At 63.1% G+C, this 56,329-nt stretch carries 52 protein-coding genes (2 of these 52 only partly in view); 17 read left to right on the top strand and 35 right to left on the bottom strand.

Annotated features, from left to right (window positions below; genetic code table 11):
• Both B0G82_RS16810 and B0G82_RS16805 read right to left on the bottom strand, forming a co-directional pair.
• A protein-coding gene (locus B0G82_RS16810; protein ID WP_121308735.1) for a PDR/VanB family oxidoreductase crosses the window boundary here: on the bottom strand, positions 1-12 show its 5' end (the start). 966 nt of this gene lie to the left of the window's left edge; the window shows 12 of its 978 coding nt (coding positions 1-12); its start codon is at positions 10-12; its stop codon lies off the left edge, out of view.
• A 162-nt stretch (positions 13-174) separates the two neighbouring features.
• The gene (locus tag B0G82_RS16805; protein ID WP_121308017.1) at positions 175-1,059 is read right to left on the bottom strand and encodes a LysR family transcriptional regulator; all 885 of its coding nucleotides are present in this window, start codon (positions 1,057-1,059) and stop codon (positions 175-177) included.
• 147 nt (positions 1,060-1,206) lie between these two features.
• On the opposite strand from B0G82_RS16805, the gene B0G82_RS16800 reads away from it, so the two are divergent.
• Positions 1,207-1,956, top strand: coding sequence for a sulfite exporter TauE/SafE family protein (locus tag B0G82_RS16800; protein WP_241974604.1), 750 nt, complete (start codon positions 1,207-1,209; stop codon positions 1,954-1,956).
• Positions 1,957-2,153: 197 nt separating this feature from the next.
• Here B0G82_RS16800 and cynS read toward each other — a convergent pair whose 3' ends face one another.
• Positions 2,154-2,624, bottom strand: coding sequence for a cyanase (gene cynS, locus B0G82_RS16795; RefSeq protein ID WP_106314314.1), 471 nt, complete (start codon positions 2,622-2,624; stop codon positions 2,154-2,156).
• Between the two features lie 39 nt (positions 2,625-2,663).
• A complete protein-coding gene (locus B0G82_RS16790; protein WP_116148489.1) occupies positions 2,664-3,323 on the bottom strand; it encodes a carbonic anhydrase in 660 nt (219 codons plus the stop codon).
• Between the two features lie 123 nt (positions 3,324-3,446).
• On the opposite strand from B0G82_RS16790, the gene cynR reads away from it, so the two are divergent.
• Together cynR and B0G82_RS16780 are read left to right on the top strand one after the other, a co-directional pair.
• The gene (cynR, locus tag B0G82_RS16785) at positions 3,447-4,361 is read left to right on the top strand and encodes a transcriptional regulator CynR (RefSeq protein WP_121308016.1); all 915 of its coding nucleotides are present in this window, start codon (positions 3,447-3,449) and stop codon (positions 4,359-4,361) included.
• Positions 4,362-4,670: 309 nt separating this feature from the next.
• The gene (locus B0G82_RS16780) at positions 4,671-5,417 is read left to right on the top strand and encodes a glucose 1-dehydrogenase (protein ID WP_116141532.1); all 747 of its coding nucleotides are present in this window, start codon (positions 4,671-4,673) and stop codon (positions 5,415-5,417) included.
• A gap of 107 nt (positions 5,418-5,524) precedes the next feature.
• Here the strand turns inward: B0G82_RS16780 and B0G82_RS16775 are convergent, their stop codons facing one another.
• Complete coding sequence (locus B0G82_RS16775) at positions 5,525-6,433, bottom strand: LysR substrate-binding domain-containing protein (protein ID WP_121308015.1); 909 nt, start codon at positions 6,431-6,433, stop codon at positions 5,525-5,527.
• 118 nt (positions 6,434-6,551) lie between these two features.
• Between B0G82_RS16775 and B0G82_RS16770 the strand changes: the two genes are divergently transcribed.
• A complete protein-coding gene (locus B0G82_RS16770; RefSeq protein WP_121308014.1) occupies positions 6,552-7,784 on the top strand; it encodes a 2-aminoethylphosphonate--pyruvate transaminase in 1,233 nt (410 codons plus the stop codon).
• A 56-nt stretch (positions 7,785-7,840) separates the two neighbouring features.
• Positions 7,841-8,644, top strand: a complete 804-nt coding sequence (gene phnX / locus B0G82_RS16765) for a phosphonoacetaldehyde hydrolase (RefSeq protein WP_121308013.1) — start codon at positions 7,841-7,843, stop codon at positions 8,642-8,644.
• Positions 8,645-8,683: 39 nt separating this feature from the next.
• Here the strand turns inward: phnX and B0G82_RS16760 are convergent, their stop codons facing one another.
• Positions 8,684-9,580 carry a LysR family transcriptional regulator gene (locus tag B0G82_RS16760; protein WP_116141525.1) on the bottom strand — a complete coding sequence of 299 codons (897 nt, stop codon included), beginning with the start codon at positions 9,578-9,580 and terminating at the stop codon, positions 8,684-8,686.
• 236 nt (positions 9,581-9,816) lie between these two features.
• On the opposite strand from B0G82_RS16760, the gene B0G82_RS16755 reads away from it, so the two are divergent.
• Entirely contained in the window at positions 9,817-10,848 is a 1,032-nt protein-coding gene (locus tag B0G82_RS16755) for a sensor domain-containing diguanylate cyclase (protein WP_241974602.1), read from the top strand.
• A 13-nt stretch (positions 10,849-10,861) separates the two neighbouring features.
• Here the strand turns inward: B0G82_RS16755 and B0G82_RS16750 are convergent, their stop codons facing one another.
• Positions 10,862-11,770: a LysR family transcriptional regulator gene (locus tag B0G82_RS16750; protein ID WP_121308012.1), complete on the bottom strand. Its 909-nt coding sequence runs from the start codon at positions 11,768-11,770 to the stop codon at positions 10,862-10,864.
• A gap of 131 nt (positions 11,771-11,901) precedes the next feature.
• Between B0G82_RS16750 and B0G82_RS16745 the strand changes: the two genes are divergently transcribed.
• Together B0G82_RS16745 and B0G82_RS40465 are read left to right on the top strand one after the other, a co-directional pair.
• Complete coding sequence (locus tag B0G82_RS16745; protein ID WP_121308011.1) at positions 11,902-12,684, top strand: glucose 1-dehydrogenase; 783 nt, start codon at positions 11,902-11,904, stop codon at positions 12,682-12,684.
• 231 nt (positions 12,685-12,915) lie between these two features.
• Positions 12,916-13,263 (top strand): hypothetical protein, encoded by a 348-nt coding sequence (locus tag B0G82_RS40465; RefSeq protein ID WP_241974600.1) that lies wholly within the window; start codon positions 12,916-12,918, stop codon positions 13,261-13,263.
• Here B0G82_RS40465 and B0G82_RS16735 read toward each other — a convergent pair.
• The 4 genes from B0G82_RS16735 to B0G82_RS16720 all read right to left on the bottom strand — a co-directional run bounded on the left by B0G82_RS16735 (position 13,260) and on the right by B0G82_RS16720 (position 19,806).
• Positions 13,260-16,148, bottom strand: a complete 2,889-nt coding sequence (locus B0G82_RS16735) for an Hsp70 family protein (RefSeq protein ID WP_199730097.1) — start codon at positions 16,146-16,148, stop codon at positions 13,260-13,262. The genes B0G82_RS40465 and B0G82_RS16735 overlap by 4 nt on opposite strands.
• Positions 16,145-18,004, bottom strand: coding sequence for an Hsp70 family protein (locus tag B0G82_RS16730; RefSeq protein ID WP_121308010.1), 1,860 nt, complete (start codon positions 18,002-18,004; stop codon positions 16,145-16,147). Before B0G82_RS16730 ends, B0G82_RS16735 begins: the two co-directional genes overlap by 4 nt.
• A complete protein-coding gene (locus tag B0G82_RS16725; protein ID WP_121308009.1) occupies positions 18,001-18,579 on the bottom strand; it encodes a DUF2760 domain-containing protein in 579 nt (192 codons plus the stop codon). Before B0G82_RS16725 ends, B0G82_RS16730 begins: the two co-directional genes overlap by 4 nt.
• Before the next feature lie 330 nt (positions 18,580-18,909).
• Positions 18,910-19,806, bottom strand: coding sequence for a LysR family transcriptional regulator (locus B0G82_RS16720; RefSeq protein WP_121308008.1), 897 nt, complete (start codon positions 19,804-19,806; stop codon positions 18,910-18,912).
• A 133-nt stretch (positions 19,807-19,939) separates the two neighbouring features.
• Here B0G82_RS16720 and B0G82_RS16715 point away from each other — a divergent pair, with 133 nt between their 5' ends.
• Positions 19,940-20,599, top strand: coding sequence for an NADPH-dependent F420 reductase (locus B0G82_RS16715; protein WP_121308007.1), 660 nt, complete (start codon positions 19,940-19,942; stop codon positions 20,597-20,599).
• A 266-nt stretch (positions 20,600-20,865) separates the two neighbouring features.
• On the opposite strand, the gene B0G82_RS16710 is transcribed toward B0G82_RS16715, so the two are convergent.
• The 4 genes from B0G82_RS16710 to B0G82_RS16695 form a co-directional block, all read right to left on the bottom strand.
• Complete coding sequence (locus tag B0G82_RS16710; protein ID WP_347237512.1) at positions 20,866-21,747, bottom strand: fructose bisphosphate aldolase; 882 nt, start codon at positions 21,745-21,747, stop codon at positions 20,866-20,868.
• Between the two features lie 259 nt (positions 21,748-22,006).
• A complete protein-coding gene (locus B0G82_RS16705; protein ID WP_121308006.1) occupies positions 22,007-23,545 on the bottom strand; it encodes an efflux transporter outer membrane subunit in 1,539 nt (512 codons plus the stop codon).
• Positions 23,542-24,618 (bottom strand): HlyD family secretion protein, encoded by a 1,077-nt coding sequence (locus tag B0G82_RS16700; protein WP_121308005.1) that lies wholly within the window; start codon positions 24,616-24,618, stop codon positions 23,542-23,544. Before B0G82_RS16700 ends, B0G82_RS16705 begins: the two co-directional genes overlap by 4 nt.
• 12 nt (positions 24,619-24,630) lie before the next feature.
• Positions 24,631-26,103 carry an MFS transporter gene (locus tag B0G82_RS16695; protein WP_241974693.1) on the bottom strand — a complete coding sequence of 491 codons (1,473 nt, stop codon included), beginning with the start codon at positions 26,101-26,103 and terminating at the stop codon, positions 24,631-24,633.
• Positions 26,104-27,361: 1,258 nt separating this feature from the next.
• On the opposite strand from B0G82_RS16695, the gene B0G82_RS16690 reads away from it, so the two are divergent.
• Both B0G82_RS16690 and B0G82_RS16685 read left to right on the top strand, forming a co-directional pair.
• The gene (locus tag B0G82_RS16690) at positions 27,362-28,303 is read left to right on the top strand and encodes an aldo/keto reductase (RefSeq protein WP_121308003.1); all 942 of its coding nucleotides are present in this window, start codon (positions 27,362-27,364) and stop codon (positions 28,301-28,303) included.
• A gap of 29 nt (positions 28,304-28,332) precedes the next feature.
• Complete coding sequence (locus B0G82_RS16685; protein WP_121308002.1) at positions 28,333-28,716, top strand: nuclear transport factor 2 family protein; 384 nt, start codon at positions 28,333-28,335, stop codon at positions 28,714-28,716.
• On the opposite strand, the gene B0G82_RS16680 is transcribed toward B0G82_RS16685, so the two are convergent.
• Positions 28,701-29,210 (bottom strand): hypothetical protein, encoded by a 510-nt coding sequence (locus tag B0G82_RS16680; protein WP_121308001.1) that lies wholly within the window; start codon positions 29,208-29,210, stop codon positions 28,701-28,703. The genes B0G82_RS16685 and B0G82_RS16680 overlap by 16 nt on opposite strands.
• An 83-nt stretch (positions 29,211-29,293) precedes the next feature.
• Positions 29,294-30,145: a class I SAM-dependent methyltransferase gene (locus B0G82_RS16675; RefSeq protein ID WP_121308000.1), complete on the bottom strand. Its 852-nt coding sequence runs from the start codon at positions 30,143-30,145 to the stop codon at positions 29,294-29,296.
• 131 nt (positions 30,146-30,276) lie between these two features.
• On the opposite strand from B0G82_RS16675, the gene B0G82_RS16670 reads away from it, so the two are divergent.
• Complete coding sequence (locus B0G82_RS16670; protein WP_121307999.1) at positions 30,277-31,215, top strand: LysR family transcriptional regulator; 939 nt, start codon at positions 30,277-30,279, stop codon at positions 31,213-31,215.
• Positions 31,216-31,228: 13 nt separating this feature from the next.
• Here B0G82_RS16670 and dhaK read toward each other — a convergent pair whose 3' ends face one another.
• The 11 genes from dhaK to B0G82_RS16615 form a co-directional block, all read right to left on the bottom strand.
• Positions 31,229-32,218, bottom strand: coding sequence for a dihydroxyacetone kinase subunit DhaK (gene dhaK / locus B0G82_RS16665; protein WP_106281383.1), 990 nt, complete (start codon positions 32,216-32,218; stop codon positions 31,229-31,231).
• Positions 32,219-32,232: 14 nt separating this feature from the next.
• On the bottom strand, positions 32,233-32,865 hold the full coding sequence (dhaL, locus tag B0G82_RS16660; protein ID WP_121307998.1) for a dihydroxyacetone kinase subunit DhaL: 633 nt from the start codon (positions 32,863-32,865) through the stop codon (positions 32,233-32,235).
• Complete coding sequence (locus B0G82_RS16655; protein WP_121307997.1) at positions 32,862-33,899, bottom strand: ABC transporter ATP-binding protein; 1,038 nt, start codon at positions 33,897-33,899, stop codon at positions 32,862-32,864. The genes dhaL and B0G82_RS16655 overlap by 4 nt, the downstream gene beginning before the upstream one ends.
• The gene (locus B0G82_RS16650; protein ID WP_121307996.1) at positions 33,892-34,995 is read right to left on the bottom strand and encodes an ABC transporter ATP-binding protein; all 1,104 of its coding nucleotides are present in this window, start codon (positions 34,993-34,995) and stop codon (positions 33,892-33,894) included. The genes B0G82_RS16655 and B0G82_RS16650 overlap by 8 nt, the downstream gene beginning before the upstream one ends.
• Before the next feature lie 4 nt (positions 34,996-34,999).
• A complete protein-coding gene (locus B0G82_RS16645) occupies positions 35,000-35,194 on the bottom strand; it encodes a hypothetical protein (RefSeq protein WP_106281375.1) in 195 nt (64 codons plus the stop codon).
• Complete coding sequence (locus B0G82_RS16640) at positions 35,191-36,144, bottom strand: carbohydrate ABC transporter permease (RefSeq protein WP_116141491.1); 954 nt, start codon at positions 36,142-36,144, stop codon at positions 35,191-35,193. Before B0G82_RS16640 ends, B0G82_RS16645 begins: the two co-directional genes overlap by 4 nt.
• Complete coding sequence (locus B0G82_RS16635) at positions 36,141-37,097, bottom strand: sugar ABC transporter permease (RefSeq protein WP_116141489.1); 957 nt, start codon at positions 37,095-37,097, stop codon at positions 36,141-36,143. Before B0G82_RS16635 ends, B0G82_RS16640 begins: the two co-directional genes overlap by 4 nt.
• Before the next feature lie 66 nt (positions 37,098-37,163).
• Positions 37,164-38,495: an extracellular solute-binding protein gene (locus tag B0G82_RS16630; RefSeq protein WP_116141487.1), complete on the bottom strand. Its 1,332-nt coding sequence runs from the start codon at positions 38,493-38,495 to the stop codon at positions 37,164-37,166.
• Between the two features lie 114 nt (positions 38,496-38,609).
• Positions 38,610-39,629 carry a LacI family DNA-binding transcriptional regulator gene (locus B0G82_RS16625; RefSeq protein WP_181196542.1) on the bottom strand — a complete coding sequence of 340 codons (1,020 nt, stop codon included), beginning with the start codon at positions 39,627-39,629 and terminating at the stop codon, positions 38,610-38,612.
• A gap of 299 nt (positions 39,630-39,928) precedes the next feature.
• Positions 39,929-41,098: a porin gene (locus B0G82_RS16620; RefSeq protein WP_116117041.1), complete on the bottom strand. Its 1,170-nt coding sequence runs from the start codon at positions 41,096-41,098 to the stop codon at positions 39,929-39,931.
• Between the two features lie 276 nt (positions 41,099-41,374).
• Complete coding sequence (locus tag B0G82_RS16615; RefSeq protein ID WP_121307995.1) at positions 41,375-42,709, bottom strand: PLP-dependent aminotransferase family protein; 1,335 nt, start codon at positions 42,707-42,709, stop codon at positions 41,375-41,377.
• A 163-nt stretch (positions 42,710-42,872) separates the two neighbouring features.
• On the opposite strand from B0G82_RS16615, the gene B0G82_RS16610 reads away from it, so the two are divergent.
• The 3 genes from B0G82_RS16610 (at position 42,873) to B0G82_RS16600 (ending at position 45,847) form a co-directional block, all read left to right on the top strand.
• Complete coding sequence (locus B0G82_RS16610) at positions 42,873-43,490, top strand: DJ-1/PfpI family protein (RefSeq protein ID WP_121307994.1); 618 nt, start codon at positions 42,873-42,875, stop codon at positions 43,488-43,490.
• 414 nt (positions 43,491-43,904) lie between these two features.
• On the top strand, positions 43,905-45,020 hold the full coding sequence (locus tag B0G82_RS16605; RefSeq protein ID WP_116141479.1) for a glycosyltransferase family 4 protein: 1,116 nt from the start codon (positions 43,905-43,907) through the stop codon (positions 45,018-45,020).
• A complete protein-coding gene (locus B0G82_RS16600; protein ID WP_121307993.1) occupies positions 45,017-45,847 on the top strand; it encodes a polysaccharide deacetylase family protein in 831 nt (276 codons plus the stop codon). Before B0G82_RS16605 ends, B0G82_RS16600 begins: the two co-directional genes overlap by 4 nt.
• A gap of 81 nt (positions 45,848-45,928) precedes the next feature.
• Here the strand turns inward: B0G82_RS16600 and B0G82_RS16595 are convergent, their stop codons facing one another.
• The 7 genes from B0G82_RS16595 to B0G82_RS16565 form a co-directional block, all read right to left on the bottom strand.
• The gene (locus tag B0G82_RS16595; RefSeq protein ID WP_121307992.1) at positions 45,929-47,482 is read right to left on the bottom strand and encodes a phospholipase D family protein; all 1,554 of its coding nucleotides are present in this window, start codon (positions 47,480-47,482) and stop codon (positions 45,929-45,931) included.
• A gap of 102 nt (positions 47,483-47,584) precedes the next feature.
• Complete coding sequence (locus B0G82_RS16590; RefSeq protein WP_121307991.1) at positions 47,585-48,532, bottom strand: TauD/TfdA family dioxygenase; 948 nt, start codon at positions 48,530-48,532, stop codon at positions 47,585-47,587.
• A 63-nt stretch (positions 48,533-48,595) separates the two neighbouring features.
• Positions 48,596-49,969: an LLM class flavin-dependent oxidoreductase gene (locus B0G82_RS16585; RefSeq protein ID WP_121308730.1), complete on the bottom strand. Its 1,374-nt coding sequence runs from the start codon at positions 49,967-49,969 to the stop codon at positions 48,596-48,598.
• 46 nt (positions 49,970-50,015) lie between these two features.
• Complete coding sequence (locus B0G82_RS16580) at positions 50,016-50,900, bottom strand: ABC transporter ATP-binding protein (protein ID WP_121307990.1); 885 nt, start codon at positions 50,898-50,900, stop codon at positions 50,016-50,018.
• 34 nt (positions 50,901-50,934) lie between these two features.
• Complete coding sequence (locus tag B0G82_RS16575) at positions 50,935-51,807, bottom strand: ABC transporter permease (protein WP_121307989.1); 873 nt, start codon at positions 51,805-51,807, stop codon at positions 50,935-50,937.
• Positions 51,808-51,852: 45 nt separating this feature from the next.
• The gene (locus B0G82_RS16570; protein WP_121307988.1) at positions 51,853-52,713 is read right to left on the bottom strand and encodes an ABC transporter permease; all 861 of its coding nucleotides are present in this window, start codon (positions 52,711-52,713) and stop codon (positions 51,853-51,855) included.
• Between the two features lie 17 nt (positions 52,714-52,730).
• Positions 52,731-53,798: an ABC transporter substrate-binding protein gene (locus B0G82_RS16565; RefSeq protein ID WP_121307987.1), complete on the bottom strand. Its 1,068-nt coding sequence runs from the start codon at positions 53,796-53,798 to the stop codon at positions 52,731-52,733.
• A 308-nt stretch (positions 53,799-54,106) separates the two neighbouring features.
• Between B0G82_RS16565 and B0G82_RS16560 the strand changes: the two genes are divergently transcribed.
• Together B0G82_RS16560 and soxC are read left to right on the top strand one after the other, a co-directional pair.
• Complete coding sequence (locus B0G82_RS16560) at positions 54,107-55,600, top strand: MFS transporter (RefSeq protein ID WP_121308729.1); 1,494 nt, start codon at positions 54,107-54,109, stop codon at positions 55,598-55,600.
• Positions 55,600-56,329, top strand: the 5' portion of a protein-coding gene (soxC, locus tag B0G82_RS16555; RefSeq protein ID WP_121307986.1) for a sulfite dehydrogenase. Its footprint extends 551 nt past the window's final position; 730 of the gene's 1,281 nt are visible here — the first part of the coding sequence; it begins with the start codon at positions 55,600-55,602; its stop codon lies off the right edge, out of view. Before B0G82_RS16560 ends, soxC begins: the two co-directional genes overlap by 1 nt.

Genomic DNA, 56,329 nt, shown 5'->3' with positions numbered 1-56,329 from the left:
GGTTCTTTCCATGATCTTGCCGGCAAAAAAGTGGCGGACGGCGCATGCATCGAAGTGCACGCGGTTGTGCGTCAAGGATAAGAAACCACGCTAAATCAGGCAAATCGATTAAAAATAGTTAGTTGGATAAGCCGGACTGATAATAGCGCGGCGCGCGCATTCCAGACGGAACATTCAGATTCCGGCCAGATGCCGCACCAGCGCCTTTTCCGGCCGCGCCATTGCGTTCAGATCGCGCATGCAGATCAGCAACTGGCGCGCGGCCCAGCTATCGGTCAGCTCGATCGTGCGGATGCCGGGCGTGCCGCGATAGCGCTTCGCCGCGGTAGCCGGCACGATACCGAGGCCGGCGCCTTGTTCGACCATGCAGCAGATGGCGTCGAAGGTCCGCACGTGGGTGCGGAAGCTGAGCGGCTGACCGGCCAGCAGCGCGCGCTCGCCGAGGTAGGCCTGCAATGCGCTGTCCGCGCTCAGTCCGATGAATTCCCGCTCCGCCACTTCCGCCAGCGTCGTGCGGCGCAGTGGGGCAAGCGGATCGTCGCGGCTCGCGATCAGCACGAGTTTGTCGATGGCGAAGGGGAAGGTCTGCAGCGCGCCGTGATCGACCGCATCGGAAATGATGCCGATTTCAGCCGCGCCGGTCAGCACCGCCTTGACCGTTTCGCTGCTTTGACGCTCCTTCAGATCGATCTGCACGTTGGGATGATCGCGCAGAAACAGACCGATCGCAGAGGGCAGGAACTCGGTGATGGCCGCCGTGTTGGTCCACAGCCTGATGCACGCTTTGCGGCCTTCCTGATGCTCGCCCAGTTCACCCTGCATGCGTTCGATCTGCCCGAGCACGAGCCGCGCGTGATGCGCGAGCGTGTCCCCGGTCGGTGTGGATTCGACACCGCGGCGGCCGCGTTCGAGCAGCGGCATGCCGAGCGCGTCTTCCATGCCGCGCAGCCGCGCGCTCGCCGATGGCAGCGACATGTTCGCGCGCGCGGCGCCGTGGGTGATGCTGCCGGTTTCGAGGATGAGCAGAAACAGGCGGAGGTCGATGAGGTCGAAGCGCATGGAAGACGGATCGTTATGGGGAAGCGGTGGGATTCAGCCCGGGTCACAGCCTTAGCCCCAGCCTAAGTCACGCTAAGTATCTTACGCATTGTGGCCGGCCTTGCGGCGATTGAAAATTGCCGGCATCACTTCAATAACAAGCTTCCAATGATCTCTTCGTTTGCGATGCGTGCGGGCGTGGTCGCCGCGACTTTCGTGGTCGCCGGCTTCGTCAAGGGAGTGACCGGCATGGGACTGCCGACCGTCGCCATGGGCGTGCTCGGCACGCTGATGCTGCCGGCCCAGGCCGCCGCGATGCTGCTGTTGCCGTCGTTCGTGACGAACGTCTGGCAACTGTTCGCGGGGCCGAGCGTGCGGGCGCTGCTCAAACGCTTGTGGCCGATGCTGCTCGGCATCGTCGCCGGCACGATCGCGGCCGCGTCGTTCATCGCGGGCGGGGGCGGCGAATGGACCGTGGTCGGACTCGGTGCCGCGTTGACGTTGTACGCCGCGGCCGGTTTGCTGGCGTGGCGCTTTTCCGTGCCGGCGCGGTACGAGCGCTGGTTGTCGCCGGCGATCGGCGCGGTGACAGGCCTCGTCACCGGCGGCACTGGTGTGTTCGTCGTGCCGGCAGTACCGTATCTGCAAGGGCTGGCGTTGAAGAAAGAGGATCTGGTGCAGGCGCTCGGCTTGTCGTTCACGGTGTCGACCATCGCGCTGGCGATCGGCCTCACCAGGGAGCACGCGTTTGCCGCCGGCGATCTGGGCGAGTCGCTATTTGCCGTGGTGCCGGCGCTGTTCGGCATGTGGATCGGACAGCGCGTGCGCGGACGCATCGGCGCGGGCACGTTCAGACGCTGGTTCTTTATCTGTCTGCTCGGACTGGGTATTCAATTAATGGCACGAGCATTCGTTTAATCAGGCAATGGTGAAACGAGTAAGGAAGGAGCGATATCGTGTGGCACGTTATTCTGGATACACTCGGCGCGCTGGCGGTGCTGGCCAGCGTGGCCGCGCAAATCATGTTGCTGCGTAAGTGCTGAATTCATTGCGTGGCACGCTGCGTCACAGTTTTTTGACGGAGCCGTTGCTGATAGAACGACTCCGCTGTCGGCTCAGAAAGGTTTGGTCGGCAGATACTTTCCGTCGAGTGTGATCACGGCACGCTGACCGCCTTCCGGATCGTCGACCTTCTTGATGTCGAGCTTGAAGTTGATCGCGCTGATAATGCCGTCGCCGAACTGCTCGTGCACCAGTGCCTTTAGCGTCGAACCGTAGATCTGCACCATTTCGTAGAAGCGGTAGATGGTCGGATCGGTCGGCACGCCGCCCGGAATGCTGCCGCGTAACGGGATGGTTTGCAGCAGGCGCACCGCATCTTCGCCGAGTTCGAGTTTGTCGGCCACGACCTTCGCGGCGTCTGCGGGCAGCGGATGCTGGCCGAGCAAGGCGGCGGTGACGAATGCAAGACTCAGGCCGGTGCCTTCGTTGATCTGCTCGAACGTGAGATTCTTGCGAACCTTCGCGTCGATGATTGCGTCGGTCAGTGCTTCACGCGGGGCCTGGCTGTATTGGGACTGCGTCATGATGAATTTCCTCAGAGTAAGTAAATAAAATAAGTGCGGTCAGGCCGCGACGTCGAGTCGAGCCGGGGTGGCACACGTATGCGGATGTTCCGCAAGAGAAACGAAGCGATTCGTCGAGCCGTCGAGCGCATCGATCGAGCCGGTTTCGATGTCGTACACCCAGCCGTGCAGCGCGAGATGTCCCTGTTCGAGGGCGAGCCGCACGGAAGGATGAGTCTTGATATTAGCGAGTTGCGCGATCACGTTTTCGCGGACCATCGAGTCGACCCGGTCGCGTTCGCTCTTGTGCTCGCGCGCCTCGTTGACGACTTTCGCGGAGTCCGCGTAGTGCAGCCAGTTGCGCACGGCGGGCATATGGTCCATGCATTTGCAGGTCGCGATGGCCGTCATCGCGCCGCAGTCGGAATGACCGCAGATCACCACATCGGTGACGCCGAGCGCGGCGACTGCGTACTCGACCGTGGCGGTCACGCCGCCCGGCTCCGGACCGTACGAAGGCACGATGTTGCCCGCGTTGCGGATCACGAACAGATCGCCCGGTTCGCGCTGCGTGACGAGTTCCGGCACGAGCCGGCTGTCTGAGCACGAAATGAACAACGTGCGCGGGTTCTGGGTCGTGGCCAGTTTCCTGAAAAGCTCGGAGCGCTGCGGGAAGGCGTCGCGCTGAAACTTCAGGAAGCCGTCGATGATGTCTTGCATGTTTCGCTCCATCAGGTTGTTCGTGGGGAATCGATGGATGAACAATGCGCCGATCGAGCTATAGCGTCCAAGACCGGTTTATTATTCTCTCGATAGGAAACACCAATAGTTCGAGAGGACGCCATGCTACTCAGGCACATCCGTTACTTTCTTGCAGTCGCCGAGCACCGCAATTTCACGCGCGCGGCCGAGGCGCTGCACGTATCGCAGCCGACGCTGTCGCAACAGATCAAGCAGCTGGAAGACACCTTGCGAGTGCAGTTGCTCGACCGGTCCGGCCGCACGATCCAGCTGACCGATGCCGGCACCGCCTATGTGCATTACGCTCAGCGCGCGCTGCAAGACCTCGAGGCGGGCAAGCGGGCGATACACGACGTGGAGGAGTTGAGCCGCGGCTCGCTGCGTCTTGCGATGACACCGACCTTCACGGCCTACCTGATCGGCCCGCTTCTGGAGAAGTACAACCGCCGCTATCCGAACATCACGCTGAACATCCTCGAAATGCCGCAGGACCGGATGGAAGCGTTGCTGAGCGAAGACGCGCTCGACGTCGGCATCGCATTCGACGACACGAACACGCCGGACATCGAGACGCAAACCCTATTCGTCGAGGCGCTGGCGATGGTGGTCGGCAAGGCGCATCCGTACGCGAAGCGTCGTTCCGCGTTAAAGCTGAGCCAGTTCCAGAACGAAGCGCTCGTTCTGCTTAACGAAGAGTTCGCAACGCGTCAGTACATCGATCGTTATTGCAAGCTGCATGGCGTGTCGCCGCGCATCGCGATGGAGGTGAATTCGATTGGCGCGATCGTCCAGATCGTGCGCCGCAGTGCGCTCGCCACGCTGCTGCCGGCCGCGATCGCGCGCGAGCAGAGCGAACTGTTTCTCGTGCAGTTGGAGCCGGCCCTGCCGCAGCGCACGGCTGCGCTGCTATTGCGCAAAGGCGCGTACCGGAACGCGGCAACGCGCGCGTTCATCGCGCTCGCGGTGGAGGAGCGTGCGGCTGATACAGGCGGCCGGCGGGGCAAGGCTGTTTTATAGAAACGCCGAGGCTTCGAACCGCCTACACTGACAGGGGGAAGTGCTGTTCGCTCTTATGTGCGTGCTTACTCGTGCTTTCCCATTCGCACTGGCGGGTTGCACCGCCGGTCACATCGAGCCTTCGGGCCATCCGCGTCACCTGTCTTCCGATTGTTCGTCTCAACCGACGTATCTATTCGCCTTCAGCCGCTTTATCCGCGCGGCCGACGTGCCTACATTGTTACCAGTGTCAGCGCCAGTGCATTTTCCACCGCAACCCGCGAATCTTCGCGATAGCGTCGGCGCCAATCCCATCTACAGGAATCGATCATGAGCAAACTCACAGGTAAGGTTGCAGTCGTAACCGGTGCATCGAAAGGTATCGGCGCGGCAATTGCCAAGGCTTTGGCCGCGCAAGGCGCTTCAGTGGTGGTGAACTACGCGTCGAGCAAGGCCGGCGCGGAAAGCGTGGTCGAGGCGATCACCGCTGCCGGCGGCAAGGCCGTGGCCGTCGCGGGCGATGTGTCGAAAGCGGCGGACGCGCAAGGCATCATCGATACGGCGGTGGAAACGTATGGCCGTCTCGACATTCTCGTCAACAACTCGGGCGTGTATGAATTCGCGCCGATCGAAGAGATCACCGAAGAGCATTTCCATAAGCACTTCAACGTGAACGTGCTGGGTCTGCTGTTGACCACGCAGGCAGCGGTCAAGCACCTCGGCGAAGGCGCGAGCATCGTCAATATCAGTTCGGTGGTGAGCCGCATCACGCCGCCGGGCAGCGCGGTCTATACCGCTACCAAGGGTGCAGTCGACGGTATCACCGGCGTGCTTGCACGTGAGCTCGGCCCGCGCAAGATTCGCGTCAATTCGGTGAACCCGGGCATGGTCGCCACCGAAGGCACGCACACCGGCGGCATCCTTGGCTCCGACTTCGAAACGTGGGCCGTCAGCACGACGCCGCTCGGCCGTATCGGCCAGCCTGACGATATCGCCGATGTGGTCGCCTTCCTCGCTTCCGACGACGCCCGCTGGCTGACTGGTGAAAGCCTGATTGCCAGCGGTGGCTCGCGTTAAGCAGTTCGACGTGAACGGATAAAGCGTGGCCGCATAGCGCCACGCCATATCGCAGCACGAGGAAGAAAAGCCGCCCGCAGGCAGCGCCTGCCGGGCGGCTTGTCGTTTCATTCAGCCGGAGCGGCGTGAACTGGCTCGTCGTGTAATGCCGCAGCGGGCTTTCCCAACTCCACCGCGAATAACGCGTCCAGCAGATTCGACCCCGGCCGCTCGGCGAGCCGCGTCAGCGATTCGGTCATCTGCACCCGGCAGTCCTGCAGCGGAATCATCCTGATCCGCCGCGATTCGTTGAATTCGGCGCGCGCGATGACCCCAACCCCCATGCCTTGCGCGACTGCTTCTTCGAGCGCCTCGCGGCCGTCCACGTACATCACCGGTTCCACTTGCAGCGATTCGCGCACCAGTTCGATCTCCAGCAACTGCTGTGTGACGGATTGCGACTCGCGGAAAATCATCGGCTGCCGCACCAGTTCGGCGTAGCTCAGCTTGCGTTTCTTCGCCACCGGATAGCTCGCCGGCACCATCGCGACCAGCGGATCGCGCCGCAATACGCGCGCCTCCAGCCGGCTGTGCACTTGCGGCGCGGCGGTAATGGCCGCGTCGACGGCGCTGGAGAGCACGCGCTGCATGCAATCCGCGGCGTTCGCGATAGACAGCGTCACGACGATGCCCGGATGCAGCTTGTGAAACGCGCTGATCAGCGCGACCGCGAGGTCGGGCGCGTCCGCGGCCAGCGACAGCGAACCGGATTCCAGCCCGCCCGCCGATTCGAGCAATTGCCGCGCGTCACGCTCGCAACTGAGCATCTGCCGCGTCACGCTGAAGAGGCGCAGGCCGAGTTCGGTGGTCTCGACGCCGCGCGGCCCGCGTTCAAACAGTTTGACGCCGTACTCCTGCTCAAGCCGCCGCACGTGATCCGACACGGCCGGCTGCGTGAGCGAGAGCGCCTGCGCCGCTTTGGAGAACCCGCCATGTTCCGCGACCGCATGAAATGCCCGCAATTGCGCGTATTGCACGTGTGCCTCGCTAAGCTATAAGTTATTGCGATACAAGCATCGATTATATCGATTTTACCGATGCAGCGCGTTTCTGTACTGTGTGCATACCGAACCAGCGATATCGGAGATTCCGAACATGAACAGCGTGATCGACCGTTCCCCAGCCGTGAACGCCGCAGAACCTTCCGCCGTAACGTGCGCGGCGCCGGGCAAAGGCGAGCCGTATCTGTTGACGCCCGGTCCGCTCACCACGGCGTTCTCGACCAAGGAAGCGATGCTACGCGACTGGGGTTCGTGGGACGGCGATTTCCGGGCCATGACGGCGCTGCTGCGCAGCAGCCTGCTGGAGATTGCCGGCGACACGGCAGGAGAATACGACTGCGTCCCGCTGCAAGGCAGCGGCAGCTATTGCGTCGAAGCGATGCTCGGCAGTCTGATTCCGCGCGACGGCCACGCGCTCGTGCTGGCCAACGGCGCGTACGGCAAGCGCATCGCGACCACGCTCGGTTATCTCGGCCGCGCCTTTACGCTGCTCGACAAAGGCGACTACCTGCCGCCGCGCGGCGCGGAAGTGGAGCGCATGCTGGACGCCGAGCCACGCATCACGCACGTGGTCGCCGTGCATTGCGAAACCAGTTCGGGGATTCTGAACCCGCTCGCGGAAATCGCCGCCGCCACCGCGAAGAAGGGCCGCAAGCTGCTGATCGATTCGATGAGCGCCTTCGGCGCGGTGCCGCTCGACGTGCGCGAGATTGCCTGCGAGGCCTTCGTGTCGTCGGCGAATAAATGTATCGAGGGGGTGCCGGGTTTCGGATTCGTGATCGCCCGCAAGGGTGCGTTGCAGGAAGCGAAGGGACGCAGTCACTCGCTCGCGCTCGACGTCCATGATCAATGGGACGTGATGAACCGCACCGGCCAGTGGCGTTTCACGCCGCCCACGCACACCGTGGCCGCGTTTATCGAGGCACTGCGGTTGCATAAGATGGAAGGCGGCCAGCCCGGACGTCTCACGCGCTACGCGAACAACCGCGACGTGCTGGTGGCCGGCATGCACGACCTTGGCTTCGAGCCGCTGCTGAATGCGCGCTGGCGCTCGCCGATCATCGTGACGTTTTTCTCGCCGGCGCATGCGTCATTCAAATTCGAGCGCTTCTACGAATTGATGAAGCAGCAGGGTTTCATCATCTATCCGGGCAAATTGACGGTGGCGGACAGCTTCCGGATCGGCTGCATCGGTCAGGTGGACGAGCACGTGATGCGCCGCGTCGTGGCGGCGTGCGGCAACGCGCTCGAATCGATGGGCGTCGAACAGGCCGCTCCGCCGGCGGCTGCGCTCGAAGAGCGCAAGAGATTGGCCGACGCGGCCTGAAGCACACAGTTCGGGCATACCGCGCGAGCTTTCGGAATTCCATGGGGTCGAAGTAAATGAAACACGTAAAAGCAGTGATTTTCGATTGGGCCGGCACAGTGGTCGATTACGGTTCACTGGCGCCGATGGACGCCTTCGTCGAGACCTTCGAACAGTTCGGCGTGCCGATCACGATCGATGAAGCGCGCGGTCCAATGGGCATGGCCAAGCGTCCGCATATCGCGGCGCTGATGGCGTTGCCGCGTGTCGCGCAGGCTTGGGCCGACAAGTACGGCCACGCGCCGGGCGAAGCGGATATCGACGCCGTGTACGACGTGTTCGTGCCGAAGAACATCGCCGTGGCGGCGAGCTACAGCTCGGTGATACCGGGCGTGGCCGAGGTGGCGAGCGCGCTGCGCAGCGACGACATCCGGATCGGCACGACTACCGGTTATACGCGCGAGATCATGGCCGAAATCGTGCCGGGCGCGGCCGCGCAGGGGTTCTCGCCGGACAGCATCGTGTGCACCGGCGATACGCCGGAAGGCCGCCCGTCGCCGTACATGATCTACAAGACGTTGCCGGAACTGGGCGTGTGGCGCGCGAAGGATGCGATCAAGGTGGACGACACCGAAGTCGGCATCGAAGAGGGCATCAACGGTGGCACGTGGGCGGTCGGCGTCGCGGTGAGCGGCAACGCGTTCGGCATGGCCGAAGACGACGTCAAGGCGCTGGCGCCCGATGAGTTCGCATGGCGTCGCAAGGCGGCAATCGAGAAGCTGCAGGCGGCGGGCGCGCACTATGTGATCGACAGCGTCGCGGATCTGATGCCGGTGGTGTATGACATCGAAGCGCGTTTGGCGCGAGGCGAGCGGCCTTGATGAGGTGAAGGCGCGAAAAGCCTCTCTACTCCGGCACAATCACTCGAAGAACCCCACCGCCAGATCGATAAACTCGCGGATCTTGCGCGGTACGAACTCCCGGCTCGGATACACGAGCGACACCGCCACGTCGCCGTTGAGCACGGCGTGATCTTCAAGTATCCGCACCAGCGTGCCCGCGCGCAATTCGTCATCGACCATTTCGAGCGGCAGTAGCGCGATGCCCATCGCGCCGAGCGCCGCCTGTTTCTGCATGATCATGCTGTTGACGGTGAACGACGCATCGAGCGCGATGCTGTCTTCGCCGCCTTCGCCGTTGTCGAACACCCAGGTCTGCGGGCTGGTGTCGAGCGGTGCGGTGATTACGCGGTGCCGCGTAAGATCGGCGGGCGTTTTCGGATGACCGGCCTGCGCGAGGTAAGCCGCCGACGCCACCGGCACCGCGTGCGAGTTGATCAGCCGGCGCACCACCAGCGACTCCGAGCGGATCATATGCTCGGTCACGATCCCCACATCGAAGCCGCCTTCGAGCAGATCGACCCGTTTCTCCGTCAACGTGACGCGCAGATTCACACGCGGAAACTTTGCCTGATACTCGGCGAACAGCGGCGTAAGGCGAAATAACGAAAAGCTGCCCAGCGCGACGATGCGCAGATCGCCGGCGACTTCCTTCGACGCGGTGGTTGCGCGCGATTCGACTTCTTCGAGTTCGGTTATCAGGAGGCGGCAGCCGTCGGCGTACTCGGCGCCGGTTTCGGTCAGCACGACCTTACGCGTGGTGCGCTGGAACAGGCGAATGCCGAGGTGCTTTTCAAGGCTCGACACGTGGCGCGTGACCACCGAGGTCGAGACGCCGAGTTGCTCGGCGGCCTGCGCGAAGCTGCCCGCGTCGGCGACCTTGACGAACGCCTGCATGGCCTGAAAGAGATTGATCATGTGAATGCGAAATACGCGCGGCGAGAGCGGGTGCAAATGTCTGTTGAAAAGGACGCACTGCCCGTTTCTTGAGCAGACGCAGGCGGTGTGAGACCGGCGGGTGAATTGTACGTCCTGTCGCCATGCGTCGATCCGCGCCGCCGTGCCTGGCTTTGCGCGCCGACAAGCTTCCCGGCTGCTCAAGTTTCGCGCGATTGTGCCGTTGACACGAGCTAATCAGATTCTGGAACCCAGCCGTGCAACTCGCCTTCAGTAACGACCGTCTGTCCAGCCGCATGCAGTTCGATTCGTCCTGCGCCGGTGAACCCGAGGTGGAGTCGTCGGTCATTGAATGGCTGTTGCACGACGATCAGGTGATGCGCGAATGCTTCACCCACGCGGCGGAAATTCTCAAGAGCGTGACCGGCGCGGCGATCACCGCGATTACACTGCTCGACGAGGAATACCAGCATTACCGCGCCGAGGTCGGCATGGCGATGCCGCTCGTCACGCGAGCCCGCTCGCTCGCCGACTATGCGGTGCGCGACGAAGAGTTGTTCGTCATCGAGGATGCGCACGACGACGCCCGTTTCGGCGAATGCATGCTGGTGCAGCGGCATCCGTTCGTGCGCTTCTACGCGGCGATCGCGCTGCGCGCGCCCAATGGCGAGATCGTCGGCGCCTTGTGCGCGATGGACCCTGCGCCCGGCCGCCTCGACGCCGGGCAGCGCGGCGTGTTCTACCACCTGCGCGCGATGATCGAGAACGATCTGAAGATGCGCACGGCCACCGCGATCGATCCGCTCACGCAGTTGTACAACCGTCGTTTCCTGCTGGAGAGCATCACGCGCCGCTGGAAGGAGGCACGGGACGGCGACGTGATGGGTTCGGTCGTGGTCGACGTGGACTGGTTCAAGCAATACAACGACACCTACGGCCACCAGGCGGGCGATCAATGCCTGCGCAAAGTGGCCTCGGTGATGCAGGCCGCGGCCGATGGCGAACGCATCATTGTGGGGCGCATGGGCGGCGAGGAGTTCGGCCTGCTGGTGCTGCACGCCGAGCGCGCGGCGCTCGAAGACACGCTCGCCACGCTGCGCCAGGGCGTGGAGGATCTGGCGATCGAGCATCGCGCGTCGCCGCTCGGCAGGGTGACGGTGAGCGTGGGCGCGTCGTTGACGCGCATCAGCGAGGCTTCACGGCCGGCGCATCGCGACGGTTTCGCGAGCGCGGATCGCGCGCTGTATCGATCGAAACATGGCGGTCGAAACCGGGTGACGATGGCGTAACACGCCTATGCGTTCAGGCAGTCTCACGCTCCGCGTAGAGCCGGCTCACCCAGTCGGCGAACACGCGGAGTTTGGCGCTGTAACGGCGGCTCGGCGGATAGACGAGATAAACCTGCAGCGGCTCCGGCCGCCAGTCCGTCAGAATCGGCACGAGCTCGCCGCGCTGCACGGCCGGCCCCACCATGAAATCCAGCGTATGAACGATGCCGAGTCCCGCCAGCGCCGTGGCCAGATGAGCATTGCTTTCGCTCACCATCACCGTATTGCGAACCTTGTCGAGCACGATGCGCTCGCCGTCCTTGAGGAAATGCAAGGGCTGCGCGAGTCCGCTGCTCGCTGAAAAATAGCCGACCACCGCGTGCCGATCATCAACGATCTGGCGCGGATGCACAGGCGTGCCATGTTCGGCCAGATACGCCGGGCTCGCACACGTGGTCCAGCGCAGCGTGCCGATGGCGTGCGTGACCAGATTGGGATCGTCCCCCGTGCTGCGAATCGCGCAGTCGATGTTCTCCGCGATCAGATCGGCGGTCCGGTCCGTCACGCTCAGGCGCACCTGAATGTCCGGGTAGCGCGCGCAAAATTCGGGCAGCGCGGGAATCAGAATGCCGCTCGCGGTCGAGCCGCCGCTGTCGACCCGCAGCACGCCGCGCGGATTCGCGTGGTCGCGGCCCAAGGTCGCCTCGATATCGTCGAGTTCACTGAGCAAATGCCGCGTACGCTCGTAATACGCCGCGCCGTCCGTCGTGACGCTGACGCTGCGCGTGCTGCGTTCGAGCAGTTTCACGCCCAGATGATCTTCCAGCGACTTCACCCACTTGCTGACCGTTGCGTTCGGCATCTGCAGCGACTGCGCCGCCCGGCCGAAGCCGCCGGTCTCCACCACCCGCGCAAAGATGCGGATGGCCTGCAAATGATCCATATCGACTCCATTTCCCGATGATTATCCATGCACGTGGATAAAGAAGTCACAGAATACCTATTTATCTCTATTCGTGCATGGCATAAGCTCGTCGTCATGGTCAACCGACCTCACAAACCCAGGAGCAGATGATGAACACGTCCACACTCAATAACGTCAATCCCCGCAAACACGCCGGCAAGATCGTGCTGGTGACCGGCGGCAGCAGCGGCATCGGCTTCGCCGCCGCCACGCGTTTCGCTCAGGAAGGCGCGACGGTTTATATCACCGGCCGGCGTCAGGCCGAACTCGACGACGCCGTGGCGCGCATCGGCCACGGCGCCGTTGCGATTCGCGCGGACGTTTCTTCAGCCGACGACCTCGACCGGATGTTCAGCACGGTGCAGGCCGCCCATGACCGGCTCGACATTCTGTTCGCGAATGCGGGCGGCGGCGAGTTCTCGCCGCTCGGCGCGATCACCGAGGCCCAGTTCGACAAGTACTTCGGCATCAACGTCAAAGGCACGCTGTTCACGGTGCAGAAAGCCTTGCCGTTGATGCGTCCCGGCAGCGCGATCGTCATTACCGGTTCGATCGCCGGGAACAAGGGCATGCCGGCCTTCGGCGTGTATGCGGCGACCAAGGCCGCGCTGCGCTCGTTCGCGCGTACATGGGCGACCGATCTCAAAGGCCGCGGGATTCGCGTCAACGTGGTATCGCCCGGCGTGGTGGTGACGCCGGCGTACAAGTCCGAACTGGGCATGACCGACGAGCAGATCGCCGCTTTCACCCAGCAGGCCAGCGAAACGACGCCGCTTGGCCGCGTGGGCGAACCGGACGAGATCGCCAAGGCCGTCTCCTTCCTGGCTTCCGACGACGCGAGCTACATCACGGGGATCGAAATGGCTGTCGACGGCGGCATGGCGCAGGTGTAGCACTACCAGGCAATCGTCGGATCCTGATGTGAAAAGGCCGGTTTTTCCGGCCTTTTTTGCATGTGAAGCGCCAAAGGCCACGACGCATGCAGCAAAACATTCCGATTGTCATCGAGCGAATGGATTGCGTTTCTCAGGCGTGCGTCCGCGTGAGCTTTTATCCGCTACGCATAAGGTTCTCTTAAGCTTGAACTGTTCAGATAGAAGGAGATGGTTGCGTCAGAGCGGAGCATGAGAGCGCTTCGCCTCGCCAGCGGAAGGAGCCGCTGGTTGCACGCGCAACGAAAAAAACAACTGAGAAAGACAACGATGCGTAACGGACGAAAATCCGCTCGAGAGGCAGACAAGGCGCTGTGCAGATCCACCTACATGATGGAGTTGGCGCGCGGCAGTTCGTATATTGCCAGCACGTTGACGCCCATTACGCAACGAACCGCCATTGCTGAAGTGCTGAACGGATTTCGCGAGCAGCACGGCGCCGACACCGCGCTCATCTTCCGTGATCTGCTGGCCGAGAGCCTCAAGAATCGCAAGGACGCGCTCGCGGCTGAGGCGGTGCTTAATTTCGAGCTGCACTAGTCGCGCGAGCCTCCGCCCGCGATCAGCTTCAGTCCCGCCGGCAGCGACTCGCCGAACACGCGGCCTTCGTCGGCGTCATCGAGTTCGACGCTCTCGCTCACCATGGTGATCCACGCGCGCGGCGCGTTGGCCGCTTCGAGGCGGCGCACTACCGCAAGACGCAGGTCTTCGGGCAGGTCGCGCGAGCGGTCGCCGGTCAGGCGGGCGATCTGCACGGCGGCGAACGCGGCGGGATCGACCTTCTTCCAGTCGAGCGCGAGGATCGCGTTGAGCCATGCGCCGGCAGTCTGCGGCGGCACGACGCTGTGCGCACTGCCGTAGAACGGCCGCCGCGCACCGATACGGCCGACCGCCCACCAGCTTTGATGATTTTCAGCAGGCTTCTTCAGACGCGTCAGCACCGATTCGCCGAGCTCGATCTTGCGCTCCACCGGAATGCGTTCGAGCGATGCGCTCAGCCGAACCATGTCGGTAAAGCCGGTTTTCGCCACGTCGAACGGCAGCTTGTGGCGCGCAAGCGCTGCGCCTTGCAGATAGGCCATGGCGTCGAGCACGCGCAGTTGCGCGCTTTCGTCGAGGCCGCCGGCGGCGCGCCGCCAGAGCGTCCACCATTCCGACCAGACCTGGCTTTCGTTGACGTACTGGATGCCGTCGTCGAACAGCGACCAGAGTTGTTCGACGCGCCATTCGTCGAGTGGATAGCCGAAGCCGGGCCGCACGCAATAGCCGGCCAGATTCAGCCAGAGGCGCTCGTGATCCGCCGAGCGGCGCCGGCGGCGCGCGCGTTCCCACAGCGCGCCGAACAGTTCGCGTAGCAATGCGCTGTTCCAGCTTTCGCGCGGGCCCAGCAGTTGTTCGAGTTGCGAGCGCAGGCGTTTGACTTCTTTGGGATCGACTTTCTGCGCGCGCGAGCCGAAGCAGCGGTCGATGTGGTCGATCGCCTGGTCGAGCGCCGGATGGCGAGCCGGCGCGGTATCGTCCGCCAGGTTTGCTTGCGCGTCTTCACGGCGCAACTGGAATTCGAGCAGCCATCGTTGCGCGGGATTGTCGAGTTCAATGCAATGGACGTCGAGCGTGCCCACTTCGGTGAGCGACGTCGCGATCCGCACCGCGGTCTCGCGCGCGCTCTTCGCGCCGCGCGGCTGCACGATGGTCGCGAGCGGCGGCAGGCGGACAAAATCGCCGCCGGCCAGATCGATCAATTCGCCGGGCCGATACACCGTATCCGCGCTCGACGAAACAAGGTGAAACCGCACCGGATGCCCGAGACGTAGCGCGAAGGTGCGATCCGCGATCAGAATCTCGTGGCCTTCTTCCGTGCCGCGCGGCAGCAGGCAAATGCCGCGTTGCACAGGCTCGGCATTGGTTTTGCCGTCGCCGGTTTCGTCGAGCACGAGGAAGTAGCTGCGCGGCGAGCCGCCGCCGATTTTCGGCGCGTTGCCCGAGCGCGCGAGCGAATAGGCGACCGCGCCGCGCGCCACGGCCACGTCCGGATTGTCGTTGTGCAGGACATTGAGCGCTGCGCCGCGCCACGTGCCCAAGGTGTCGGCCAGACGCTGCGTAAGCGCCTCGGCGCGGAACACGCCGCCGTTCAGCAGCAACGTGTCGGGCACTGGCAACAATGCTTCGTCCGGTGAGCCGGCGGACTCGACGATGCCCAGCGCCTTGCGCGACTGCGCCGCGAAGCGGCTCAGAAACGCCGCGATATGACGCGTGACGGCGGGATCGGTCGCATAGGGCAGGCCGAATTCGACGATCGCGCCACGCGGCCGCCCAGGCCGTTCATGCGACGCCACCGCCGGAAAGAACCCGTCGACGATGATCCGTTCGACCTCGTCGCGCGTGACTTGCGCCGTGCGCGCGCCGCCGATCAGCTTCGAGCCCGCGCCCAGCAATGTGATCGACGTGGAGTCGGGCGCCTGCGCGCCGAGCAGCTGTTCCTTGGCGTTGCGGCAACGCTCGACCAGTTGCGACAGGCTAGCCGCCGACAAACGCGCGCGCTCGCCCGGCTGGTTCGAGCCGCCCGGCAGCCGCGCTTCCACCAGATGCGCGAGCGCCAGGTCCATGTTGTCGCCGCCGAGCATCAGATGATTGCCCACGCCGATGCGCGTGAGTTGCGGCTCGCCGTCGCGCAGGCCGACTTCGATCAGCGTGAGGTCGGTGGTGCCGCCGCCCACGTCGCAGATGAGCACGAGACGGGTGTCCGCGAGTTCGCTTGCCAGTTGCTCGCGGTGATGAAACAGCCAGTCGTAAAAGGCTGCTTGCGGCTCCTCCAGCAGCCTCAAAGCAGGCAAGCCGGCCATGCGGGCGGCTTCCACGGTCAGCGCTCGCGCGCCTTCGTCGAACGACGCCGGCACGGTCAGCACTACATCCTGGCGTTCGAGCGGCGCGTCTGGAAAACGCTGGTTCCAGGCCGCGCGCACGTGCGCCAGATAGCTCGCGCTGGCTTCGACCGGCGAGACTTTGCGGACGTCGTCGGCGGCGCCCCACGGCAGGATCGGCGCGGTGCGATCCACCGACGCATGCGAGAGCCAGCTCTTCGCGCTCGACACCAGCCGGCCGGGCACCTGAGCGCCCAGCACGCGCGCGAGCCGGCCGATCACGACCGGCTGCGTGTCCTGCTGTGGATCTTTGTGCGCGCCGCTCTGATCCGCACCGGACCACGGCAATTGCAGATCGCCGGGGTTCAGTTCGCCTTGCGCCGCCTGATAGCGCACCGAGGGCAGAAGCGGCCGCGCCGCCACTTCGCCGGGGCTCACCAGCTGCTCGATCTCGAAGACGCGGATAAGCGGCGACCCACCCGGCGATCCCGCCTCCGCATAGGCGAGCACCGTGTTGCTGGTGCCGAGATCGATACCGACGCTATACCGCTTCATTTCATTCACGCATTCGCGTTGCCGCGCACATCGAACTCGACTTTCCAGCGCTCGTCGGTGCCACGCGGCACGGCTTCGAGTTCGAGCGTGCCCGCTTCGGTGACGCGCGCGCGCAGCTTCACCGGCACGACTTCACCGGCGTTGCGGCCGGAGGCGGGCAGTGTCGCCTGAATCTCTTCGAGTTCCTGCAATTCCTCCGGACCCCAGAAGTCGAGCAGCGTGCCGACCTGATCCTGGCGACGCACCGACGACCCGAAGAAGCGGAAGTGCACCGGCTCGCCGACCACGAGGCCGAATTCCTGCGCGGGCAGTTCGGCCTCGGTGCCTTCCTCCATGCCGAAGGGCGCCACGCACAACGCCTGGATTGGCGGTTCGAGGCCGGGCACGGCGGGCATCGCCGATTCGATCGCGATGTAGTACGCGCGCGCCGTGCCGCCGCGAATCCGCACGCCGCGGCCGCGTCGCACGTAGCCGTAATAGGCCGCGCCGCGCGCGACGGCGAGATCGAGATCGGCGCCTTCGAGCAGCCGTGCCGGCGCCGCGCCTTCGGCGGCGAGCCAGTTGTTCAGCGTGCCCATGATGCGTTCGACCAGCAGTGGCGACTTGAACACGCCGCCGTTGAACAGCACCGCCGTGGGATGCAGGAAGCTCGCGTTCTCCGCAGCCGCGATGCCGCTCGTTCCCGCCAGTTCAGCGAGCGCGCCCACCTGGCGGCCGAGGAACGCCGCGAGATGGCGCGTGATGCCGGCGTCTTGCGCATACGGCAGACCGAGCTGCGTCAGACCGGCACGCGCGCGGCTCACCGGACGCGCGGCGCTGTCCACCTGCGGGAAGAAGCCTTCGAGAATCGTCTGGGTCAATTCGGCGTGCGTGAGTTCGGTGCGGATCGAGCCGCCGATCAGCTTCGAGCCGCGGCTCGGCACGACGAGCGGCACGGTATCGGTGGCCGGATCGCTGAGCAGCGTTTCCTTGGCCGAGCGGCACGCGTAGGTGAGGGCACGCAGTTGCCACGCGTCGGCCTGGGTGCCTGCCGCGGCCAGCTTGCGCGCGACCACGTGCGCGAGCGCGAGGTCCATGTTGTCGCCGCCGAGCAGAATGTGTTCGCCGACCGCCACGCGATGCAGTTCGAGATTGCCTTCGCGCTCGATCACGGCGATCAGCGAGAGGTCGGTCGTGCCGCCGCCCACATCGACCACGAGGATGATGTCGCCGATCTTCACCTGCTTGCGCCAGTCGCCGCCGCTCTTCTGGATCCAGCTATACAGCGCGGCCTGCGGTTCTTCGAGCAGCGTCATGCGGCCGAAGCCCGCGGCCTCGGCGGCTTCGGCGGTCAGTTCGCGCGCGGCCGGATCGAACGATGCGGGGATCGTCACTGTGATGTCCTGCTCGCTGAACGGCGCGTCGGGATGCGCGTGGTCCCAGGCTTCGCGCAAGTGCGTCAGATAACGCACCGAGCTTTCGAGCGGCGAGACGCGCGCGACTTCGGGTGGCGCGTCGTTGGGCAAAATCGCCGCGCGCCGGTCCACGCCCGGATGACACAACCAGCTCTTCGCGCTCGACACGAGCCGGATCGGCGTGGCCGCGCCGCGGCTGCGGGCGAATTCGCCGACCGCGAATTCGCGCTGGCCGGTCCACGGCAGATAGAGGTCGCCCGAGGCGAGTTCGTCCGGGTGCGGCAGATAGAGGAACGAGGGCAGCAGATCGAGGTTGTCGATTGCGCCGGGGCCCGTGAGCTGCGCGATCGGCAGCACGCCTTGCGAGGTCTTTTCGCCGTCGCTGGCGCTGGTGTCCACATAGGACAGCGCGCAGTGCGTGGTGCCCAGATCGATGCCGATGGCGTAGCGTGACTGGCGTGCGTCGCTCATAGCTCCACCTCGGCCGGTGCGATCACTTTCGCGTTGTGGCTGTCCGTGAGCTTCGGCAGACGCACTTCGTCGACGCGCCAGCCGCGATGGCTGATGCTGCCGTTGAACGGCGCCTTGCCGACGACATTGCCGGTCAGGCGAATCGAAGCCGCGTCGAAACCTTCGGCCAGCGTGACGCGGCTGCCTTCGGCTTCGTCGCGCACCGGGCGGATCGTGAAGTGCTCGCGCAGCGTCGCGCGGCAACCGTCGTGCACGAGGCGCGCGGCCGCGCCGATATCGGCGTCGCTATAGTTCTTGATGTCTTCCTCGACGAAATCGATGAAGCGCGCGTCGCGTTGCAGCAGGCCGAGCAGTTGCAAGGCGGCGTCGGGGCTTGCTTCCTTCAGCATGGGCGCGGGTTGCGGCGCGGGTGCTGGCGCCGGCGTGGGAGCCGGGGCAGGCGCGGCGCTGGCGGCAACGCCACCGTCACGCAGACGCAGCACTCCGGCGGCGAATTCGCCATCGCCGAGGATGCGGAAGAACGTGCCCACGGCCAGGGAAATCCTGCCGAGGAAGGATGGGTTCGAATCGGTCATAAATGCTCCTGAGGTGCTCTGTTAAAGGACGAGCTGTCCTGACTGCGCCGCACGCGGCCGGCCGCTGAAGTCCGGTTGGGCTTGAGCGGGCGATCGTCGTGCGAGATTGCGAAGGCCGTCGGCAGTCGTGCCGCCGGCGTCTGATTTACCGGGCCGCGCGGCGCGGTCGGCGCGCGCAAAACCCGTATTTTGCCTTGCGGCGAGCCCGAAGCGGGCAAAGGCGGCCATTCTAGCGGGCAATGCGGCGAGATTGGCGGCTTGTCACGGGCGTGTGATGAGCCTTTCCGTGCGGCTCGTTCGCGCGAAGTCCACGTAGGGTTCACGCATGGTTCACGCCTTGTGCGGGCCGAATTCGGCCACGACCTGGTCGATGAACGCGCGCAGTTTCGGCGTGACGCGGCTGGCGGGGAATACCAGATGCATCGGTCGCGCGGTCGCTTCGTAGCCGGTCAGCAGGCGCACGAGGCGGCCCGCCGCGAGTTCGTCTTTCACGGCCACTTCGGGAGCGAGCATCACGCCGCCGCCGTTGAGCGCGGCGGCCAGCAGCGCCTTCACGTCGTTGGCCTCGAAGCGGCCGGCAATCGGCACCGCCTGTTCGCCTTGTGCATCGGCGAAACGCCATTCGGTATCGGCCGGCATGCTCGTGTAGGCGAAGCTCAGACACTCGTGGGCCGTCAGTTCCTGCGGCGTGCGCGGTTCGCCGCGTTCCGCCAGATAGCCGGGCGATGCGCACGCGACCAGCCGGTACGGCATCAACGGCCGCGCGATCAGCGACGAATCCGACAGCGCGCCAAGGCGGATCGCGGCCTCGTAACCCTCGTCGATCAGATCGACGAAGCGGTCCGTCAATGTCAACTCGACGCGCACCTCGGGATGCGCTTTCAGATAGCGCGTGATAAGTGGCGCTAGGCAGCAGGCGCCGAACGTGACGGGCGCGGTAATGCGCAGGCGTCCGCGCGGCGAGGCCGACAGTTCCTGAGCGACCGACTCCGCCGCCGCCGCGTCGGCGAGCAGCGCCTTGCAGCGCTCGTAGAAGATCTGGCCGATTTCGGTGAGGCTCTGGCGGCGCGTGGTGCGGTTCAGCAAGCGGGCGCCGACGCGCTCTTCGAGCGTGCTCACGTGCTTGCCGGCCATCTGCGACGAAATGCCGAAGGCGAGCGCCGCCGCGGCGAACGAGCCGCTGTCGGCCGTCTTGACGAAGATCGCCATGCTGGTCAGTCGATCCATGGTTTCCCCATTCCTGCTTTCGACAGTCGTCGAATTTCGCGTGTTTATCCCATTCAAGTTTTGAATCATAGTGGTTCTCACCGGCGAGCGTGGCTCGTCGGAGCGATCCTCGGACATGCATGGAGTGTGAAACATGAAGATAGGCATTCTCGGCGCCGGATTTATCGGCCGCGCGATGGCGACGTTGGCGAAGCAAAATGGTCACGAAGTCATGATCAGCAATTCCCGCGATCCGCGGACCTTGATCAGCACCGCTGCGGCGCTCGGTTGCGCGGTGGGCACCGCGCACGAGGCAGCGAGGTTCGGCGAAGTGGTCGTGGTCGCCGTGCCGTTCAGCAGCATCGACGCGTTGCCGGCGGCGGCGTTCGACGGCAAGATCGTGATCGACACTTGCAATCACTATCCCGAGCGCGACGGCGAGATCGAGGCGCTCGCCAGCCACGCCACGACCACCAGCCAGTTGCTCGCGGTCGCGTTGCCGGGCGCTCGCGTGGTGAAAGCCTTCAACGCGATTCTGGCGAGGGATCTCGAAACCGACGGCTCGGCGCCGCATACGGCGAAGCGTCGCGCGCTGCCGTTCGCCGGTGACGACGAATCGGCCAAACGCGTCGTAAGCGAACTGCTGGATCAGTTCGGTTTCGATCCCGTCGATGCCGGCGCGCTGGCGGACAGTTGGCGCTTCGAGCGCGCGAAGCCGGTGTATTGCATTGCGCTCGATCGAGCCGGCATGCTGGAAGGATTAGCCGCGGCACAGCGGGATGTGGAGATGGCGCATGGGTCGTGGCGGCATTGAGTGACGGGCGAATACCGCCACATTCGAGCCGACGGCACATGAGTGGGCCGCCATCGTCAGCTGTGTAAGTGCAGCGCGCTTCGAAAACGGTCCCGCGAGACGATGAGATGCGCCGGGCCATGCCGCTCTCTGCGCGAACGAGCGAGGAAGAATTCGCGGCGGACCAAGCCGCGAGTTTTGTCCGGCCATGAGGCCGGACAAAACTCGCTGTTCACCTTCAACGGACTCGGGCCTCGATCCGCCGGGCACCGTCTCCCGAAAGTCGCTTAAACCTTGACGACCGAGGCCTGATAGATTTCGTCGACGGCCTTTTCGAGCGCCGCGTCGAACTCGCTGTCGCTCATCGATTCCTTGAGCTCATTGATCAATGCCCTCGAAAAGCTGGCGATCATGCCGTGATTCGAAGCGAGCCGTTTGCACGCGTCGGCGCGCGTGTAGCCGCCGGACAGCGCCACCACTCGTGCGACTCGCGGGTGCTCGATCAGCGGACGATAGAAGTCGGCCGCATCGGGTATGGTCAGCTTGAGCATCACGCGGCGGTTATCCGGCAACGCGTCGAGACCCTTGGTCAGTTCCGCGCGGAGGGTGGCTTCCGCGCCGGGCTTGTCCGGACTCTTGATCGAAATCTCGGGTTCGAGGATCGGCAGGAGGCCGTGCGCATCGATCTGCGCCGCCAGTTCGAACTGTTGCTTGACGATCGCGGCGATCCCGCTTTGCGAGTTCAGATTGATGACCGATCGCATCTTGGTGCCGCAGATGCCGAGCTTCACGGCCCGGGCGAGCAGATCGTCGAGGCCAGGAATCGGCTTCATCAACTGGACACCGTCCGCTTCGGCTTGCAGGCCCTTGTCGATCTTCAGGAAGGGCACGACGCCGCGCTCTTCCCACAGAAAGCGTGGAACGGGTTTGCCCTGAGCCTGTCCGTCCATGGTCGCCTCGAACAGGATGGCGCCGATGATTTTGTCCCCCGTAAAGGCGGGCGCCGTGATGATACGCACGCGCATCTCGTGTATCAGTTTGAACATTTCGGCGTCACCGTTGTAGGCGCTCTCCGGAATGCCATAGAGCCGCAGTGCGCCAGGGGTCGAACCGCCGCTCTGGTCCAGGGCGGCAAAAAATCCCTGCTTCTCACAAACTTGCGCCAGCATCTTCTCATCAGCCACGATCGTCTCCCTCTCTTTCACAGTGGAATATCGAACCAGCACGTCCGGTCGCGACGCGTCGAGTTGCATACGTTCAGTGTCACGATGTTAATGCAAATGTCGGATTTGGCGAAAAAACGGTGGCCGGCGCGGCTAGTCGCCTGGTGCGGGCATTCTTTGGGTATGGCGTTCAGGCGCCGCGCGAGGGTATCGGTGGATCGGCGCGAACGGGACTACGCGCTCATTGCGATCGCGACAGGTGCAGTCAACGAGCACTGTCCTGCCCGGCATACGTCGATTCCCATCCACCACCCAGCACCTTGCACAGCGTGATGAGGTTCGCGTCGGCTTCAGCCCTGCTTTGCTCAAGATTGCTCTGCGCTTCAAGCAGTTGTCTCTGCACATTCAGCACGTCGAGGAAATCGACCGCACCTGCCTTGTACCGTTGCTGCGCAATCGACAGCGCACGCTGGTTCAGACCCACAACCGTTTTCAACCGGTCGCGCCGCCGCTGTTCGGCGTCATAGACGACCAGCGCGTCGTCCACCTCACGCCATGCCTGAAGCACGGTGTGCTGGTAGACGATCGCCGCCTCCTGCTGCTGTGCCTCGCGCAGATGAAGCGTGCCCTTGAGACGTCCGCCTTCGAAGATCGGCAGCGTGATCGACGGCCCCACGACAAACTGGCCGGACGCCCAGTCGGCGAGATTCGACAGTTGCAGACTCTGGAATCCGGCGCTGCCGTTCAGCGAGATGCGCGGATAGAAGTCGGCCTTCGCCATGCCGATCGTCGCGGTGGCCGCATGCAGCTGGGCCTCGGCTTTACGGATGTCGGGCCGGCGCTGCACCAGTTCCGACGGAACGCCGATCGGCACCTGATCGGGCAGTGCCGGCACATCGCGCGGCTCGGCGAGCACCGGTTGCAACGCGCCCGGTTCCTTCGCCAGCAGCACGCCTATCGCGTTGATGGTGGTCGTGCTGCGCGCTTCGAGCGTCGGGATCAGGCTTTCGATCGACTCCGCCTGGGCCATCGCGTTGGCCACGTCCAGGTCCGTCGTGACGCCTTCATGCACGCGGTTCTGCGTGAGCTTCGTGGCGTCGTGGGCGATGTCGAGGTTCTGTTTCGCGATCTGCAGCAGCGCCTGCGTGTCGCGCAACTGGATGTAGTCGCGCGCGAGTTCGGCGCGGGCGGACAGCAGGATCGCGTTACGGTCTTCGTACGAGGCATCGGAGAGCGCCGAGGCGGCCTCGACACCGCGTCGCACGCGGCCCCAGAAGTCGAGCTCCCATGACGCGTCGAAGCCGAACTGGTACAGATCGTAAGCGGGCGAGCCCTTGGCGCCCGGCAGCGGCGCGACACCGAGCGGCGCGCTGCCCGAGGCCGACTGCGTCTGACTTGCCGTCGGCGTGACGCCAAGCAGCGACAGGATGCCGTTCGGACTGCCGCGCTCGCGGTTGTAGGAGGCGGCGCCGGTCAGCGTCGGATATTCGTCGGCGCCGGCAATGCGCTGTTGCGCCCGGCTTTGCCGCAGACGCGCCGAGGCCGCCGCGACATCCAGGTTTGCGTCGGTCAGCTGCTGTTCGAGCGAGTCCAGTATCGGATCGTTGAACAGCGTCCACCATTGCGGCGTGAATCCGGATTCGACGGCCTTGCTCGCGGCCTGCGCGCTCCGGGTGCGGTTGAACACATCGGGCGTGGCCGTCTGCGGAGCTTCGAAGTTCGGACCGACCAGGCAGCCCGTGAGCAGGGAGCACAGCAGCAACGCGAGCGCCGGCGTGCGCAGGGAGAAGTCGCTCGTGTTCATTTCGCGTCCGCTCCCGCGATGCGTGTATCGGCATGCCTGCCGACGGCGACCTCCGTTTCTACCGACAACCCGACGCTCAATGCGGACGCGGCCTGCTGTCCGTGATCGATGGTGATCCTGACTGGCACGCGCTGCACGATCTTGGTGAAGTTGCCCGTTGCGTTGTCGGGTGCGATAGGCGCGAAGCTCACACCTGTAGCAGGCGCAAGACTATCGACGTGTCCGCGGATCGTCACATCAGGCATGCTGTCGACCTTGATACGCACGCTGTCGCCGGGGCGCATCCGGGCGAGCTGGTTCTCCTGGTAGTTGGCGACGATATAGGCGTCCGACAGCGGGACGATCGCAAGCAGCGGCGCACCGGTCGTCACGAATGCGCCGACGCGTGCCGAACGCCGACCGACCTTGCCGTCGATGGGCGCATGAATCTCCGTGTACGACAGGTTGAGTTTCGCCTGTTCAAGCATGGCTTCGGCATGCGCCAACGCACCCGCCGCCTTGTCGCGCTGTGTCTTCAGAACGTCGAGGTTCTGCCCGGTCGCCACGAGTGCGGCGCGGTTGCGCGCCTGCTGTGCGAGTTCCTCGGCCAGCGCGCTCGCGGCATGCTGCTGCTCCTGTGTCGTTCCCGCACCGGTCTCCGAAAGATTGCGATAACGCGCGGCGTTGGCGCGCGCGAATTCGAGCGTCGCGTCATCCGCGCGCAGCGTGGCACGCGCCTGATCGACGAGCGCGGGCTGCCGTGCGATTTCGGCTTCATAGTTCGCCACCGATGCTTTGGCGGCCACCACGTCCGCCTCGGCACTCATCAATGCGGCGCGAAAGTCGCGATCGTCGATGCGAACCAGCAATTGCCCGGCCTTGACCTGCTGGTTGTCTTCGACGAGCACCTCCAAAACCTGACCCGCGACACGCGGTGCAACCAGCGTGAAATCGGCCGTCACGTAGGCATCGTTCGTGGTCTCGGTAGATGAACTGGAAAACAGCGCTATACAGGCCAGCACGGCAGCGCCGAGTATGACCGCGAACGCGGCAAGACGAATCGTTCCGGGAGAAAATCGGGTAGCGGATGACATGGATAGCGTCGCTTAACGGGAGGAGGGCTGCGTTGTGCTCCAGGGCGGATAGACCCGCACGGGCAACACCGGGATAACGAAAAGAAAGGCGACGGCGATGCCCGCCATCACGCGATAGAGATCCGCCGATGTGAGCACGACGGCCTGCTCGTGGATCCGGTGTGCGAGTTCGCCGAGACCGTGAGTGGCATCGAGGCTCTGGCTCGTGACCAGCGCGTTATTGCCCAGGTGGTCGACCAGCATGCCCGAATGAAAATGCTCGCGCGCCGTGCCGAGACCTTCAATGAGGCCGGTTGCCGCGGCGCCGGTAAACGTCTTGAGCGTGTTGAACATGGCCGAGGCAAACGGGCCCTCCGTTGGCGGCAAGCCGGTCGTGACGCCCATCAGGATTCCCATGATGACCATCGGTTGCGCGAGGATCTGTAACGACTGAAGCCAGTAGAAATTATTGCGAATCCAGTCGGAGGTGACGAAGCTCCCCAGAAAGCACGAGATGGCCATCAGGCAAAGTCCAGTGGCCATGACCCAGCGGTGGTCGACCTGCTGGAGATTGAGCAGCGCGGCGGTCGCGGGCAGCGCAATCAGAAGGGGAAGGGCCACCAGCAAAAACAGCGGCGTGGTTTGCAGCGGCCTGTAACCGTGAATCTGCGCGAGATACTGACTGGGTATGGCGGCAACGCTCACCAGCAGGATCACCGCACCCACCAGGGTCAGCAGCCCATGCGCGAAGTTCCTGCGGGCAAGCAGCTGAAGCTTGAAAAACGGCACAGGATGAAACCACTCGTTGACCAGAAACGCCGCGAACAACAGCGTCCCGCCGCAAAACATGGTGGAGATGAAGGTGGAGTGCAGCCAGTCGAGGCGATCACCCTGCAGCAGGCCGATCACGAGCATGGCGATGGCGGGATATCCGAGCAGGAAGCCGGTCCAGTTGAATGAACGCAGCCGTTCGAATCTGGCGGGATCCGTCGGCAGTCCCTGATGGATTGCCACGCAGCTGACGAGTCCCAGCGGCACGATCTGCCAGAAGACCATTTGCCAGCCGACATATTCCGTCCACAACGCGGCGAGAGGCGTGCCGAGCGCCGGTCCGAAGGTCGCGGTCAGCGCATAGCCCGCGAGGCCGTATAACTTGACCTTCGGCGGCAGATAACGCAGCGCGACGATGATCAGCATCGGCGGCAGACAGCCACCGGCGACGCCCTGCAGCGCGCGCAATACATAGAGCGTCAGCAGGTTCGGTGCAAACGGGCAGAGCAATCCAAGGATCATCACGGCGAGCACGGCGCCGATCGTGAAGCGCTTGAGCGTGAACGTCACGCCGAACCATGGCGCGAATACCATGGTGGCGACGTTGGTCGCTTCGAACAGGGTGGTCAGCCAGGTTCCGTCGTCCCGTCCGATCGAGAACGCGCCGCGAATATCCGCGAGCGCAACTGCGGTGACCTGTTCGTTCAATATCGCCAGCAGAGAGGCCAGCAACATGCCGAGCAGGCCGATGGCGAGGCGTAGGGGCAACTGCGCTTCTGTGGGCGTTTGCTGTGCCGGCGTCCATGTGGCGGGTACGGAGGCAGGCGCCGATGGAGAAATTTTCGGCTCTCCCGTTCCAGTCAGCGGTGAGTTGGCGCTATTCATAAGAGTCCGGCCACCCGTATTTAATGGGGTATTACGTCGGATATCTCTCTGCCACGCCCGACGCCTGAAAAGATCCCGGATGCTCCGCAAAGAGGTTCGATTCGCTAACCTTATCGTTTTTTCTGCGCTAGTTCCAGCCGGTCCGCTCACGTCTTATTGCCACGCTACGAGTTCATTTCATTCCAGGAGACAGGTCTGCTCTCCGGAGGTCAAAAAAGTCCGCACATCGGTCCATTCCACTCTCAAATCCAGCCAATGTCACCACAGTGACAAGGACAACACACTCGCCTGGAAATGATCTTTTTCCATTCGGCTACAGAACAGAACTCAGTAAAAGGTGCAGCGACTTATGATGGCGGCGCCCAGCGCTCCATGGGTTTTCCGGAGACTACATCGGCATCCTAATGATCGCAGAGCGACGGCATTCAAGCGAATACCTTTTCTCGCCTACCCGATTGCCGGTGACTTCGTGGCGGCGTTCAAACCACCGCCCTTCGTCAGAGCTTTTCCGCAGTCCCATCATTCGCACGGTGGAGTGGCCTCGCGGCACGCGCGTGCCTTGCAGACTTTGATCACGCAACAGTTGACCAGCAGTGAACAGTACCTACGTGTTGTTGCATGGCGGGTAATGACGCAGGGTGCAAGCCGTACTCTGCTGGAATCCAACGCTGTCGCCCGGTGATTCCTTTGCTACACTTGATCACGACGCGGCCCTGTATGACATTTGGTTGACGCTGACTACCGCGACTGAGTTGCGGATCCTCGCCACTCGATTCGATCGCTTCACCTTCAGCACATTCAACACCATTACGGCCTGAAAGAGAGAAGGGTGTTAGCGCCACCGTTGTGCTCCCTTGTGTTGCCGAGCGACGCCAACTTCTCTGCCAAAGCCACAACGTCGCGCCCTGTCGCTGAAGCGGCACTTCACAACCGGCTGAGTCAAGAACCCGGTGTAAGCAGTTCACGAATTCGCCGGCCGGGAATCAGGATCAAGCGGTGATCCGACACGGGTACGTTGACGTTGTTGCGTTCATGGACCCGGCGCCGCGATTGCGGGCCCTGACGTCGGTCCTTATCACAGAGCATGCAATAGTGCAGAGGTGTCGCCATGAGTGAGTCTTCCGATTTCCGGAGCAGAACGCTAGCGCTTAATCACGGAGGCGGCCGCATGCCCGCGCTCGGATTCGGCACCCTGATTCCCGATGCAGCTACGACGATCAGTGCTACCGCAGCCGCGCTGGAAGCCGGCTATCGGCACTTCGATTGTGCCGAGCGATATCGAAACGAGCGCGAAGTGGGCGAAGCTCTGCGGACAGGGCTTGCTGCGGGAGGGATCGCGCGCGAAGACATCTTTGTGACGACGAAACTATGGAATTCGAATCATCGGCCCGAACGCGTCGAACCGGCGTTCGATGCAAGCCTTGAAAGACTCGGACTCGACTATCTCGATCTCTATCTGATCCATACACCGTTCGCGTTTCAGGCGGGCGACGAGCAGGATCCGCGCGACGAAAACGGCGACGTCATCTACGATAAGGGGGTGACTTTGCAAGACACGTGGAAGGCGATGGAGGATCTCGTCGACGGTGGAAGATGCCGGGCTATCGGATTGTCCGATATTGGCCTGGACGAATTGCGGCCTCTCTATGAATCGGCGCGAATCAAGCCGGCGGTGGTGCAGGTCGAAGCACATCCGTATCTTCCGGAAACGGAGCTCCTGGAGTTCTGCAAGGAGAAAGGAATCGTGTTTCTGGCCTTTGCGCCACTGGGTCACGGAATCAGGCCGGGGCCGCTCGAAGATCCGGTCATCGTGCGGATTGCCGAACGAACTGGAAAGACATCGGCCCAGGTACTGCTTGCGTGGGCGATACAGCGTGGCGGAGCGTTGCTTACCACACCCAGGACGGCGCTCCGCGCGCGCGAGAATTTCGATGTCTCCGCGCTTCCTGCAGAGGCATTCGACGAGATCAACCGGATCGAGACGAGGCAGAGGTACAACGAAGTCGTCAAGACAGGCAGCCCCGGGTTTATTCCGCGGCGTCCGCAATAGATAGACCTGAACGGTATTGGAGGCACGCCATGCAGGAAGACAGGATACGTGAAGCACTGAACGCGCACTGGCAAGCGTCGGCGGTCGGCGATCTCGACGCGGAACACGCCATTTACGATGATGATGCCATCTGCGACTATCCCCAATCAGGGGAACGGATCATGGGGCGAAGCAATTTGCAGGCGCTGCGGAGTCATCATCCGGAGAAGCCATCCGGCTTCAATGTCAGGCGAATCCAGGGTGAAGGCAATCTCTGGGTCACGGAGTACACCATCAATTACCAGGGGCGGGCGGCTTACACGGTAAGCATCATGGAGTTCTGTGACGACAAGGTCATTCACGAGACCCAGTATTTTTCGTATCCGTTCGAGGCGCCGGCCTGGCGGAGTCGCTGGGTTCAGCAGATCGCGTGACGCCGCCTGGTGGACTCACGGCGCAGCAGCAAAAAGAAGGCAGCAACATGCGTAATCATCAGTGCCGGCACGTAGATGATCGGAATCGCGTACGTAGCGCCCAACTCCCCCGCGCGCGCGGGAAGATCGGACTGGATAGCGTGATAGTAGTCGACGATGAGGTCGGTCGCCCCCACAAGATTGAAGGCTACGACGAACAACCAGAACAGTGGGCGTACCCGTGCTGTGAGTAGTGCCAGCATCGCCAGAACGCCGGTTGCGAAGTCACCGTATGCGGCGAACGCTGCGAAGCCGGCAGGCAGATCGGGACTAACCACACCCGGCAGAATAAAGACCAGCCCGAAGAAACGGAAGCTGTGCAACATGGCGATGGCGCGTTGCGCTTCAAATGGGTCCATCGGCCTTAGCCTCGGCCAGACGTATGCACGGAAGACAAGCAGCCACGCGACATATCCCAGCGCGAGCTGCAATTGAAAGACAAGTTCCGGTGACATGTTGCCTCCTGACAGATGTTGTCTGGCGCATTAAAGGCCATGATGAAGATCGCCAACTTCAACCGCGATGGGGACGGCGGTCATCAGCGGTTCTCCCGGTGATTCCCAGCCTTCGGGGACGCGTTCTCGAACACCGCTGTCAAGATGCCGAGTCTGTCTTCCAGGAGATTTCGGCCCAGGTTGGTCGTGAGCTGGGCGAAGTCCGGGCCCATCACCACGCCGAGATTAGGCGAGGGCGGCGGTCCTGACACACGCATCTGCGCAAACCAGGCCTTTGCGCTCTCGGTGTCGTCTTGCGATACCAGCGTGCGGAAACCTGCCTGTTCGATCGCCGCGTGCGTCGCATCGGCCGTGAGCAGAAAGCTGGCTGTCGGCGTCCGCGCCCAGGGAACGGGATAGTGCGGTTCGCCGCCGTTTGCGACGACGTCGAACGTCGCAAACCTGCCGCCCGGCTTCAGCACGCGTTGGATCTCCCGGTAAAGCCGAGTGCGCTCGGCGATGTTCATTGCCACGTGCTGCAGAAATACGGCGTCGAAATGGTCGTCGGCGAACGGAATTTCCAGCGCGCTGGCGGCACGGAACGACACCTGTTCGCTCTGCCCCGTGCGCTGGGTGAGATAGCGCGCGGCATCCACGAACGGCTCGCTGAGGTCGATACCCGTCACCCGGCAGCCATAGGTTGCTGCCAGAAAACGGGCCGGGCCGCCAACACCGGAACCGACGTCCAGCACCTGCATGTCAGCGGTGATTCCGGCCAATCCGGCAAGCTCGGCCGTGGCAGCAAGCCCACGGGTGTGAAACTGGTCGAGGGCGCCCAGTTGCTGGGGTGTGAGCGGCTCGTTCTCCGGTCCGAAAACCGTGAGCGCGCTCTTCAGCCGCTCGGTCAGTCCGGTCGCACGATAGTGATCGCGCACGTCGTCAAGCGCATCGTTCATTGCAAGGTTCCTCCACGGTTCTGGCGGATGGTTCAGGGCTTGCGCGCCGACATCGGCGCGACTCCTCGTCCACAGGCATAGGTGTACCATCGTCTCTCGCGAGCGACTATTCATCACAATGTTGACGGGTTATGAAGCAGATCTTCACAGTGAGGCAGGGCGCGCTCGATGGCGTGGAGGCGTTCCTGTGCGTTGCCCGGCATCGCAGTTTTCGCAGGGCAGCTGCGGAACTCGGCGTGACGCCGTCGGCGATCAGCCAGGCGGTGCGTGTGCTGGAAGAGCGCATTGGCGCAACGCTCTTCATACGCACCACGCGTAGCGTGGGTCTGACCGAAGCCGGCGAACAGTTTCTTTCGCGCGCGAAGCCTGCCTTCGAGGAACTCGTCGCTGCCAGCGACGTTGCGCGCGGTCTCGGCCAGAGGCCCAGCGGATTGTTGCGTCTTTCAGTGCCGCGCGCGGTGGTGCCACTCCTGCTGGATCCCCTGATTGCATCGTTCCACCAGGCTTATCCCGAGGTCGAAGTGGAGATCGCCGCCAGCAACCAGCTGATCGACCTTGCGACTGAAGGGTTCGACGCCGGTATCCGGCTGGGTCAGTTCGTCGACGCCGACATGGTCGCGGTGCCGTTGACGCCACCGCTTCGTTTCGTCGTCGTCGGCACGCCGGCCTACTTCGCAGGGCGCAGCCAGCCGGAGCGTACAGACGATCTGCGGCAACACGCGTGCTTGCGATGGCGCAAATCCAGCGGCGCGCTCGCGCTATGGTCATTCGACAACGGCGGCAATACGATCGAGATCGCCGTAAGCGGTCCTTTCATCGCCCATGATTTTCCCACCATGCTGGGTGCGGCAATGGAAGGTATGGGCCTTGCCCAGTTACCTGAGCCGATGGTCGCCGAAGGACTGCGGACCGGAAAACTCATAGAAGTCCTGAAGCCGTTAGCGCCGGTGATACCGGGTGTATTTCTGTACTACCCAAGCCGCCGGCAAGTCATGCCGAAGCTGCGCGCCTTCATCGATCATGTGAAAGCCCGCCAGGCAAGCCAGGGCAAAGTGCCGCGCACAGAATGACGTTGCCCTGGTGCTATACACCCCACCTTAGCGCCGGCGTGTGCACCGCGCTGTCCCAATGCTTCGTCATCTCTTCGTCGAGCATGCAAAGTGTGATCGAAGCGCCTGCCATCTCGAGTGAAGTGGTCAGCGCGCCCACTTGCACGCGCGCAATTTTCAGATCGCGCTTTTCAAGCCAGACGCGCGTCGAGTTGAAGAGCAGATAAAGCTCGCCAAGCGGCGTACCGCCAAGGCCGTTCACGAGCACCAGCAAGCCGGCCCCCGCAGGTGGCTTGAGGTCGTCGACGATAGCCGTTAGCAACTCCCCCGCAATCGTATCGGCCGACGCGAATTTCGCGCGCCGCCTGCCCGGCTCGCCATGAATGCCGACGCCGACTTCGATCTCATCGTCGCCGATCTTGAAGGTTCGCGTGCCGGCTGCCGGCACCGTGCAACTGGAGAAAGCAACACCCATTGAAGCCGTGTGCTTGTTGACCCGGTCGCCAAACATCTTGCATTCATCGAGATTCGCCCCGCTTTCAGCCAGGCTGCCCACCAGCTTCTCGACGATCACCGCGCCCGCAACGCCGCGCCGTCCGGTCGTATAGCTGGAGTTTTCCACCGCGACGTCATCGTTGATGAGGACCATCGCATTGGGCGCCTCGGACATCTCCGACGCCATTTCGAAGTTCATCAGATCGCCCGAGTAGTTCTTCACGATGAAGAGCACGCCCGCACCGGTATCGACGGCCTTCGCGGCGGCCATCATCTGGTCCGGCGTCGGCGACGTGAAGATCTGGCCCGGGCACGCGGCGTCCAGCATGCCATAGCCGACAAACCCTGAATGGAGCGGTTCGTGCCCCGAGCCGCCGCCCGATATCAGCGCAACCTTGCCAGGCTTCAGGTGCTTGCGCCGCACGAACACCGGTTCCCGATTGAGCACGATCAGGTCGGCATGGGCCGCGGCGAATCCCGCCAGACTCTCGGCGAGAAAGTCGTCCACGTGATTGATGAATTTCTTCATGATCTCCCGCTCCTTTATCCGTTGTCTTGCGCAAGCCGCGCGCATACCGAAGCAATCATGATCTGGCTGGAGCGCGCGCCGGGATCGATATGACCGCGCGAACGCTCGCCGAGAAACGACGCCCGTCCCTTGGTCGCCAGCATGTCGCGGGTCGCCAGCATGTTTTCCTCGGCGATTTGCGGCAGCGTGTCGAGCACCACGCGCGCCGCGGCGCTTTCGGCGGCCAGTTCCTCGAAGCGCTTCGCAACCGGAATCAACACGTCCATCATGGTCTTGCTGCCGAGGCCGGTCTTGCCGCGTTGCCCGACGGCCTCGACACCCGCCGCGAAGATGTGGGCGAAGCCGGCCACATCCATTGCATTGATCGCGGACGCTTTCGCCATGCCGTTCAGCAACGAGAAGAATAAAGGCCCGGACGATCCGCCCACCGTCGACAGCACCTTGGACGCCGCGATATCCAGCGCGGGGCCGAAAGCTTCGGCCGCGATCTCCGCGCGCACCGCAAGCAGGGCGTCCATGCCGCGCAGCAGATTGAAGATGTGATCGCCATCGCCGATCTGCTGGTCGAGTGACGCGATCTCGTCGGTATGCTCCTTCAACGCCGCATAGGCAGAGTCGATGCACGCCATGACCGTTTTGCCGTTCATGTCGGAATCCTCCTGCCATCGGCACGGAAATATAAAAGGCTGCGCGCCGGCAGCGACACACCGACCGATTGCCCCGGCGAAAAATTGCGCTCCGCAATGGTCGTTGCCACGACGGCGGTTCCCGCTCGATCGAGAATCAGCAGATGGCGCAGCGGCGAATATTCGAGCACCGTCAGATTCAGTGCGTCCTGTGCGCCACGCGCATCGCCCACGTCAGCGTCATGCAGCACGATATCCTCGGGACGGATGGCGACAGTCGCCGTTCCCGCCGGCATGTGAGCCGAATCGAACAGCGTGGGCGGCAGCAGGTTGATGGGCGGAGAGCCGAGCCGCTGCGCGGCGCTCAGCGACACCGGATTTCCATACACCTCGCGCGGCGTGCCGATCTGCACGAGACGCCCATGGTCGAGAATGCCGATTCGATCCGCGAGCGTGGTCGCTTCGACCTGATCGTGCGTGACGTAGATGATCGTCGCGCCGATCGTACGATGCAGGCGCTTGAGTTCGATGCGCAACTCTTCACGCAGCTTCGCATCGAGCGACGACAGCGGCTCGTCCATCAGAAACACCTTGGGTTGCCGCACGAGCGCGCGCCCGATCGCCACCCTCTGCATTTCGCCGCCGGACAGATGCGTCGCCATGTTGTCGAGCTTTGATTCCATGTGCAGCATCTCCGCGACCGCGTGAACGCGCGCACGCACGTCCGCCTCGCTACTGCGCCTTCTTGGCGAGCGCAATGGAAACGCCAGGTTGCCGAACACGGTCAGATGCGGGTACAGCGAATATTGCTGGAAGATAAACGCCACGTCGCGCTCGGACGGATGCACGCCGGTCGCGATCGCTCCGTCGATCAGCACGTCGCCCGCATCCGGCTGCTCCAGCCCGGCGATCAGACGCAGCGTCGTGGTCTTGCCTGCGCCGCTCGGCCCGAGCAGCACCACGAACTCGCAGTCCATCACATCGATCGACAGATCGTCGACCGCGACGATATCGCCAAATCGTTTCGACACATTGCGCAACTGGATTTCAGCCATGAGCTTCTCCGTGTGCAGGAATCGTGTGAGCGGCACCTGGCAACAGCCGGCCGCTCTGCGCGTCGTACAGCAGCGTGCGCTCCTTGCGAAACGACAAACCGACCGGTGATCCGGCAGGCAGGCCGTCGTCTTTTCCCACCCGTACCCTCACCACGCCCAACGCGGTCTCGACCACCAGCACCTGATGCGAACCGAGGTATTCATCGGCAATCACCTTGCCGCGCAGCGGGCCGTGTTGATCGATCGCCACATGCTCGGGACGGATGCCTAGCAGCACGCGTTCAGCGGCGGCTTCGCAGTGGGGTACCGGGACCCGCGCGCCGTGCAAGCGGACTTCTTCGTGGCCCGCGTCCACGCCGCCATCGACTGGCAGGAAATTCATCGGCGGACTGCCGATGAAGTTGCCGACGAACACCGTCGCCGGAAAGTGATAGATCTCGTGTGGCGGACCGGCCTGCAGCAACTCACCCTTGTTCATCACGACGATGTCGTCAGCCATTGCCATCGCTTCGCTCTGATCGTGCGTAACGTAGACCGTCGTGGCGGCCAGCGCGTTGTGCAGCTTGCGCAACTCGAGACACATCAGTTCGCGGAAATCCGCATCGAGCGTGCCGAGCGGTTCGTCCATGAGAAACGCCTTCGGCTGACGCACGATCGCGCGCCCCAGCGCCACGCGTTGCCGATCGCCGCCTGACAGCCCGCCGGTTTTGCGATCGAGAATGTTCTCGATACGCAGCATGTGCGCGGCCGCATCCACTCGTGCCGCGATTTCCTTGCGCGACGCATGCTCGTTTTTCAGCGGGAAGGCGATGTTATTGCGCACCGTCATATGTGGATATAGCGCGAACATCTGGAAGACGAACGCGATATCCCGCTGACGCGCGCGCAACGCCGTCACGTCCTCGCCGTCTATTAAAATCCGGCCGGAGGTCGGCAACTCCAGACCGGCAATCATCCGCAGCGTGGTGGTCTTGCCGCAACCCGATGGACCGAGCAACACGACAAAGCGCCCGGCGCCGATCGTCAGACTGGTGTCGCGTACCGCGACGAAGTCGTCGAAGCGCTTGTGAAGGTTGGCAAGAACGATCGTGGACATGGCGTCAGTCCGGGAAATGGCTGGTCACGACAAATGCGAGCGCACCTACCAGGATGACCGGAAACGACCATGTGAACGCCGTCAGTGAAAACGGCTGCACTAGCATCACCATGCCGAAACCAATCAGCGCAGTCGACGCTGCTTCGCCGTAGCCGCGACGCAGCGAGTGTCTTTGCGGAAAAACGGAGTCACGTTTCATTTACGCACCGCGCCGAAGGTGATGCCGCGCAATAAATGCTTGCGCAGTACCACAGTGAAGATAAGGATAGGCAGCACGAAAAGCGTCGTCGCCGCCGCGACGGCCGGCCAGTCCTGGCCGCCTTCGCCGATGATGAACGGAATGAACGGCGGCATGGTTTGCGCGTCGCCGCTTGTAAGCAGTGACGCGAATGCATACTCGTTCCACGCGAAGATCAGGCAGAAAATCGCGGTCGCGGCGATACCGGTAATCGCCTGCGGCAGCACCACTTTGACGAAAGCCTGCAGGCGCGTGTACCCGTCGACGAGCGCCGCCTCTTCGTATTCGCGTGGAATCTCGTCCATGAACCCCTTCAGCAGCCATACCGCCAGCGACACATTCACCGCCGTATACAGCACGATCATGCCGACATAGCTGTCGCTCAAGCCCAGTGCCCGGTACATCAGGTAGATCGGAATGGCGACCGCGATCGGCGGCATCATGCGGGTCGACAGGATGAAGAACAGCAGGTCGTCGGCGAGCGGCACCTTGAAGCGCGAGAACGCATACGCCGCCAGCGTGCCGAGAAACACGGCGAGAAAGGTCGAACCGAAACCAATCACGAGCGAATTCACGAAGCGCGGCAGGACTTTCGACGGTCCCGCGATGACCATGCCGCGCTTGCGCACATCACGCTCATACCAGGTGCGCGCGGGCGGCAGACTGGCGATGAACTCGGGTGTCTGCCGCGAACGGATCGTGAACAGGTTCACATAGCCTTCCATCGACGGCTGAAACAGCACGACAGGCGGATAGGCAATCGCGTCTTCCTGCGTCTTGAAGCTCGTCAGGAAGATCCACACCATCGGCAAGGTTGCAAGCAGCGCGTAAGTGATGACAATCGCCGCCGCGAAGCGCTTGCCGCGCGGCGACGAAGCCACCACCGAGTGTTGGGTAGCAGTCGGTCTCATCGCTGTTTCACCCGGTTCAACGCCTTGACGTAGATGTTCGCCGCACCGAACACCGTCACGAACAGAATGATCGCCAGGGCCGAGGAATAGCCCGTCTGCCATTTCTCGAACGCGGCACGCTTTAAAGTGATCGACACGGTTTCGGTAACCGAACCCGGGCCGCCCGAAGTCAGCAGATTCACCATGTCGAACATCTTGAAGTTCTCGATGCCGCGAAACAGCACGGCGAGCATCAGGAACGGCAAGGTCATCGGCAAGGTGATCGACCAGAACTGCCGCCACGGTGTGGCGCGATCCACTTCGGCCGCTTCGTAGATGTAGTCGGGAATCGACCGCAGGCCGGCGAGGCAGATGAGCATCACATAAGGGGTCCACATCCAGGTATCGACCATCACGATGGTCCAGGGCGCGAGTGACACATCGCCGATCATCTGGAACGAACCGGGCGCAATGCCGGTGAAGAAGCCGACGATATCGTTGAAGAGGCCCGTTTGCGGTTGCAGCAGAAAGGTCCAGAAGTTGCCCACGACGGCCGGCGACAGCATCATCGGCAGCAGGATCAGCGTGGTCCAGAAGCTATGACCGCGAAACTGCCGGTTGATCAGCAACGCGAGGCCGAAACCCAGTAGAACCTCGAGCCCGACCGACCAGAATACGAAACGCGCCGTCACCTGCATCGCGTACCAGATGTCTTCGTCGGTGAGAATGTCGACGTAGTTGTCGATACCGACAAAGCGCGCCGGCACGCTCGGCATATTCGACTTGAAGTTCGTGAACGACAGACGTAACGCCCAGATCAACGGAAAGATGTTGATCGCGAGCAGCAGCAGGATTGTCGGGAGAATGAACAGCCACGCAATGGTCCTGTCCGATAACCCGGCCAGACGTGTGCGCGCCCGCGCCGACGCCCGCGACTCCAGTCCCGCTGACGAAAAAGGCTTGTTGGCCAACATGCCTCGCTCCTTTAAGTGAACCGGCGGCAGCCGTGCAGGGGGCGCCGGTCCAGTCCCGGACACACGCTAATTCTTGCCTTCGGCCTTGAAGACCTTGTTCCAGTCTTTGACCAGCAGATCGAGCGCCTCTTTGGCCGTGCCCTTGTCGGCCACCACATAGTCATGCACGCGCTTCTGCATGTCGAGCAGCAGTTCCGCATACGCGGGTTCAGCCCAGAAGTCTTTCACGATCGACATGGACTTGAGGAATGCCGGCGCAAAAGGTGCACTCTTCGGAAAGTCGGGCGCATCCACCACCGACTTCGCCGCCGAATAGCCGCCTAACTGCCACCACTTCTTCTGTACATCGGGTTGCGCGAACCACTTGATGTATTCAAGTGCGTCTTCCTTGTGGTCCGAGTACGACACGACCGAGATGCCCTGTCCGCCGAGCTGCGTGAACTGCTTGATCTCACGCGGATTCACGAAGAAGCCGATCTTGTCGCCGCCCACGTTCGGGTCTTTGTAGAGTCCTGGAAAGAATGCAAACCAGTTCATCTGCATCGCCACCTGACCAGACTTGAAGGCGTCGAGTCCTTCCTGCATATACGCGTTGGTCATGCCGGGCGCCGTGCAGCACTTGTAGAGCGCCTTGTAATACTCCAGCCCTTTGACCGCGCCCGGCGAGTTGACGAAGCCATCCAGGTGATAGGGTTTCTTGGGGTCTTCATATTCGAAGCCGAAGTTATAAAGCGCGTTGGTCACCCCCATCGTGATGCCTTCGGAACCGCGCTCCGTAAAGATGTAGGCACCATATACAGTCTTGCCGTCGATCTTGCGGCCCTGGAAGAACTCCGCGGTTTGCTTGAGTTCGTCCAGCGTGGTTGGCGGTTCGAGTTCGCGTTTATATTTCTGCTTGAACTCGGCGCGCAACTCAGGGCGCGCAAACCAGTCCTTCCGATAGGTCCAGCCGACCGCATCGGCCATGGCCGGCAACGCCCAGTAGTTCGGCGTATTCTTTGGCCACTCCGCATAACCGACAACCGTCGCCGGTACGAAGTCGTTCATTGATATCTTGTTCTTCGCGAAAAAATCGTTGAGCTTGACGTAGTGCCCGTTGACCGCCGCGCCGCCAATCCACTGGCTGTCCCCAATGATCAGATCACATAGTTTGCCATGCGAATTAAGTTCGTTGATAAAGCGATCGGCGTAACTTGTCCATGGCACGAACTCGAACTTCATCTTGATGCCGGTCTTGCTGGTGAAATCCTTCGACAGTTCGACGAGTGCGTTGGCTGGGTCCCATGCCGCCCAACATAAGGTCAACTGCTTGTCCTGTGCTTGCGCGCCCGTTGCCATGCCGAGTCCCAACGATACTGTGGCCGCCGCCATTACCCTTGCTGACGTAAGACGTAACATTTGTCTTCTCCTTGTCTTTCTCGGGTCTCCAACCTGCTGTGGAACAGCGCCCATGCGCCGGGTGCTGTGTTTCGGCTCCAGCGGATTCAGACGCGAATCCGTGTGTCGCGAGCTTCAGGCATGCGCATTCTCACGAAGATAAATCCGGGTTTCCGGCGTTGGGATGGCGAGCGCGCCACGCACGTCGTTAAAAAAATTGATGGCGGCGAGGCCTGCCCAATGAACGATGCCGCGCACATCCTGATCGAGGATCACGTCGATCGCGCGCTCGGAGAGTTGCGCGCGAGTCTCCGCGGTGCATTCATGCCCGATCAGTACCAGACGTGCCTTGTCGCCGGATTCCTGCAACGCCGTTGCGATGCCTGAGATGCCGCCGCCCGTCACATAAACCCCGACCAGATCCGGGTAACGCGCGAGGAGCCCCTGCACGGCAAGACCTGCGCCGTCGTCATCTTCGGCGAAGTCCGGTTCGGCAATCCAGCGCAGATTGCGAAAGTCCTCTTCCAGCACCTGCGATAAGCCGGTGCGCCGTTCCAGTTGATCGTGCAGGCGCGACGAGGCCGATAGAATCGCCACCGTGCCGAGCCGCGCGCCGAGAAAGCGGCCCATCAGAAGTCCCGCGGTGCGTCCGGCAATCCGGTTATCAACGCCGACATACGCAACGCGGCGACTGGCGGGCAGATCGGAGAACACCGTGACAACGGGCACGCCCGCATCGCTCATATCCTCAACGAGGCGTTCGACCGCTGGGTAGTCGAGCGGCACAAGCACGAGTGCGTCGTAGTCGATCACCTGCTCGGCGAAAGCAATGGTGTCGCGATGCGTCGTGAAATCGCAGCGGTAGAACGACGGAATGATGCGGTGCTCGCGAAAGAAGCTGGCGGACAGCGCGATATTGCGCTCGACGTGGTCGAGAAAACGCGAGTTGACCTGAGGGAGTACGAAGGCCACGCGATACGTATTGATCTTCGCAGGGCGGCCGCGGCTTGCGCGTTCGTCGCGCAGGGCTGCCAGCGCGAGATGGACGCGCTCCGCCGTTTCCGGACGCACAGCCTGGTCGTCGCGCAACACACGATCGACGGTGGCGACGCTAACGCCCGCACGACGCGCAATCATCATACGTGTTGCCGGCATGTGGCTCTCCGGTGCCAGCCCAGAAGCTTTTCGTTAAGGTAGTTTTTCCGGAGAGAAATGCAAGTTTTTTTGCGGCAATAAACGCATCATTCTTGATGGTATTGGTAAGCCGCGTTTCGGCTCACATGAGTGAACGCATGAATTGCCTAAATCAGTGGACGGTGCGTTGCACAAGAAACTTCTGGTCAAAGGCCTCCCATGGAGCAACGGCACGACTCCGGCGACCGGCGCGAGATTACCGCCAATTCAATCCTCGAAAAGCTTCATGGACTTTGTTAGCGAATCAGCGGATCGGAACACTAGAAGCGCGTGCGCATGCCCACCGTACCGACCACCTGGTTCGCCGTCGACGACGCACCACCGGCCGTATTGATGAAGGCCACAACGTTCTGGCCGATCGCATGCTGATACATGCCTTCGGCGTAGACATCTGTGCGTTTGGAAAGCGCGTAGACAGCCTGCAGATTGACCTGGTTCCACTTCGGATCTGAACCGTACTTCGTTCCCGTGGCATTGAACGCGCCCGACAGATGAGCATCGGTATACGTGTCAGTGATGCCTAGCGTGACCGCTGGTGTAAGCGTGTACTTGGCGTTCAACTCGTAGTTGTCGAAGTGCTGCGAACCGTTGTTGAGGTTGAAGGACTGGGTGCCCTGATAATGGCTGTTTGTATACACGAATCCGACGACTGCCGGTCCGAAGGTGTAGCTCAGACCCGCGCCGAACGTGCGCTGGACGTCTGCCCCGAACCTGAAACCACCCGTTGTCGACGCCGCTTCGCCGAGGTCAACCGCACCGCTGGCGTTCGCCTGGGGTACGGCGCCATTGCCGTTGATTTGCAGGTAGCCGGCAGCCATTTTGAACGGGCCGTAATCGAAGCTCGCCCCCGCACTGTATGCACGGTTCAGCGTGAAGTCGGTACTGTTCGAGAAGGCATAAAGGCCGCCGAACTTCAGGCCTGCATAGTTGCTGCTCGTGTACTTGACCGCGTTGCTCATCCGTAGCGTGTGGTTCAGGTTGTCGTTGTCGAACGGGTGCGCGAAGCCTGTGTCGCCGAACGTGCCGGCCGTGCCCGACAGCGGTGCAACGAAGTCCACCAGCGAGTCATATTGACGGCCCAGCGTCACCGTACCGAACTCGCTGCTCAGGCCCACAAACGCCTGTCGGCCAAACATCCGGCCATTCTGGCCAAGCTTGCCGTTTTGAACGTTGAAGCCGTTTTCCAGCACGAAAATGGCCTTCAGGCCGCCGCCGAGGTCCTCGGCGCCCCGCATGCCGAAGCGACTGCCATTAATGTTGCCGCTGGTTGCCTGAACAAGGCTGCCGTGCGCAGTGGCGGAGGTCTTGACGTTGTTCGTATACATCAGACCAGCGTCGATGAGGCCGTACAGGGTGACCGAACTCTGTGCATGGGCAGCCGAAGCAGCGAATGCAGCGGATACGGCGAGGGCGACAGGGATTCGTTTCATGACTTCACTCCAATGGGCGGGGGGCGAGACAGAAAGCAGGGCACGAGGATGAAAGGCAGGAAACTGCATGATGTCATTTCAAAGCTCGATTGACCGGTGCGTTTCGTCGAGCCAATTCGTCATAAATCCGAAATAATTTTGACGAACCCTTACTGCAAAAGGTGCGTTGCTATTGTTCCTGCCCAATCCGCCACGCATCGCCGTTGTATTGAAGCGACGGCGTGGGCTCGCGGGTATGCCACCGGGTCGAAAGCACGACGGTGGCCAGTCGCCGCGTCAATACGTGTAAGAGGCAATCACGCTTTTAATCTTTTCCAGCGACTCGCGGAGTACGGGCAAATCAACCGAGCCCAGCGCCACGCGAATCGCGTGGGGTACATGCTCCGAAGTCGAGAAAGGCTCCGCCGTCGAGACAGAGATTCCGTCGCGCACAAGCGCCATCGCCACCACGTCGGCGCGGACCTCTTCCGCGAGAGGAAGCCAGACGAAGTAGGACGCGGGATGGCAAACACGCCGCAGTCCGGCGAGAACTTCGGCGGCCATCGTTTGGCGGACCGCCGCATCGCGACGCTTCTCTGACTCCAGACGTGTGACCGTGCCGTCGTCCAGCCAGCCGCAGGCAATGGCGGTCATCACGGCGGCCGTGTTCCAGGTGGTGGCCCGAATAGCACGTTCGATAGGTGCGACCCAGCGATCGGGCGCGGCGACAAATCCGACGCGCAGGCCGGTCGCGATGCTTTTCGACAGACCCGAGACGTACACCGTCGTTTCAGGGGCGAGCGCCGCCAACGGGGGCGGCGGGTTGTCCGCGAGGAAGGCATACGCGGCGTCCTCGATAATGAGCAGCCCGTGCTGGCGGGCAATCGACACCAGTTCGTGCCGACGCTGCGCATTCATGACCCAGCCTAGCGGGTTATGGAGTGTCGGCATCGTGTAGATGGCGCGCACTTTTCTGCTTCGACACAAGCGTTCGAGCGCGTTCAGGTCGGGGCCCAACTCCGAAACCGGAATCGGCGCCAGTTCGAGCCGCATCGTTTCGGCGAGGACCTTGAACCCCGGGTAGGTCAATGCGTCGACCGCGACCACGTCGCCGGGCTTCAGGAGCGCCAGAGCGGCTGCGGTCAAACCATGCTGCGCGCCGTTTACGATCACGACCTGAGCGCCTTCGACGGCGAGTCCCCGGCACAACAGGTGACGCGCGACAATCTCGCGTTCATGCGTCCGGCCTCCATGTGGCTGATAACGGAGTAGCGCATCCAGGTCGCCGGAGGACGCGAGCTGGCGCAACGCGCTTCTGAGCAGTTCGGCCTGGCCGGGAAGCGACGGATTGTTGAAATTGAGGTCCGCCAGCCCCGCGTCGCCGGCATGCTGGTCGATGCCCAGGCGCGCAGGCAAGGCTATTTCGCGTACGAAAGTGCCACGGCCGGTTTCGCCGCTGACCAATCCCATCGCGTCCAGCTCGGCGTAAACCCGCGACGCGGTGACGAGCGCGAGTCCCTCTCGCGAGGCGAGCTGGCGGTGAGTCGGCAGGCGCGTGCCGGGCGCGAGGCGTCCGCTGCGAATGTCGCTCGCCATTCTGTCGACCAGCAATTTGTAGCGGGGCGTCGGCATGCGCTAATGTATCCATGACAATTATTTGATTGTATTGATTCTCGGCCATAGGATGGCACATCGCAACTCTGTTTGCGCCGTCGTGGGACTGGCCGGCTTTCATTGGCGTAGCCTCATGAAACGGCGACGAACAGTACGCGCCCCTCGGCTCACGGACGACATCATGCACATTGCCATTCTTACCTTTGAAGGCTTCAACGAACTCGACTCGCTTATCGCACTCAACGTGCTCAATCGCGTCAAGAAACCGGGCTGGCGGGTGTCGATCGCCTGTCCCACCGCGCGAGTCAAGTCGATGAATGGCCTGGTCATCGAAGCGCAGGCTACGCTGCAAGAGGCTTGCAATGCCGATGCGGTGATCGTGGGCAGCGGCGTGCGCACGCGCGAAGTCGTTGCCGATACTGCGCTAATGGCGCAGTTGCAACTCGATCCATCCAGACAGCTGCTGGGCGCGCAATGTTCCGGTACGCTGGTTCTTGCGAAGCTGGGGCTGCTCGACGGCGTGTCGGCATGCACCGATCTCACGACCAAGCCGTGGGTTCAGGAAGCCGGAATCGCCGTGTTGAATCAGCCCCTTTTCGTCAGCGGAAACATCGCGACGGCCGGAGGGTGTCTGGCCGCGGTTTATCTCGCTGCCTGGGTCATTGCCCGGCTGGAGGGTATCGATGCAGTGGCGAGCGCGTTGCATTACGTCGCGCCCGTCGGAGAGAAAGAGGACTACGTGTCCCGCGCGATGGGGCATATCACGCCGTTCCTCGAAGCGAACCTGAAGACGGCATGAGCGAGCGAGGGAAACCGCCTGCGCGGTCCCCTTGAACATTCCTGTGATGAAACCCGCCATTTAAATCGCGTTGCAGACCGCGGCGTTCCGCCCGCGGACTGCACAAAAAACCAACACTCGTTCCGCGACAACGTTTGCGCCGATTCAAACCGTCCCCATCGGTATGTTTGGCTATTTACAAAAGCGGACGCTACCGAAATACTCCAGCCACAACTTGAAAGTTACGTGTCAACGAGAAGTCATGCCAGTCCGTTTACCACGGACGTCACCCGTACCGGGTCGGCGCAACTTCTAATTCGCTTCCTCCCATAAACACAGCGTTTCCCCCAGGTTCGCAGCAGTCCGGGGTAAATATTACCAACGATTACAAACCGGCTCGTCGTTCGCAGGAAGGGTCCGGAAGGCCAGCAGCGCATGAAAGCATTAAGTGTTCTCCACAGCGAGTCGTCGCGGGGGTGGGGAGGGCAGGAAGTTCGCACGCTCAAGGAGATGATCGCGTTGCGGGCGTTGGGTCATCACGTCGAGTTGGTGTGTCCGGAAGACGCGCGTCTTGGCATGCGCGCGCGTGCCGATGGCTTTGCCGTGCATCACGCGCGTATGCGGGCCGGCGCCGATTTGCGTTCCATGCTCACGATCCGCGCGCTGCTCGCGCGTCGCCGCTTTGATGTGCTGAATACGCACAGCGGCCATGACAGCCTCGTCGCCGGCATGGCCGGGCGGCTCGCGGGGACGCCGTTCATCGTGCGCACGCGGCATCTGGCGCTGCCAATCACGTCGCTTGCCACGTACAACTGGATTCCCCATCGCGTAGTGGCGGTCAGTCATCACGTGCGTAACTATCTGATCTCCGCGGGCGTGCAGGAAGACCGCGTGGAGACGATCTACGACGGCATCCTGAAGCCGGAAACGGCAGGCTCCTCCACCTTGCGCGATGAACTCGGACTGGACGCCGACGCGGTAGTCGCCGGCATGGTGGCGATCGTGCGCGAGAAGAAAGGCCACGAGGATCTGATCGCAGCCGTCGCGCCGATGCTGGCCGAGCGCCCCAATCTGCATGTCGTGATGGCGGGGGACGGCGTGTGGTTCGAGAAAATCAAGGCGATTGTCGACGGCATGGGCCTCGCGCATCGCATTCACTTGCTCGGCTTTCGCACCGACGTGACCAACGTGCTGCGCGGCTGCGATCTATTCGTTTTGCCGACGCATCAGGAAGCGCTCGGCCAATCGTTTATCGAAGCGATGGCGGTGGGTTTGCCGGTGATCGGCACGCGCGTGGACGGCGTGCCCGAGTTGATCGACGACGGCGTGAATGGCCTGCTCGTGCCGGCGCATGACGTCGATTCGCTGCGCGGCGCGCTCGCGCGTCTGATCGACGATGCGCCGCTGCGCGCGCGCCTGGGACTCGCCGCGCGTCTGAAGACCGACAGCCGCTTCACAGTGGACGCCATGGCGAACGAGACCATCGATTGCTACATGCGCGGCATCTATGCCGGGCGCGCTTACTACGGTGAAGGGCGGGCGGCGGCATGACGAAGTTCGCGCGCGCGGTGCCCGTGCTGATGTATCACCACATCAGCACGTCGCCAGGCATGATCACCGTCTCGCCGGAACACTTTGCCGCGCAAATGGCGTATCTGGCCGGCGCGGGCTATACGACCATCGGCAGCGCGCAACTGTCGGCTTATCTGGCGGGCGAGCCCTTGCCGAGGAAGGCCGTCGTGCTGACCTTCGACGACGGCTATCTCGACAACTGGGTGCACGCGCATCCAGTTCTCCAGGCTCACGGACTGACCGCGTTGTGCTTTCTGGTGACGAGCTGGATCGGCGAAGGCCCGGTGCGTGCGCACGCGCGATCGGGCGGCGCGCTGCCGGCCTTGCTCAATCATCGCGAGGGCGAGGTGGCGATCGAGAACGGTGAACCCGATCACGCGATTCTTCGCTGGTCGGAGATCGATGCGATGCGTGAAGCCGGCACGTTCGAATTTCACAGTCATACACATAGCCACGTGCGGTGGGATCGGGTGTCCGCCAATGCGGAGGAAAAGTGCGCCGGGCTGACGCGCGATCTCGCCAGCGCGCGCGCTACGCTCGAGCAAAAACTGGGCGCCGTGTCGGATCATCTGTGCTGGCCGCAGGGATACCACGACGAGGACTATCGGCGCATCGCGGCTGCGGCCGGCTTCCGGCACTTTTACACATGCGAGGCGGGTTCGAACTATTCGGGACGCGACGATGGCGCGGCGCGCTCCATCACGCGCCTCGAAGTGCGCGACAGGCCGGCTTCGTGGCTGGCCTCGCGGTTGTGGGTGCATACGCGGCCCGCGATCAGCCGCGCGTATCTGAAGATCAAACGGTAACGCGCTGGAGTCTTGCTCTGCGCCGCAGGATTCTTTCCCTGGGCCCGCTGCTGCTATGACGCCCCATGCCGGGCCGCTTCTTCACAGTTGCGACTCGATCGGCAACAAACCCAGAAACCAGATGCCGACGCGCTTCATGCGCGACACACCGGGCTCGTCGAGTTCGCTGACCTTGCCGTCCGGCGCGGTGTCGATCCAGACGATCCGGCTCGTGCCGTTCGCATTCGTGCGCGTTTCGAGCCGCCATGCGAGCTGATCCAGCTTCGGCTCGACGCCGTCCGCGACTTGCGCGGCGAGTGGGGCGCTTTCGCAGTACACGCCGATTTCCGTATTGAGCGTGATTGACCGAGGGTCGAGATTCATCGAGCCGATGAAGATGCTGGTCCTGTCGAACACATAGGTCTTCGCATGCAGCGAGGCTTTCGACGAACCCAGAATCGATTTCTTCTTCTCGCCGGCGTCCTCGTCCGGCGCAGGCTTCAATTCATAGAGATGCACCCCGGCGTCGAGCAGATCCTTTCGATAGCGCTGATATCCGGCGTGAACCGCGGCGACGTCGGTGGCGGCGAGCGAATTCGTCAGCACCGTGACGCGCACGCCGCGCCGCGTCTGCGCGCGCATCCATGCCACGCCCTTTTTTCCGGGGACGAAGTACGGCGAGATGATCAGCACTTCCTTCGCGGGCTCGATACTCAATGCATTGAGTTGCGATAGCAGATGTCCCTGCGGGTCGTCCGGCGAACGGGTGATCTTGGCGGGATCGTCGTAGAGAAGCGTCGCCTTGCCCCAGGAGAAGTCGGTGTCGCGCGCCTGCAGCGTGTCGCGCAGGCGTGCTCTCACCTGCGTGACGTAGGCCGAATCGTGCTCGGCGGCGACGAACGCAGTGAGCTTCGCGCGATAGGTCGGCAGCGCGTCCGGCTCGGCGGCATGTCCGGTCAGGCTGGCGATCGGGTACGCGGCATCCGAGTTCCAGAATTCGTCGAAGGCATTCGAGACCTTATGGACCACGGGCCCGAAGGTCAGCACGTCGAGGTCGCCGAAGTCGACCTCGCTGGACGCGCCGAAGTATTCATCGCCGATATTGCGGCCGCCGAGAATCGCGGCCTGGTTGTCCGCGATCAGCGCTTTGTTGTGCATGCGCCGATTGACCCGGCTGAATTCGAGCACGGTACCCAGCTTCTTGAAGCTGCGGCTGGCGATCGGATTGAAGAGCCGTACTTCGATGTTCGGGTGAGAACTGATGGCGAGCAGCACTTTGTCGTCGGCGCCCGTGCCCAGATCGTCCAGCAGAACGCGAACCCTGACCCCGCGATCGGCGGCCTTGAGCACCGCGTTGGCGAGGTGGCGGCCGGTCAGATCGTCGTGCCAGATGTAGTACTGCAGGTCGAGCGTGCGCTCGGCTGTCTCAGCCAGCACGACGCGGGCGAGCAGGGCGTCGACGCCATTGGGCAGCAGATGGAACGCGCTGTCGTCGGGATGCTCGCGCTCCTGCGGGATGAAGGCGGTGGCGAGACGCGTGCTGTCCGTGTCGGTCAGTGCGTGCGTCGTGGTACGGCCTGTTTGCGGCGGCAAGCTCGCGCAGGCGGACACCAGCGTGATCAGCAAGACTGCAACGAGACCGCGGAACGTCGCCATGGTTGTGCCCTTCGATCGTGCGTATCCGTAAGATAGCCGCAAGCGTGGGGCACGTCGAGCGCGGCGCACGGACCGTGCGGCCGCCTCGACACAAGCACGGTCTCAGTTGAGCGCGACCGCTGCGGCGGCACTGACCGGTGAGCCTTCGATCGCCACCGATTGCGCGCCGTCCGGGCCAACCGGCACGTCGCCGACGAGCGTCGTGCGATACAGTTGCCGGTCGAACTCGAGGTCGAAAATATCCGTGGGCGCGAGATGTGCCGTCGCCCGGTTGTCCCAGAACGCGACGCTGCCGGCCTCCCATTTGAAGCGCACGGTGAACTCCGGCCGCGTCACATGTTCCCACAGCAGTTCGAGCAACACCTGGCTTTCGCGCGGGCTCACGCCGACGATCGACTTCAGAAAACTCGGGCTCACATAGAGCGCCCGCTCGCCCGTTTCCGGGTGAACCCTGACCAGCGGATGTTCGGTGACGAGCGTGCGCTGCTCGACCGCCTGGTTGAACGCCTCCGTGCCACTCTGGCCGGCCGGCGGCGTGAAACGGTGCAGCCCACGCAGACCGTCGACGAACGCACGCAGCGGTGCGGAAAGCTTTTGATAGGCCGCCACCAGGTTGGTCCACTGCGTGTCGCCGCCGTAAGGCGGAATCGTCACGCCGCGCAGGATCGACGCCCACGGCGGATTGAGCGCGGCCGTCACGTCCGTGTGCCAGCCGGTCCAGGGTCGTTGCAGCGTTTGCCCCTCGAAACGCGTCGCTTTGCGGTACTTCGAAATCGAGTAGACCTCCGGATGACCGTCCACGTGACCGAACACCGGATGCCCCAAGGTCGGTTCGCCGAACTGCGCCGAGAACGCGACGTGCTGCTCATGCGTGAGGAACTGCTCACGAAAGAAAACGACGCGCCACTTCAACAGCGCCGCGCGAATCTCCGCGATCTGGCGCGCGTCCAGTTTCTGCGTGAGATCGACACCATGAATTTCCGCGCCGATATGCGCGGCAAGCGGCGTGACCTGAATCGACTCGATGTCCTGCACTGCGGCTGCATTCATGAAAGGCTCCTGACGTCCTGATGTCCTGCTGTCTTTGTGAAGAAAACATATGCCGTCGCTCGATCAGCTCGCTATGGCGGCTACTTGCTGCTTCGTTGACACATGACGATTCACAGGGCGCGGCAACCCCAGGTTTTCGCGCAGCGTGCTGCCCTCGTATTCCGTGCGGAACAGTCCGCGCCGCTGCAACTCAGGCACGACCAGTTCGGCGAATTCCGTCAAGCCGCCTGGCAACCATGGCGACATGATGTTGAAACCATCGGCACCTTCTTCTTCGAACCATTGCTGCAACTGATCCGCAATGCTCTTTGGCGTGCCGACCACTTGCTGATGCCCACGCGCGCCGGCGATGCGCAGATACAGATCGCGAATGGTCAGGTTCTCGCGCCGCGCAAGGTCGAATAGCAGCCGCTGACGGCTCTTGCCGCCGTTCGTTTCCGGCAATTCGGGCAACGGGCCGTCGACGGGATACTGCGAGAGATCGACACCGCCCGACATATTCGACAGCAGCGAGAGACCGACGGTCGGATGAATCAGGTCCTGCAGCGCGGCGAATTTCTCCTCTGCCTCCTCCTGCGTGCGGCCGACAATCGGGAAAATGCCCGGCATGATCTTCAGATGATCCGGCGCACGCCCATATTTCGCGAGACGCCCTTTGACGTCGCGATAGAACGACTGCGCTTCCTCGAGCGTTTGATGCGCGACGAAGATCACCTCGGCAGTTTGCGCGGCGAGCTCGCGCCCCGCCTCGGACGCGCCGGCCTGCACGACGACTGGCCAGCCCTGCGGCGAACGCGCGACGTTCAGCGGCCCCCGCACCTTGAAGTGCTTGCCCGCATGGCCGAGCACGTGCAGTTTGTCCGGGTCGAAGTAGACGCCGCTCTCCTTGTCGCGCAGAAACGCATCGTCTTCCCAGCTGTCCCACAGGCCCGCCACCACGTCGTAGAACTCGCGCGCGCGTTCGTAACGAACCGCGTGATCCGGATGGCGCTCGAAACTGAAATTGAGCGCCTCGGATTCCGTGCTCGACGTGACGAGATTCCAGCCCGAACGGCCGCCGCTCAGATGATCGAGCGAGGCGAATTTGCGCGCGAGGTTATAGGGTTCGTTGAACGTGGTGGAGACCGTCGCGATCAGGCCGACGTGTTTCGTCACGACCGAGAGCGCCGACAGCAAGGTCAACGGCTCGAAATGATCGGCGCGCGCGGTGCGGGACAACGAAGGCAGATTGGTGTCGCGCACGCTCACGCTGTCGGCGAAAAAAATCGCGTCGAATTTGGCGCGCTCGGCGATCTGCGCGAGTTCCGCGTAGTGCGCGAAGTCGAGCCCACCACTCGCATGAGCATCGGGATGCCGCCATGCGGCGATGTGATGGCCCGTCTCCATCAGGAAGGCGCCCAGTCTGATCTGCCGCTTCGGCTGTGTTTCACCGCTCATCGTCTGCTCCATGAAGATTCGTTGTGTGTGGGGGAGAGCGCGTGCCTCACCATGCGAGCCGCCATTCCGTGATCGGCGGACTCGCTGCCGGAATGCGCGTGCCGTCGTGCGGCTCGTCGTCATCGTGGCCAGCGCGCTCATTGCGTGGTTCGCGTCGCGTGCCGTCGTGCTCGGCGAAATCGGCCAGCACCTCGTCGCGCAAACGGATGAAGCGGGGATCGTTGCGCTCGCGGGGGCGCGGCAATGCCACATCGACGATCCGCTTGATGCGGCCCGGCCGCGGCGCCATCGTGACGACGCGGTCGCCGAGGTAAAGCGCTTCGTCCACATCGTGCGTGACGAGGATCATCGTGATGCGTTCGTGTTCCCAGATGCGCTGCAACTCGTTCTGCAAACGGCCGCGCGTGAGCGCGTCGAGCGCGCCGAACGGTTCGTCGAGCAGCAGCACGCGCGGACGATTCACGAGACCGCGCGCAATCGCCACGCGCTGCGCCATGCCGCCGGACAATTGATGCGGGTATGAATTTTCAAAGCCCTTGAGCCCGACCATGTCGATATGTTCGGCCACGGCTTCGCGTTTGTCGCGCGCGGAAAGCGGCGCGTTACGCAGCGCGGCGAGAATGTTTTGCGACGCCGTGAGCCACGGAAACAGCCGGTGATCCTGGAACACGATGCCGCGTTCGAGCGACGTATCGCGCACTTTGTCGCCAGCAACGACGATGTCGCCGCTATAGTCGGTGTCGAGTCCCGCGATCAATCGCAGCAGCGTGGATTTTCCGCAACCGCTCGAACCGAGCACGCTGACGAACTCGCCGGCGCGCACGCGCAGGCTGATGTCGTCGAGCACCGCGAGCGGCGTGCCGCCTTGCTGCGCGTAATGCTTGCTGACGTGAAGAATGTCGATGCTGTCGGAAAGCGTGGAAGAAGTCATGAGCGGTCCGGAGAGTGGATGTTCGTCTACAGGTTCAGCGCGTGGCCGGGTGGAACCGGCGCGCAAAGATCGCCCGCTCCACGGCGCGCGCCAGCGCGTTCAACGCCCAGCCCGTCGCGCCGATCACGATCACGCCGAACAGCACCAGATCCATGCGGAACTGCTCGCTGCCGTCGATCAGCGTATTGCCGATGCCGCTGCCGGCCACCAACAGATATTCGGCGCCGAGCGTGGCGAGCCACGAATAGATCAAGGCGAGATAGATGCCGGTGAAAATCGACGGCAGCGCGGCCGGCAGAATCACGGCGCGAATGAGCTGCCATCGCGAGTAACGAAAGGCGCGAGCGACTTCGATATAGGCGCGCGGCACAGCGTGGATGCCGTCGCAAGTGTGCGCGGTGACCGGCAGAAGCGCGGCGAGCGAGAGGAACACGACTTTCGCGACGTCGCCCAGACCGAACCACACGGAAATCAACGGGATCCACGCAAACAGCGAGATCTGCTTGAAGGTGTCGAAGCTCGGTCCGATCATGCGTGTGGCGAGCCGCGAGAAACCGAGCACGCTGCCGAGCAGCAGGCCGCCCAGCGTACCGATCACAAAGCCGCTCGCCTCGCGCGCGAGCGACGCCGAGAGCGCTTTCAACAGCGCGCCGCTCTCGATCTGCTGCCATGCGGTGGCGAGAACCTGCGCCGGGCTGACGAGCAATCCGCTTTTGCTCACGTGCGCTGCTGAGACGGCCCACCAGATCGCGATCGCGACGACGGGCAAGACGGCGCCGCGCCAGTCGACGCGTGTCAGTAACGGGCGGCGCGGCTGGGCCGCGCGCCGGAAGGAAGCAGGCGCGCTGCAATCGCAGGCTGCGCCGGCGGACTGTTCGGGCTGATTGGAACGCTTGAAGAGCTTCATCGTAGTGGCCTCGCGTGTGGCGCCATGTGGGTGTCGTTCATGCGATCACTCGCGAAATGCCGATGGCTGTCTGCGGCGCAGGCGCGCTTCGAGCGCATCGAGCGCACGATTCACCGCATAACCGATTGCGCCGACCACGACCACCGACGCCATCACCAGATCGAGTTGAAAGAGTTGCCGCCCGTAGACGATCAGATAGCCGAGCCCTTCGGACGACGCCACCAGTTCGACGACCACCAGCGCGAGCCAGGCCTTGGTGAACGCGAGCCGCACGCCCGTGGCGAGCGTCGGCACCGCGGCAGGCAGCACGAGATAGACGATCCGTTGCCGGCCGCTGTACTCGAACACGCGCGCCACTTCATTCAACGCGGCGGGTGTCTGGCGGAATCCTTGCAGCGTGCTCAACGTGACCGGCACGAGCGCCGCGTGCGCGATCAGAATGTATTTGAGCGGCTCGCCCACGCCCACGAGCAACAGCAAAAACGGCAGCCACCCAAGCACTGGAATCTGCACCAGCGCATTGAAGCTCGGCAGCACATAAGCTTCGAGCGTGCGTGACAACCCCAGCGCCGCCCCGAGCGCAAAGCCGAGCAGCGTGCCCGCGCCGAAACCGAGCAGCACGCGTTGCAGGCTGACCAGCGTATTGCGCGCGAGGTCGCCGCTCCTCGCCAACTCGACCAGTGTCTCGAACACGCGCTCAGGCGGCGGCAGAATCTGCGGCGCGATCCAGCCGCGCTCACAACCCACGGCCCATAGTGCGAACAGCAGCGCGGGCAACGCCCACGGAGCGAGGCGCCACGCGAGTGCGCGCAGGCGCGGCTCACGAAACAGCGGAACGTGCGACGTTTGCGGCGTACCGGGCGGCGCGAGCCGTTCGCGCTCGACGTGGATTGCGGTTTCGCTCATCGTGATCGCTCCGGTAGTTAGCTGAGCGGTTTGCCGGCGGCGTCGTAACGCGTCCAGTAGTGGTCGAGTTTCTGCGTGCGCAGCGCGTTGTCGAGATATTTCGTTTCGAACCAGCCATCGACCTCGACCGGCTGGCGGATCAGTTTGAGGTTCAGCGCATCCGTCGCAACCGCTTTGTAGCGCCCCACGATGAACGGATCGATCAACGGCGAGTTGCGGTCCTTCAGCTTCTGATTGGCGAACTCGGCCTGCCACGACGAATAGGGCACGCCGCTCTTTGCCCACAGCTTGAAGAGCGCATCGCGGTTGGCTTCGTCGGAGGACCATTGGGCGCCTTGCACGAACACGTTGACGACGCGCTGCACGATATCCGGATGCGCATGATCGAAGTCGTCGACCACCAGCAGATGCGCCTGCCGCGTGAACTGCGGACCGTCGTTCTGCGATTCGTAGACCACTTTCGCGAGGCCTTGATCACGCAGTTTGTACACGTGGTAATCGTTGACCGACGCGTCGATGCCCTTGGAGGCCAGCGCTGCGAGCGAACTCGCTGTATCGAGATTGATCACGCGCAGATCGCGTTCGTTCAACTGATTGGCGGCGAGCGCGTTGTCGGCGACGAGTTGCAGATTGGTGCCGCGAAAGATCGACACGCGCCGGCCTTTCAGGTCCTTGATCGAATGCACATCCGAATCGGTCGGTACCGCCACCTTGATGCCGGTGCGCACGCCCGAAGCAAGTAGCAAGTGTGTTTTCAGGCCGTTGGCGCGGGCGAGCACCGCGGGCAGATCGCCCTGAAAGGCGAAGTCGAGCGATTTGTCGGCGATTGCTTCGTTGACCGCCGGGCCGGCGCCTTTGAAAAACAGCCACTCGACCTTGATGCCGTCGGCGGCGAATTCCTTTTCGAGCGACTGCTGCAATTGCACGGTCGCCGCCGGCGAGCCGCCGAAAGTGGGCGGATCTCCCGTGCCTTGCTGCGCGACGCCGATGCGGATCACCGCGGGCTTGTCGGCATGGGCGTGAACCGCGGCAAGCGAGAGGGTCGCCACGGCGACGAAAGACTTCAGCAGACGGAAATAGCGCATGCGCAGATACCAATCGATGAGTGGGGGAACGGGTGTGAAAGCTCGGGCTGGCGGTTAACCGGCGCGCCGGCCGCCGGGTCGCCGGCCGTAGGAACTACACGTTAGATTCGCGTGCGCTCGAATCCAACCAATCATTGCAGATAAGAAAATCTGCGGAAGTGCGAACCGTGCTGCCGATAGCGCGAATGGATGCCACGCCACCAGGCAAGCGCGGAAATCCCGATTTGCATAGTTGAATTCGTCGTTTTGCCGGCGTGTAGCGAATGGCTACCATGCAACGCTTCAGCCATTCATGCGAAGTCCGGATCATGTCCACTGTTGCCTTTCCGTCGACCAGCGTCGACACCCAAACGCCCGCTGACAGCGCGGCGCGGCCCGCAATCATCCGCAGCGCGCAAGACGTTTCACGCATCGTCAATGCCGGCGCCGCGAAGGGCAGCAATGCGCGCATCGTGATTGCAATCGCGCTCGGTGGCGTCTTTCTGGATGCTTACGATCTGACCTCGCTTGCTTACGGCATCAAGGACATCGCGCGCCAGTTTGCGCTGTCGCCAGTACAGGTGGGCTTCGTTTCATCGGCCATTACGTTTGGGGCGATTCTTGGCGCGCTGTTCGGCGGCTACCTGACCGATCGCATCGGCCGTTATCGTGTCTTTATGGCTGACATGCTGTTCTTCGTGGTCGCGGCAATCGCGGCGGGCCTCGCGCCGAATGCGTGGGTGCTCGGCGGCGCGCGCTTTCTGATGGGTTTCGGCGTCGGTCTCGATCTGCCGGTGGCAATGGCGTTTCTCGCCGAGTTCTCGCGTGTAGCGGGCAAGGGCAACAAAGCGGCCAGCGTCGCTGCGTGGTGCCCCGCCTGGTATGCCGCCACGAGTACCTGCTATCTGCTGATTCTCGGGCTCTATGCGATTCTGCCGGAGCATCAGCTTGGCTGGCTGTGGCGTCTGACGCTCGCGTTCGGTGCCGTGCCCGCCATCGCGATCATTCTGGTGCGCAGCCGCTATATCAGCGAATCGCCGGTATGGGCCGCGAATCAGGGCAATCTCGATGAAGCCGCGCGCATCCTGAAACGCACGTATGGCGTGGACGTCGTGGTCGAGAAAAACGACGCGCCGGTCAAAGCGCCGCGCGCCGCTTCATGGCGCAACTATGGCGTGCTCTTCAACGCAACGTATCGCCGCCGCACGATTCTCGCCGCGGTGATCGGCAGCGCTTCTTCGTTCGGCTATAACGCGATCATCTTCGGCTTGCCGGTGATCATTACCAGCTTCTTTCATCAAGGACCGCTCACCACGATCATCGCCGCGCTGGCCCTGAACCTGGCATTTGCGTTCGTCGGCGGGCTGATCGGTGTGCGCACCGCGCCGACGGTCGGCGCATGGAAGATGACGGTGCTCGGACACACGCTGCAGTTCGCCTCGCTAATCGGCCTCGCGCTGATCGGCAAACCCGGTAGCGGCGCGCTTGTCGTAGTGGCGATCCTGCTGCTCGGCGGCTATCTGTTCGGGCAAGGTTTCGGACCCGGCTCCCATTCGATGACGTATGCGTCGCTGAGCTATCCCACGTCGTTGCGCGGCATCGGGGTGGGTTTCAATCAGACGCTGGTGCGTTCCGCATCGACGGTCTCGCTGTTTCTCTTTCCGGTGCTCGCCGCCGCGCTCGGCACGAAGGTGTTCTGGCTCATCGCAATCGCGCCGCTGAGTTCGCTGCTCACGTTGCTGGTGATCCGGTGGGAGCCGTCGGGCTATGACATCGACAGCGAGGATTACGACGTCGAGCCTGCATTGGCGGGAACGCGTTAATGTCCTCGCGTATCGCCCAACCAAATTCGACGCCGCCGTCGCGTGCTCGCCGTCGTGTGCTGGGCCGTCTGGCGCTCGGCAGCCTCGTCGCCTCCCACGCCGCGGCAGCGAGCGAATTGCTCAAGCCGCTGGAGGTCGCGCCATCGAGCCGCGTGCCCGGCGCGCCCATCCTGGAGCATCCATACGGTGTGCCGTCGACGCACGAAGCGGATGTCGTACGCCGCAGCGCACGCGCGTGGCCGCTGCCCGGCGCGGCTTCGTCGATGACGCCGCTCGCCGAATTGCACGGCACGCTCACGCCCAATGGTCTCGTCTACGAACGTCATCACGGCGGCGTGCCCGACATCGACCCCGATCAGCACCGGCTGGCGATTCACGGACTCGTACGGACGCCGAAACTCTTTACGATGGACGATCTGCTGCGCCTGCCATCCGAATCGCGCATTCATTTTCTCGAATGTTCCGGCAATACCGGCAATGAATGGAACGGGCCGAGCGGCATGCCGGTGCAACTCACGCATGGACTGCTGTCGTGCTGCGAATGGACCGGCGTGCGTCTTTCCACCCTGCTCGAAGAAGTGGGCGGCGTATCGGTCTCCGAAAGCGGAACAGCGGGCGGCTGGTTGCTGGCGGAGGGCGCCGACGCCGCTGCCATGACGCGCAGTTTGCCGCTCGAACGGATACTCGAGCGCGCGCTCGTGGTCTACGGGCAAAACGGCGAACGCTTGC

It is taken from the genome of Paraburkholderia sp. BL17N1, assembly GCF_003634175.1.
In the GTDB taxonomy this organism is placed as follows: domain Bacteria; phylum Pseudomonadota; class Gammaproteobacteria; order Burkholderiales; family Burkholderiaceae; genus Paraburkholderia.
The sequence above is the reverse complement of the archived record's forward strand: the minus strand, read 5'-3'. Positions and strand labels throughout refer to the sequence as shown.

Bases quoted from the DNA above. Each gene is read 5' to 3' on its own strand.
- B0G82_RS16805 (WP_121308017.1), bottom strand. From the start codon at position 1,059: ATGCGCTTCGACCTCATCGACCTCCGCCTGTTTCTGCTCATCCTCGAA.
- B0G82_RS16800 (WP_241974604.1), top strand. From the start codon at position 1,207: ATGATCTCTTCGTTTGCGATGCGTGCGGGCGTGGTCGCCGCGACTTTC.
- cynS (WP_106314314.1), bottom strand. From the start codon at position 2,624: ATGACGCAGTCCCAATACAGCCAGGCCCCGCGTGAAGCACTGACCGAC.
- B0G82_RS16790 (WP_116148489.1), bottom strand. From the start codon at position 3,323: ATGCAAGACATCATCGACGGCTTCCTGAAGTTTCAGCGCGACGCCTTC.
- cynR (WP_121308016.1), top strand. From the start codon at position 3,447: ATGCTACTCAGGCACATCCGTTACTTTCTTGCAGTCGCCGAGCACCGC.
- B0G82_RS16780 (WP_116141532.1), top strand. From the start codon at position 4,671: ATGAGCAAACTCACAGGTAAGGTTGCAGTCGTAACCGGTGCATCGAAA.
- B0G82_RS16770 (WP_121308014.1), top strand. From the start codon at position 6,552: ATGAACAGCGTGATCGACCGTTCCCCAGCCGTGAACGCCGCAGAACCT.
- phnX (WP_121308013.1), top strand. From the start codon at position 7,841: ATGAAACACGTAAAAGCAGTGATTTTCGATTGGGCCGGCACAGTGGTC.
- B0G82_RS16760 (WP_116141525.1), bottom strand. From the start codon at position 9,580: ATGATCAATCTCTTTCAGGCCATGCAGGCGTTCGTCAAGGTCGCCGAC.
- B0G82_RS16750 (WP_121308012.1), bottom strand. From the start codon at position 11,770: ATGGATCATTTGCAGGCCATCCGCATCTTTGCGCGGGTGGTGGAGACC.
- B0G82_RS16745 (WP_121308011.1), top strand. From the start codon at position 11,902: ATGAACACGTCCACACTCAATAACGTCAATCCCCGCAAACACGCCGGC.
- B0G82_RS40465 (WP_241974600.1), top strand. From the start codon at position 12,916: ATGAGAGCGCTTCGCCTCGCCAGCGGAAGGAGCCGCTGGTTGCACGCG.
- B0G82_RS16730 (WP_121308010.1), bottom strand. From the start codon at position 18,004: ATGAGCGACGCACGCCAGTCACGCTACGCCATCGGCATCGATCTGGGC.
- B0G82_RS16725 (WP_121308009.1), bottom strand. From the start codon at position 18,579: ATGACCGATTCGAACCCATCCTTCCTCGGCAGGATTTCCCTGGCCGTG.
- B0G82_RS16720 (WP_121308008.1), bottom strand. From the start codon at position 19,806: ATGGATCGACTGACCAGCATGGCGATCTTCGTCAAGACGGCCGACAGC.
- B0G82_RS16715 (WP_121308007.1), top strand. From the start codon at position 19,940: ATGAAGATAGGCATTCTCGGCGCCGGATTTATCGGCCGCGCGATGGCG.
- B0G82_RS16710 (WP_347237512.1), bottom strand. From the start codon at position 21,747: ATGCTGGCGCAAGTTTGTGAGAAGCAGGGATTTTTTGCCGCCCTGGAC.
- B0G82_RS16705 (WP_121308006.1), bottom strand. From the start codon at position 23,545: ATGAACACGAGCGACTTCTCCCTGCGCACGCCGGCGCTCGCGTTGCTG.
- B0G82_RS16700 (WP_121308005.1), bottom strand. From the start codon at position 24,618: ATGTCATCCGCTACCCGATTTTCTCCCGGAACGATTCGTCTTGCCGCG.
- B0G82_RS16695 (WP_241974693.1), bottom strand. From the start codon at position 26,103: ATGTTGCTGGCCTCTCTGCTGGCGATATTGAACGAACAGGTCACCGCA.
- B0G82_RS16690 (WP_121308003.1), top strand. From the start codon at position 27,362: ATGAGTGAGTCTTCCGATTTCCGGAGCAGAACGCTAGCGCTTAATCAC.
- B0G82_RS16685 (WP_121308002.1), top strand. From the start codon at position 28,333: ATGCAGGAAGACAGGATACGTGAAGCACTGAACGCGCACTGGCAAGCG.
- B0G82_RS16680 (WP_121308001.1), bottom strand. From the start codon at position 29,210: ATGTCACCGGAACTTGTCTTTCAATTGCAGCTCGCGCTGGGATATGTC.
- B0G82_RS16675 (WP_121308000.1), bottom strand. From the start codon at position 30,145: ATGAACGATGCGCTTGACGACGTGCGCGATCACTATCGTGCGACCGGA.
- B0G82_RS16670 (WP_121307999.1), top strand. From the start codon at position 30,277: ATGAAGCAGATCTTCACAGTGAGGCAGGGCGCGCTCGATGGCGTGGAG.
- dhaK (WP_106281383.1), bottom strand. From the start codon at position 32,218: ATGAAGAAATTCATCAATCACGTGGACGACTTTCTCGCCGAGAGTCTG.
- dhaL (WP_121307998.1), bottom strand. From the start codon at position 32,865: ATGAACGGCAAAACGGTCATGGCGTGCATCGACTCTGCCTATGCGGCG.
- B0G82_RS16655 (WP_121307997.1), bottom strand. From the start codon at position 33,899: ATGGCTGAAATCCAGTTGCGCAATGTGTCGAAACGATTTGGCGATATC.
- B0G82_RS16650 (WP_121307996.1), bottom strand. From the start codon at position 34,995: ATGTCCACGATCGTTCTTGCCAACCTTCACAAGCGCTTCGACGACTTC.
- B0G82_RS16645 (WP_106281375.1), bottom strand. From the start codon at position 35,194: ATGAAACGTGACTCCGTTTTTCCGCAAAGACACTCGCTGCGTCGCGGC.
- B0G82_RS16640 (WP_116141491.1), bottom strand. From the start codon at position 36,144: ATGAGACCGACTGCTACCCAACACTCGGTGGTGGCTTCGTCGCCGCGC.
- B0G82_RS16635 (WP_116141489.1), bottom strand. From the start codon at position 37,097: ATGTTGGCCAACAAGCCTTTTTCGTCAGCGGGACTGGAGTCGCGGGCG.
- B0G82_RS16630 (WP_116141487.1), bottom strand. From the start codon at position 38,495: ATGTTACGTCTTACGTCAGCAAGGGTAATGGCGGCGGCCACAGTATCG.
- B0G82_RS16625 (WP_181196542.1), bottom strand. From the start codon at position 39,629: ATGCCGGCAACACGTATGATGATTGCGCGTCGTGCGGGCGTTAGCGTC.
- B0G82_RS16620 (WP_116117041.1), bottom strand. From the start codon at position 41,098: ATGAAACGAATCCCTGTCGCCCTCGCCGTATCCGCTGCATTCGCTGCT.
- B0G82_RS16615 (WP_121307995.1), bottom strand. From the start codon at position 42,709: ATGCCGACGCCCCGCTACAAATTGCTGGTCGACAGAATGGCGAGCGAC.
- B0G82_RS16610 (WP_121307994.1), top strand. From the start codon at position 42,873: ATGCACATTGCCATTCTTACCTTTGAAGGCTTCAACGAACTCGACTCG.
- B0G82_RS16605 (WP_116141479.1), top strand. From the start codon at position 43,905: ATGAAAGCATTAAGTGTTCTCCACAGCGAGTCGTCGCGGGGGTGGGGA.
- B0G82_RS16600 (WP_121307993.1), top strand. From the start codon at position 45,017: ATGACGAAGTTCGCGCGCGCGGTGCCCGTGCTGATGTATCACCACATC.
- B0G82_RS16595 (WP_121307992.1), bottom strand. From the start codon at position 47,482: ATGGCGACGTTCCGCGGTCTCGTTGCAGTCTTGCTGATCACGCTGGTG.
- B0G82_RS16590 (WP_121307991.1), bottom strand. From the start codon at position 48,532: ATGAATGCAGCCGCAGTGCAGGACATCGAGTCGATTCAGGTCACGCCG.
- B0G82_RS16585 (WP_121308730.1), bottom strand. From the start codon at position 49,969: ATGAGCGGTGAAACACAGCCGAAGCGGCAGATCAGACTGGGCGCCTTC.
- B0G82_RS16580 (WP_121307990.1), bottom strand. From the start codon at position 50,900: ATGACTTCTTCCACGCTTTCCGACAGCATCGACATTCTTCACGTCAGC.
- B0G82_RS16575 (WP_121307989.1), bottom strand. From the start codon at position 51,807: ATGAAGCTCTTCAAGCGTTCCAATCAGCCCGAACAGTCCGCCGGCGCA.
- B0G82_RS16570 (WP_121307988.1), bottom strand. From the start codon at position 52,713: ATGAGCGAAACCGCAATCCACGTCGAGCGCGAACGGCTCGCGCCGCCC.
- B0G82_RS16565 (WP_121307987.1), bottom strand. From the start codon at position 53,798: ATGCGCTATTTCCGTCTGCTGAAGTCTTTCGTCGCCGTGGCGACCCTC.
- B0G82_RS16560 (WP_121308729.1), top strand. From the start codon at position 54,107: ATGTCCACTGTTGCCTTTCCGTCGACCAGCGTCGACACCCAAACGCCC.